This is a genomic window from Verrucomicrobiia bacterium (genome assembly GCA_035629175.1).
Taxonomy (GTDB): domain Bacteria; phylum Verrucomicrobiota; class Verrucomicrobiia; order Limisphaerales; family DASXHY01; genus DASXHY01.
Map to the genome: position 1 here is coordinate 1 of DASPIL010000076.1, position 57,671 is coordinate 57,671.

Annotated in this window: 47 protein-coding genes, 1 other RNA gene and 1 pseudogene; 20 read left to right on the forward strand and 29 right to left on the reverse strand. The window is 58.3% G+C overall.

Annotated elements, in window-relative coordinates; translation table 11 throughout:
• Positions 1 to 150: 150 nt before the first annotated feature.
• Positions 151 to 3,669 (reverse strand): DEAD/DEAH box helicase, encoded by a 3,519-nt coding sequence (locus tag VEH04_13615; protein ID HYG23817.1) that lies wholly within the window; start codon positions 3,667 to 3,669, stop codon positions 151 to 153.
• A gap of 117 nt (positions 3,670 to 3,786) precedes the next feature.
• Here VEH04_13615 and VEH04_13620 point away from each other — a divergent pair, with 117 nt between their 5' ends.
• The 5 genes from VEH04_13620 (at position 3,787) to VEH04_13640 (ending at position 10,722) form a co-directional block, all read left to right on the forward strand.
• Entirely contained in the window at positions 3,787 to 4,182 is a 396-nt protein-coding gene (locus tag VEH04_13620; GenBank protein HYG23818.1) for a hypothetical protein, read from the forward strand.
• An 80-nt stretch (positions 4,183 to 4,262) separates the two neighbouring features.
• Positions 4,263 to 5,531: a TolC family protein gene (locus VEH04_13625; protein ID HYG23819.1), complete on the forward strand. Its 1,269-nt coding sequence runs from the start codon at positions 4,263 to 4,265 to the stop codon at positions 5,529 to 5,531.
• Positions 5,528 to 6,343 (forward strand): hypothetical protein, encoded by an 816-nt coding sequence (locus tag VEH04_13630; protein HYG23820.1) that lies wholly within the window; start codon positions 5,528 to 5,530, stop codon positions 6,341 to 6,343. The genes VEH04_13625 and VEH04_13630 overlap by 4 nt, the downstream gene beginning before the upstream one ends.
• A 2-nt stretch (positions 6,344 to 6,345) precedes the next feature.
• Complete coding sequence (locus tag VEH04_13635) at positions 6,346 to 9,486, forward strand: CusA/CzcA family heavy metal efflux RND transporter (GenBank protein HYG23821.1); 3,141 nt, start codon at positions 6,346 to 6,348, stop codon at positions 9,484 to 9,486.
• Positions 9,487 to 9,630: 144 nt separating this feature from the next.
• Positions 9,631 to 10,722, forward strand: a complete 1,092-nt coding sequence (locus tag VEH04_13640; GenBank protein HYG23822.1) for a glycosyltransferase family 4 protein — start codon at positions 9,631 to 9,633, stop codon at positions 10,720 to 10,722.
• On the opposite strand, the gene VEH04_13645 is transcribed toward VEH04_13640, so the two are convergent.
• The 9 genes from VEH04_13645 to VEH04_13685 all read right to left on the reverse strand — a co-directional run bounded on the left by VEH04_13645 (position 10,719) and on the right by VEH04_13685 (position 18,826).
• The gene (locus VEH04_13645; protein HYG23823.1) at positions 10,719 to 11,444 is read right to left on the reverse strand and encodes a transaldolase; all 726 of its coding nucleotides are present in this window, start codon (positions 11,442 to 11,444) and stop codon (positions 10,719 to 10,721) included. The two genes, VEH04_13640 and VEH04_13645, sit on opposite strands and share 4 nt — an antisense overlap.
• 157 nt (positions 11,445 to 11,601) lie before the next feature.
• Complete coding sequence (locus VEH04_13650; GenBank protein HYG23824.1) at positions 11,602 to 12,192, reverse strand: HAD family hydrolase; 591 nt, start codon at positions 12,190 to 12,192, stop codon at positions 11,602 to 11,604.
• Between the two features lie 22 nt (positions 12,193 to 12,214).
• On the reverse strand, positions 12,215 to 12,811 hold the full coding sequence (locus VEH04_13655; protein HYG23825.1) for an SIS domain-containing protein: 597 nt from the start codon (positions 12,809 to 12,811) through the stop codon (positions 12,215 to 12,217).
• 184 nt (positions 12,812 to 12,995) lie between these two features.
• Positions 12,996 to 13,721: a nucleotidyltransferase family protein gene (locus VEH04_13660; GenBank protein HYG23826.1), complete on the reverse strand. Its 726-nt coding sequence runs from the start codon at positions 13,719 to 13,721 to the stop codon at positions 12,996 to 12,998.
• Complete coding sequence (locus VEH04_13665; protein ID HYG23827.1) at positions 13,718 to 14,698, reverse strand: galactokinase; 981 nt, start codon at positions 14,696 to 14,698, stop codon at positions 13,718 to 13,720. The genes VEH04_13660 and VEH04_13665 overlap by 4 nt, the downstream gene beginning before the upstream one ends.
• Entirely contained in the window at positions 14,695 to 15,672 is a 978-nt protein-coding gene (locus VEH04_13670; GenBank protein ID HYG23828.1) for a Gfo/Idh/MocA family oxidoreductase, read from the reverse strand. Before VEH04_13670 ends, VEH04_13665 begins: the two co-directional genes overlap by 4 nt.
• A 1-nt stretch (position 15,673) precedes the next feature.
• Positions 15,674 to 16,537: an SDR family oxidoreductase gene (locus tag VEH04_13675; protein HYG23829.1), complete on the reverse strand. Its 864-nt coding sequence runs from the start codon at positions 16,535 to 16,537 to the stop codon at positions 15,674 to 15,676.
• On the reverse strand, positions 16,534 to 17,847 hold the full coding sequence (locus VEH04_13680) for a nucleotide sugar dehydrogenase (protein HYG23830.1): 1,314 nt from the start codon (positions 17,845 to 17,847) through the stop codon (positions 16,534 to 16,536). The genes VEH04_13675 and VEH04_13680 overlap by 4 nt, the downstream gene beginning before the upstream one ends.
• Positions 17,831 to 18,826: an NAD-dependent epimerase/dehydratase family protein gene (locus VEH04_13685; GenBank protein HYG23831.1), complete on the reverse strand. Its 996-nt coding sequence runs from the start codon at positions 18,824 to 18,826 to the stop codon at positions 17,831 to 17,833. Before VEH04_13685 ends, VEH04_13680 begins: the two co-directional genes overlap by 17 nt.
• Before the next feature lie 185 nt (positions 18,827 to 19,011).
• On the opposite strand from VEH04_13685, the gene VEH04_13690 reads away from it, so the two are divergent.
• The 7 genes from VEH04_13690 to VEH04_13720 all read left to right on the forward strand — a co-directional run bounded on the left by VEH04_13690 (position 19,012) and on the right by VEH04_13720 (position 27,174).
• Entirely contained in the window at positions 19,012 to 20,046 is a 1,035-nt protein-coding gene (locus VEH04_13690; protein HYG23832.1) for a glycosyltransferase family 2 protein, read from the forward strand.
• Complete coding sequence (locus VEH04_13695; GenBank protein ID HYG23833.1) at positions 20,043 to 20,741, forward strand: hypothetical protein; 699 nt, start codon at positions 20,043 to 20,045, stop codon at positions 20,739 to 20,741. Before VEH04_13690 ends, VEH04_13695 begins: the two co-directional genes overlap by 4 nt.
• Positions 20,738 to 21,691 (forward strand): phosphatidate cytidylyltransferase, encoded by a 954-nt coding sequence (locus VEH04_13700; GenBank protein HYG23834.1) that lies wholly within the window; start codon positions 20,738 to 20,740, stop codon positions 21,689 to 21,691. Before VEH04_13695 ends, VEH04_13700 begins: the two co-directional genes overlap by 4 nt.
• A gap of 98 nt (positions 21,692 to 21,789) precedes the next feature.
• Complete coding sequence (locus VEH04_13705; protein HYG23835.1) at positions 21,790 to 22,521, forward strand: lysophospholipid acyltransferase family protein; 732 nt, start codon at positions 21,790 to 21,792, stop codon at positions 22,519 to 22,521.
• Positions 22,518 to 24,233, forward strand: coding sequence for a bifunctional alpha/beta hydrolase/class I SAM-dependent methyltransferase (locus VEH04_13710; protein ID HYG23836.1), 1,716 nt, complete (start codon positions 22,518 to 22,520; stop codon positions 24,231 to 24,233). The genes VEH04_13705 and VEH04_13710 overlap by 4 nt, the downstream gene beginning before the upstream one ends.
• A 10-nt stretch (positions 24,234 to 24,243) precedes the next feature.
• The gene (locus tag VEH04_13715) at positions 24,244 to 25,533 is read left to right on the forward strand and encodes a phosphatase PAP2/dual specificity phosphatase family protein (GenBank protein HYG23837.1); all 1,290 of its coding nucleotides are present in this window, start codon (positions 24,244 to 24,246) and stop codon (positions 25,531 to 25,533) included.
• A gap of 186 nt (positions 25,534 to 25,719) precedes the next feature.
• Positions 25,720 to 27,174, forward strand: a complete 1,455-nt coding sequence (locus VEH04_13720; GenBank protein ID HYG23838.1) for a hypothetical protein — start codon at positions 25,720 to 25,722, stop codon at positions 27,172 to 27,174.
• Positions 27,175 to 27,187: 13 nt separating this feature from the next.
• On the opposite strand, the gene pyrE is transcribed toward VEH04_13720, so the two are convergent.
• From pyrE to VEH04_13750, 6 genes are all read right to left on the reverse strand, one after another.
• The gene (gene pyrE / locus VEH04_13725; GenBank protein HYG23839.1) at positions 27,188 to 27,754 is read right to left on the reverse strand and encodes an orotate phosphoribosyltransferase; all 567 of its coding nucleotides are present in this window, start codon (positions 27,752 to 27,754) and stop codon (positions 27,188 to 27,190) included.
• An 85-nt stretch (positions 27,755 to 27,839) separates the two neighbouring features.
• Complete coding sequence (locus tag VEH04_13730; GenBank protein ID HYG23840.1) at positions 27,840 to 28,919, reverse strand: NADH:flavin oxidoreductase/NADH oxidase; 1,080 nt, start codon at positions 28,917 to 28,919, stop codon at positions 27,840 to 27,842.
• A gap of 21 nt (positions 28,920 to 28,940) precedes the next feature.
• Positions 28,941 to 29,834 (reverse strand): ThuA domain-containing protein, encoded by an 894-nt coding sequence (locus tag VEH04_13735; protein ID HYG23841.1) that lies wholly within the window; start codon positions 29,832 to 29,834, stop codon positions 28,941 to 28,943.
• Positions 29,835 to 29,891: 57 nt separating this feature from the next.
• Positions 29,892 to 30,722 carry a DUF1080 domain-containing protein gene (locus VEH04_13740; protein HYG23842.1) on the reverse strand — a complete coding sequence of 277 codons (831 nt, stop codon included), beginning with the start codon at positions 30,720 to 30,722 and terminating at the stop codon, positions 29,892 to 29,894.
• Positions 30,723 to 30,746: 24 nt separating this feature from the next.
• A complete protein-coding gene (locus VEH04_13745) occupies positions 30,747 to 31,937 on the reverse strand; it encodes a Gfo/Idh/MocA family oxidoreductase (protein HYG23843.1) in 1,191 nt (396 codons plus the stop codon).
• A gap of 38 nt (positions 31,938 to 31,975) precedes the next feature.
• The gene (locus tag VEH04_13750) at positions 31,976 to 33,013 is read right to left on the reverse strand and encodes a sugar phosphate isomerase/epimerase (GenBank protein ID HYG23844.1); all 1,038 of its coding nucleotides are present in this window, start codon (positions 33,011 to 33,013) and stop codon (positions 31,976 to 31,978) included.
• A 211-nt stretch (positions 33,014 to 33,224) separates the two neighbouring features.
• On the opposite strand from VEH04_13750, the gene VEH04_13755 reads away from it, so the two are divergent.
• Positions 33,225 to 34,796, forward strand: a complete 1,572-nt coding sequence (locus tag VEH04_13755; protein HYG23845.1) for an MFS transporter — start codon at positions 33,225 to 33,227, stop codon at positions 34,794 to 34,796.
• A gap of 222 nt (positions 34,797 to 35,018) precedes the next feature.
• Positions 35,019 to 35,374, forward strand: a transfer-messenger RNA (tmRNA) gene (gene ssrA / locus VEH04_13760).
• 431 nt (positions 35,375 to 35,805) lie between these two features.
• Here ssrA and VEH04_13765 read toward each other — a convergent pair.
• The 3 genes and pseudogenes from VEH04_13765 to VEH04_13775 form a co-directional block, all read right to left on the reverse strand.
• The gene (locus VEH04_13765) at positions 35,806 to 36,546 is read right to left on the reverse strand and encodes a Fic family protein (protein HYG23846.1); all 741 of its coding nucleotides are present in this window, start codon (positions 36,544 to 36,546) and stop codon (positions 35,806 to 35,808) included.
• A gap of 129 nt (positions 36,547 to 36,675) precedes the next feature.
• Positions 36,676 to 36,750: pseudogene (locus tag VEH04_13770) on the reverse strand (hypothetical protein).
• A 610-nt stretch (positions 36,751 to 37,360) separates the two neighbouring features.
• Positions 37,361 to 39,946, reverse strand: coding sequence for a glycosyltransferase (locus VEH04_13775; protein HYG23847.1), 2,586 nt, complete (start codon positions 39,944 to 39,946; stop codon positions 37,361 to 37,363).
• 299 nt (positions 39,947 to 40,245) lie between these two features.
• On the opposite strand from VEH04_13775, the gene VEH04_13780 reads away from it, so the two are divergent.
• Positions 40,246 to 40,698: a PaaI family thioesterase gene (locus VEH04_13780; protein ID HYG23848.1), complete on the forward strand. Its 453-nt coding sequence runs from the start codon at positions 40,246 to 40,248 to the stop codon at positions 40,696 to 40,698.
• Between the two features lies 1 nt (position 40,699).
• Here VEH04_13780 and VEH04_13785 read toward each other — a convergent pair whose 3' ends face one another.
• Entirely contained in the window at positions 40,700 to 41,821 is a 1,122-nt protein-coding gene (locus VEH04_13785; GenBank protein ID HYG23849.1) for an LptF/LptG family permease, read from the reverse strand.
• A gap of 139 nt (positions 41,822 to 41,960) precedes the next feature.
• Between VEH04_13785 and VEH04_13790 the strand changes: the two genes are divergently transcribed.
• On the forward strand, positions 41,961 to 42,698 hold the full coding sequence (locus VEH04_13790; protein ID HYG23850.1) for a Nif3-like dinuclear metal center hexameric protein: 738 nt from the start codon (positions 41,961 to 41,963) through the stop codon (positions 42,696 to 42,698).
• On the opposite strand, the gene lhgO is transcribed toward VEH04_13790, so the two are convergent.
• The 9 genes from lhgO to VEH04_13835 all read right to left on the reverse strand — a co-directional run bounded on the left by lhgO (position 42,680) and on the right by VEH04_13835 (position 53,552).
• The gene (gene lhgO, locus VEH04_13795) at positions 42,680 to 43,933 is read right to left on the reverse strand and encodes an L-2-hydroxyglutarate oxidase (GenBank protein ID HYG23851.1); all 1,254 of its coding nucleotides are present in this window, start codon (positions 43,931 to 43,933) and stop codon (positions 42,680 to 42,682) included. The genes VEH04_13790 and lhgO overlap by 19 nt on opposite strands.
• Positions 43,930 to 45,165, reverse strand: coding sequence for a hypothetical protein (locus VEH04_13800; protein HYG23852.1), 1,236 nt, complete (start codon positions 45,163 to 45,165; stop codon positions 43,930 to 43,932). The genes lhgO and VEH04_13800 overlap by 4 nt, the downstream gene beginning before the upstream one ends.
• Before the next feature lie 187 nt (positions 45,166 to 45,352).
• Positions 45,353 to 46,153, reverse strand: coding sequence for an NAD-dependent epimerase/dehydratase family protein (locus tag VEH04_13805; GenBank protein HYG23853.1), 801 nt, complete (start codon positions 46,151 to 46,153; stop codon positions 45,353 to 45,355).
• Between the two features lie 2 nt (positions 46,154 to 46,155).
• On the reverse strand, positions 46,156 to 47,100 hold the full coding sequence (locus VEH04_13810; protein ID HYG23854.1) for a GDP-L-fucose synthase: 945 nt from the start codon (positions 47,098 to 47,100) through the stop codon (positions 46,156 to 46,158).
• A gap of 3 nt (positions 47,101 to 47,103) precedes the next feature.
• Positions 47,104 to 47,919 carry a methyltransferase domain-containing protein gene (locus VEH04_13815; GenBank protein ID HYG23855.1) on the reverse strand — a complete coding sequence of 272 codons (816 nt, stop codon included), beginning with the start codon at positions 47,917 to 47,919 and terminating at the stop codon, positions 47,104 to 47,106.
• Complete coding sequence (locus tag VEH04_13820; protein HYG23856.1) at positions 47,916 to 49,013, reverse strand: kinase; 1,098 nt, start codon at positions 49,011 to 49,013, stop codon at positions 47,916 to 47,918. Before VEH04_13820 ends, VEH04_13815 begins: the two co-directional genes overlap by 4 nt.
• Positions 49,010 to 49,759, reverse strand: a complete 750-nt coding sequence (locus VEH04_13825) for a sugar phosphate nucleotidyltransferase (protein ID HYG23857.1) — start codon at positions 49,757 to 49,759, stop codon at positions 49,010 to 49,012. Before VEH04_13825 ends, VEH04_13820 begins: the two co-directional genes overlap by 4 nt.
• Positions 49,760 to 49,782: 23 nt before the next feature.
• Complete coding sequence (locus tag VEH04_13830) at positions 49,783 to 50,715, reverse strand: NAD-dependent epimerase/dehydratase (protein ID HYG23858.1); 933 nt, start codon at positions 50,713 to 50,715, stop codon at positions 49,783 to 49,785.
• Between the two features lie 116 nt (positions 50,716 to 50,831).
• On the reverse strand, positions 50,832 to 53,552 hold the full coding sequence (locus tag VEH04_13835; protein HYG23859.1) for a hypothetical protein: 2,721 nt from the start codon (positions 53,550 to 53,552) through the stop codon (positions 50,832 to 50,834).
• A gap of 218 nt (positions 53,553 to 53,770) precedes the next feature.
• Here VEH04_13835 and VEH04_13840 point away from each other — a divergent pair, with 218 nt between their 5' ends.
• From VEH04_13840 to VEH04_13855, 4 genes are all read left to right on the forward strand, one after another.
• Positions 53,771 to 54,850 carry an NAD-dependent epimerase/dehydratase family protein gene (locus VEH04_13840; protein HYG23860.1) on the forward strand — a complete coding sequence of 360 codons (1,080 nt, stop codon included), beginning with the start codon at positions 53,771 to 53,773 and terminating at the stop codon, positions 54,848 to 54,850.
• Between the two features lie 11 nt (positions 54,851 to 54,861).
• Positions 54,862 to 55,965: a glycosyltransferase gene (locus VEH04_13845; GenBank protein ID HYG23861.1), complete on the forward strand. Its 1,104-nt coding sequence runs from the start codon at positions 54,862 to 54,864 to the stop codon at positions 55,963 to 55,965.
• Positions 55,966 to 56,041: 76 nt separating this feature from the next.
• Positions 56,042 to 56,743, forward strand: coding sequence for a methyltransferase domain-containing protein (locus VEH04_13850; GenBank protein ID HYG23862.1), 702 nt, complete (start codon positions 56,042 to 56,044; stop codon positions 56,741 to 56,743).
• A 224-nt stretch (positions 56,744 to 56,967) separates the two neighbouring features.
• Positions 56,968 to 57,558 (forward strand): class I SAM-dependent methyltransferase, encoded by a 591-nt coding sequence (locus tag VEH04_13855; protein ID HYG23863.1) that lies wholly within the window; start codon positions 56,968 to 56,970, stop codon positions 57,556 to 57,558.
• Positions 57,559 to 57,671 lie beyond the last annotated feature (113 nt).

The following is a 57,671-nucleotide window of genomic DNA, read 5'->3' on the forward strand; positions in this document are numbered from 1 at the left end:
GCTGATCTCCCTGGCCACAGCCCGAGCCGAAGCGAGCCAACTCCGGACAGGAACCACTAAACGGAAAGCCGGATGCGGGAAATCCGCCCGTCCGGTTTGGAGGGAGGGGCGAGGTTAATCCCTCGCTCCTACCCCTATCGGAACTCCCGTTTATTCCGCGAACAGGAAACGCAGGTCGTCCAGCGTTAGACTTTGCGCGAAGCGTTCCTCTCCCAGGACATCCTCGGCAAGCGCGGCCTTCTTTTTTTGCAGCAGACGGATCTTCTCCTCGATGCTCTCCCGAATCAGAAGCCGATACGCCATGACCTTGCTGGTCTGGCCAATTCGATGCGTCCGATCGATGGCCTGGTTTTCCACCGCAGGATTCCACCATGGATCAAACAGCACAACGTACGAAGCTGCCGTCAAATTCAGCCCGAAGCCGCCGGCCTTCAATGAAATCAGGAACACGGCGCCTCCAGCGTGTGATTGAAACTCCCGGACGAGGTCGCCGCGATTCTCCGTTTGTCCCGCCAGGTAGAAGTGGTGCCAAGACTTTTCCTTTACCAGATCGCGGATGAGATCAAGCATCCCCACGAATTGCGAGAAGACGAGCACCTTGTGCCCCTCTTCCATCAGCGGCTCCAACAAATCTTCCAAGGCCTCAAGCTTGGCGCTCGTGGCCGTCCTGAGCTTGTCGTTGACCAGAGCCGGATGGCAACAAATCTGGCGCATGCGCAGCAGCGACGTCAGGATGTTGAACCGTTCCTCGTTGAGCTGCTGATGCGACTCGATGCGGAGCAGCATCAGGCGGGCGCGCTTCAGCTCTGCACGATAGAGCGTTTGCTGCTCGCCTTCCATGTCGCACAGCAGATCCTCCTCGACGCGGTCAGGGAGATCCTTCGCAACCTGGGATTTGGCACGGCGGAGCAGGAATGGCCGCACCCGCGCTGACAGCCTGCGGCGCGCGAGGGGATCATCCTTCGCATTGAAGTGCCGCAGGAAGTGTGTGCGATTCCCGAGCGCACCCGGCATCGCAAACGACATGATGCTCCACAAATCGAGCAGCCGGTTTTCTATGGGAGTCCCCGTGAGCGCGAGGCGATGCGAAGCCTTGAGCGCGCGCGCTGACTGGGCGGTAAGCGAGTCGGGATTTTTAATGTACTGCGCCTCGTCTAGGATTACCGCGAGCCAATCAACGTCCGCGATGGCAGGAGAAAGCGAGCGCAGCTGCGCGTAATTCACGACGATCAGGTCAGCCGTTTGTCGCGCCTTGGGGAGCTCCTCCGCGTTTTCTCCACGCCAGAGGCGGACGCGCAGCGCCGGGTAGAACCGCTCGGCTTCCGCCCGCCAGTTGTCCATGACCGACTTAGGGCAGACCACGAGGCTTGGGTGCGCCGGCAGTTGAGACGATTCCCTCAGCCACGCAAGCCAGGCGAGGGTTTGCACCGTTTTGCCGAGACCCATGTCATCGGCGAGCACGCCGCCAAAGTTGTTTGACGTTAGATAAGCGAGGAAGTGGAAGCCCTCGGTTTGGTAGGGACGCATCTGCGCGCGCACGCTACCGGGAAGATCCGGAGCCACGCGCGTTTTCAGTTCGCTGACGCGCTTCTGGATGGTTTCAACCCTTTCGGGCCCGAGGAACTTTTTCGCAGCTTCATCGGCGAGTTGCAGCGCGTGGAAACGCTGAGGCTCGGCGGAGAACTGCTTCGCGCTGAGCCCGAGCCGCGCCAGTTGTTCATCCTCCTCGGCAGAGAAATTAAATTGCAGCCTTCGCCAGCCTTTTTTTCCAAGCCTCACATATCGGCCACGCGCATTGAGCAGGAGCTTGAGTTCGTCGGGCGTCAACGTGGTGTCGCCGACATCGAGAGAAACCTTCAGGTCGAACCAATCAATTCCGGCTTCGCTAATGTCGAGCGAAACGCTGCCGCTGACAGGTTCGTCGCGCAACGTCGCGAGTTCCGGGTCGAGCTCCAGTTCCAATTCAGGCGGCAGGGACTTGAGCCAGGGGACAAGCTTCTCGGGTGTGTCGCGAGTGAGTCGGAACCGCCAGTCACGCGTGTAGGGATCCCATCTCACTTCAAGTTCGTCGAGAATGCGGGGAAAATGCCGTTGCGCGGAGCGATCGAATACGAGCAGCTCATCGTTCGAAGCCTTCGACCGGGGCGCGCGATTGCTTTTTTCCACTTCCCATCCAGCCGGGGTAAAGGTCTCGCGTGGAATGCCGGGCGCGCTGGCATCTACGTTGATGACGACATCCTCGGTTGAGGCTCCTCCGTAACGGGGGCGAATGTTGCAGGAGATCGAAACGACTGCTGGGACTGTCCGCACGCGCTGCTGCAAATGCGAGGGAAGAGGAACGCCCGTTTGATGGAGGAAGCGCAACCCGTTGACGCTTTCGAGCGCCTCGACGGGAATGGGCACGCGCGTTTCCGTTTCCATGACCTCTGCGGACGGCCCTTGGAATAAGCGTTCCGCGGTCAGGTACAACGTCGGCGTTCCAGAAAGTTTGCACAGCACGGGCGGCACGGGTGAACCGTCGGCGGTCGTCAGCGCCATTTCGTACGTGCGCCCCGTGTCAGTGGGCGGACGCAACTCGAGTCTGAGCGGATCAGCCACGCGCTCCAGCGGCTTGCCTGCGCTCGTCACGACAATTCCTGCAGGAAGCGGCATGCGCAGCAGGCGGTTGAGCGTGGCCTCGGCGGAGTCGTTGCCGTACTCCAGGTTCCACCAGTGTTCGTAAAACAGGGGTTTGTATGAGGCGCTCCACAGGGAAAGAGATTCGGCGCCGATGACAAGTTCCCCGCTTTGATATTGCTCTGATAGCCGCTTTGCCTGACCGGGTTTGAGCGGACGGAAAGGGGCTCGAGGATTAGTTCGCCAATCCAGCTGCGCAGCGTTGGCCCTGATGACCAGAAGTAATTCCAGGGTAACGGGTTCTTGCGGGACAGCTGCGTCCTGCAACTGTGCGAACCGTTGATGCCACAGCAGCGTGTTTTGCTCGTGCTCCCACGCGGCCATCTCGGGTTCGATGAGCTGCAGGTCGGTGATTCCGTCCACAAAGGAAGGCCAGGTGAGTTTGCGCTTCCGCAACGTCCAGGCAACACAGAGCCAGAAGCGATAGTCGTCGGGCGCGGCCCGGGGTGCGATTTCAACTTCTGCCCAATAGTTGCCCCATGGCCCGGGCGCAGGGCTGAAGCTGCGCAGCGTGGTTTCGCGGATGCGCATGCCTCCGCCCTCAAGCCGAGCGGATTGCACGGATCGGACAAAACGCGACTCATCCGTATTGAGGTCGCGGCCAAGATGCTCCAGAAGCTTTTGACGCAGAGGGGATCCGTTCGCCCGCTGCGCCGGCCTCGTCTTGCCCGCAGTCTTTGCCGCTGGCCTATCGAACAGAGCCTTCTCCTGCGCCGGCAGGCCGCGGAGGTGAAGCAACACAGCCAGGACGTGACGGCAACGCTGGTTTTGCCAGCAGGTGCATTGGGTGATCCAAACACCGTTTGAATATGTGACGGAAACGGATTGGGGGTTGGTGTCCCTGACGATTGCTGAGTAGCGTGAGAGACTGCGCGATGGAAGTTCTACAATGTCTCCGTTCGCCACGTGAGTGCGGGCTCGCAGGGTGTCCTCCACTTGCGCAAGGGCCAAAAAATCATCGATCGCCGCCCGCATGTCTGCCGTTACGTTCATGACGGTCCTGAATTTGGGATACTCAATCGGAGTGAGCAATCTGCATTTAAAAGGACCACTCAGATTGCTTCAAGGCGGACGCACTCGTCCCCATTAGCCCTTGAGCGCGGAGTGCGTATGGGCTATCTAGACGCCGTGCTCCCGTTGAAGGCCATAGTCGCGCTGCTGCTGGCGCTGGTGTACTTGCCTGCGACTGGGCATTGCCTGCTCGAGCAGGCGGGATGGCTGCCCGAAGCGGAGGAAGCCTGCTGCGGGGGCGGGTTTGAGCAGTCGGAACCTCAGACGCCGCCATGCGACGCCGAATGTTGCCCTTTAGAGTATGGGCACATCGTGTTGCCTGGAAGCTCTCAGCCTCTCATCTGCGCGTCGATACACCCGATTTTCGTGTTCACTTTGACCCCTGCGTTTCAGGAGCCCGCACCGATGCGCCGCGGGCCCGAGCATTCGCCGCCATGGTCGCTGCAAACCTGGCAATTCGATTCCCGCGCCGCGCTCCAGCCCCGCGCTCCCTGACGCTTCGCTTCTCTTCGATCGGTTCAGTGTGCTGGCACGCTGTCTATTTTCCGCCCATGGTTTTTCGACCGTTGATAGTTATGAAGCGAGTGATTGTTCCAATCTTGATGGTGCTGCAGATTCTTCCGCTTTGCGCGCAGGAGTCGAATGTGTTTCGAGTCGAGACGCTTGTCGCGGAAGCGCTCAGCAGCAATCCCGAACTCAAGTTCTATGAGGCGGAAATCGACATCGCGAAATCGGCAAGACGTGTCGCGCAGGCGTGGGAAAACCCGGAGCTCAGCGCAAGCGTTGGGCGCCGGACGGTTCGCGCGGGCGGGCTGAATTCGGAAGGAATAGCGTGGTCGGTGTCACTCCTGCAGCCGTTCGAGTGGCCGGGACGCCTCAGTTTGCGCAAGGCAATTGCCAATCGGGAGATTCAACTCGCCGAACTTGGCATGGAGCGATTCAGAATTGCGCTCGGGGGCCAGGTCAGAACCAGGGCGTTTGAATTGTTCGCGGCGCAGGAAAAGGAAATGGCGGCGCGTGATGTTGCGGAGAGGATTCGTTCCTTGCGCGAAGTTGTTGTGCAGCGTGATCCCGCCGGGCTCACGCCATTGCTCGAAACACGAGTCATAGAGGCAACTGAACTGAACGCGCAGCGCCGTGCGTCGGACGCTTTGCTGGCGCGGCAGCGGGCGTTGCTGGATCTGAATCGCCTCCGTGGATTGCCGCCCGAAACAACGATCCATGTTGCTTCAGCGGCGCTCGCCTTTCGGCCGCTTACCAACCGCACATGGCTGGTGGCGCTGGCGGAGACGAATAATTTTGAACTGCGGTTCCGCCAGGCGGAATTGGAGCAGCAGGAGATCAGAGTGCAGCTGACGCGGAACGAGCGATTCCCGACTCTTGCGCTGGGTCCCACGTTTTCCGAGGAAAACGCTGGCGGCGAACGGGAACGAATGGCTGGTATTGCCGTGACGCTTCCGCTGCCGATTTGGAAACGAAACGCAGGCGAGATTGGCGCAGCAACTTCCCGCCAGGTTCAAGCGGAGGTTTCTCTGCGCATGTTCCAGCGCGAGCTCGAATCGCGGATCGCTGCCGCCGCGTCTGCTTACGAAATCAAACGCAGGGAAATGCTCAACTGGCGGCCCGATTCCATCAGGCACTTCCAGGAAGCAGCGGAGCTCGCTGACCGGCATTACCGGCTTGGGGCAGTATCGGTTTCGACGTACCTCGAACTTCAGAAGCAATACCTTGAAGCCGTGGAGGGATTGCTTGAGACGCAACATGAAGCGCTATCAGCTGCGCTTGAAATCGAGCTTCTCACGGGACTGACGCCATCCCTGATTTTGCTCGGAGAACAACGATGAAAACACTTTGCGCATGCGTAATCACCGTGCTGGTTCTTGTGCTGACAAGCGGCTGCGGAAAGCACGAGCATTCGGCAGGCGATGGACATGATCACGGCGAACACGATCACAGCGCCGCGGATGATGCAGACGGGCACGTTCACGGCGGGGACAGATCGGAACCAGCTGCTGGCGCGGACTTTCATCGCGATCGCGGCGTTGTGCTGAGCGACGCCACCCGTGAAAGCATCGGGTTAAGGACCGCCAGCGTTGTGCTGCGAACAATGCCCCGCGAGATCCGCTTCACCGTCCAGCTGTTCGGGGAGCATCACCGCCATCAGGTCGTGGAAAACGATCATTCAGGCTGCGACGTCCACGGGTCGGCGCTCCTGCCAATGGAGATGACAAACCAGGTGCGCGTCGGCCAGGCAGTGGAGTTGCTGCAACTCACCAATGCATCTCCGCCCGGCGTCGTCCTGAATGCCCACCAGGCCCTTGCCCTCGGTGAACTTGAGCTGGTCGTCGGTTTTTCGAACGCAGCCACAACGCTGCGTCCGGGTGACTTCCTGCCGGCCAGGATTCGCACCGCGCGGGAGCGCCCTGTTCTGGCAGTGCCGCAGCCCGCTGTGTTGCGAATCGCCGAAGGAACTTTTGTATACGTGGAAACAGGGGGAGCGTTCCAGCGGAGGAAGGTGCTCGTCGGAAGCGAGTCTGATGGCTGGTCCGAGATCATATCCGGTGTGCGCGAGGGAGAAGTCGTTGTTATCGAGCCGGTTCACACTTTGTGGCTCGTGGAATTGCGAGCCACGCGTGGCGGCGGCCACTCGCACTGACTATGCTTGCGCGCCTCATCGAGTTCTCCGTCCGTCAGAGGCTCGTCGTGTACTTCGCCACGCTGGTGCTCGTAGGCATCGGCATCCACGCGGCACTGCGGCTTCCAATCGATGCGGTTCCTGACATCACCAACGTCCAGGTTCAAATCAATACGGAGGTCGCCGCGCTCGCGCCTGAGGAGATTGAGAAGCTCGTCACGTTTCCAATAGAGAACGAACTGGCGGGCGTTCCAGGCGTGGTGGAACTGCGATCCCTTTCGAAGTTCGGCCTTTCCCAAGTGACACTAGTCTTCGCGGATGGGACGGACATTTACCGTTCGCGTCAGCTTGTCACCGAGCGACTCCAATCGGCTGCGGAGGAATTGCCGCAGGGACTCACGCCGCGGCTGGCTCCCATCACAACCGGCCTTGGGGAGATTTTTTATTACGCTGTCGAATACGCGACGAATGCCGCCAATCGTCCGCCGAATCGCGAGGCTGAGTTGATGGAACTGAAGTTGATCCATGATTATCAGATCAAGCCGCGATTGCGAACGACCCCTGGAATAGCTGAAATCAACACGAGCGGCGGCTACGAGAAACAGATCGTGGTTCAAGCGCATCCCGACCGGCTGAAGAGTGTCGGCCTTTCATTTCACGAGGTGGCCAATGCCATTCAGGAAAACGTGGAGAACGCGGGCGGAGGGGTGATTCAACTGGGCGGCGAGCAGGTCACCGTTCGTGCAGCGGGCCGCGTGCAGACCATTGCCGACATCGAGCAGTTGCCTCTGAAATTCGGCTCACGGGCGACACCGCTGCGGGTCAGGGACGTTGCTGAGGTGGTGACCGGGACAGCAGCGCGCACGGGGAGCGGCACCTATAACGGCGAGGAGACTGTGCTTGGGTCAGCATTGATGCTCGCGGGTGAAAACAGCCGGCGGGTGGCCAAGGCGGTTGGCCGTCAGCTTGAGGAAATCCAGGCCAGCCTTCCGGCCGGCGTGCGCATCATACCGTTGTATGATCGGACGACGTTGGTGGACCAGACCATCGCCACAGTCCGGGCGAGTTTATTCGAGGGCGCGGTGTTGGTCGCGGCAGTGCTGCTGCTGCTGCTGGGCAATTGGCGCGCGGCATTGATCGTGGCGCTCGCCATTCCGCTGTCATTGCTGTGCGCCATGTTCGGCATGGTGCAGGGGAGAATCTCGGGAAACCTGATGAGTCTTGGAGCCATCGATTTCGGCCTGATCATTGATGGCGCGGTTGTGATGGTGGAGAACATTTTGCGCCGTATCGCGGAAGCACAGCAACGGCTCGGGCGCGCATTGAACGTTCGTGAACGGGCCGATCAGGTGATCGCCAGTGCGAAGGAGGTCGCCAGTCCAATGTTTTTCGGCGTTGCGATCATCACGGTGGTTTACGTGCCCATCCTGGCGCTCACGGGCATCGAGGGAAAAACCTTCAAGCCCATGGCATTGACGGTCATGTTTGCGCTGGTGGGCGCCCTCGTGCTTGCGCTGACGCTGATGCCTGCGTTGTGCGCCAGCTGGCTGAGCGGACGTGTGCGCGAGAGCGAGAGTGGACTGGTGCGCATCGCGCGGCGCCTATACGCGCCTGTCCTGGATCTTTCCTTTCGATTGCGCTGGTTCATCACAGGCGCTGCTGTTGTGCTGCTGCTTCTCGCGGGAATTGTCTTCAGCCGCCTTGGCGCCGAGTTCGTGCCGCAACTGGATGAAGGCTCGTTCGCCGCGCACATGATCCGCACCACGAGCATCGGCCTGGATGCGAGCGTCGAAATGCAGAAACGCGGCGAGCGGGTGTTGCTTGAACATTTTCCTGAGATTGACCACGTGTTCAGCCGCATTGGGACATCGGAGGTTGCGACTGATCCCATGGGTGTCAACGTCGCGGACACCTACATCATGTTCAAACCGGAAGACACGTGGCGAGAGGTCGATGGCCATCGGATTTCAAAGGACCAGCTCGCATCGTTGATGGCGGCCGAACTCACCCGCCACGTTCCAGGTGAGGCGCACCTGTTCAGCCAGCCGATTGAAATGCGCTTCAACGAAATCCTGGAAGGCACGCGCGCCGACCTCGCGATCAAGGTTTTCGGCGAAGACTTTGATGTGATTGAGCGCATCGCATCAGAAGTGCGAGAAATTCTCGAACCCATTCCAGGAGCGGCCGATGTCGAGTTTGATGTCCTGGGAAAATCGCCGTTGCTTGAGATTGTTCCGAATCGCGACGCCATGAGCCGCTTCAATCTTCATGCAGCTGAGATCAACGAAGCTGTTCACGCCGGGCTTGCAGGCAAAACGCTCGGTCGTTTGATTGAAGGGAATCGGCGATTCGACATCGTGCTGCGGCTCAGTGAAGAGTTGCGGTCCGATGTGGAGGAACTGAAACGGCTTCCCGTGCGCCTCGATGATGGGGGGCTGTTGACGTTGGGGCAGGTCGCGGAATTCCGGGTGCGAGACCAGGTGGCGGCGGTCGTGCGGGAATTTGGCCAACGTCGTGCAGCGGTCCTGGTGAATCTTCGAGGTCGCGACGTGGAAAGCTTTGTGCGCGAGGCCCAGGAGAAAGTCGGAGCGCAGGTGAACATTCCCGAAGGTTATCGCATTGAGTTCGGCGGGCAGTTCAAGAACCTCCAGCAGGCGCGTGCGCGGTTGATGATTGTTGTTCCAGTGGCGCTGGCGCTGATTCTCGCGCTGGTTTTGATGGCCCTGCATAGCGCTCGGCAGACGTTCCTGGTCTGCACAGGGATTCCGTTCGCCATCACGGGCGGGGTGTTCGCGCTTTGGATGCGTGGCATGCCGTTCAGCATTTCGGCGGGAATCGGATTCATCGCGCTTTCGGGGGTCGCGGTGCTGAACGGATTGGTTTTGATTTCGTCGTTCAACAACCTCCGCACACACGGGAAAGACCTTGCGACCACGGTGCGCGAGGGCGCCATGCTGCGTCTGCGGCCCGTCCTCATGACAGCTCTTGTGGCGAGCCTCGGATTCGTTCCCATGGCAATTGCAAGCGGAGCGGGAGCGGAAGTGCAGCGTCCGCTCGCGACCGTCGTGATTGGTGGCATCCTGAGTTCCACCTTCCTGACACTAATTCTCCTTCCGACGCTTTACCTTTGGGTGGAACGCAAACGCACCACGGTTCCGAGTTGAAGCGGCGGCATCCAGGCTCGCTTTCAAGAAACTCGTCAGCGCAAATTTTCAGGGCTGCTGGCGCTACGCCTTGCCGATGCAGCGCGGGTGTTCCAGAATGCGCGCCGTGAATCGGCCGCCGAAGCACCCACCGCAATCCGACTGATGCGCTTTCTCATGCTCAACTGGCGCGATCCGGAGAATCCCCTAGCAGGCGGCGCGGAGCGCGTGTCCGTCGCATATATGCGAGAGCTGGTTCGACGCGGCCATCAGGTCTGCTGGTTCGCCAATGATTTTCCGGGCGCAAAACGCGAATGTGAAATCGACGGCATTCGATATGTTCGCGGCGGCGGCAAGGGCACGTCGGTTTTGAAGGCGAGGGCGTGGTATCACACGCAGCCGCGGTTTGACCTGGTCATCGATCAACACCACGGCATCCCATGGTATGCGCCCTGGTGGTGCGGCACCAAAAGCGTCGCCTATATCCACGAGGTGCTGGGCCCGATCTGGAAAAGCTTTTACGCACCGCCCCTGAGCAGTATCGGCGAAGTCCAGGAGCGCTGGACGCATTGGTTATATCGGGAGATCCCGTTCTGGACGCCGTCGGATTCCACCCGTCTGGCCTTGGAAAAAAGCGGCGTGCGGAGGGTGAAGGTGATTCCAAATGGATGCGACACGGTTCCGCTCCCTGCCCTGCCAGCCAAGCCGCTCCAGCAGCCGTTGCGATTGATTTCGGTGTCGCGGCTGGCGCCAAACAAACGCATTGATCATACCGTAAGGGCAACCGCCCATCTCTTACAATGCGGCGTGGACGTCTTGCTGACCATTGTCGGGGGCGGCGAGGTTCGGGGGGAGTTGGAGCGCCTGGCCAGTTCATTGAAACTTGATAGCCGCGTGCGCTTTGCTGGATCCGTTTCCGAGGAAGAAAAGAATCGCGAACTGCAGGAGGCCCACATTCTCGTCCATTGTTCGGTTCGCGAAGGCTGGGGGCTCAATGTGCTGGAGGCAAACGCGATGGGAACGCCTGCGGTTGTTTATCCCGTTGGCGGATTGGTTGATTCCACCGTGCACAACGAAACGGGATTGATTGCCCCTGCAGAATCCCCCGAGTCAGTTGCGGACGCTGTGAAGAGTCTTGTGGATCATCCGTTGGCGTATGCGCGTCTGCGACAGAACGCGTGGGAACGGTCGAAGGAATATCAATGGTCGCGCGTGCTGCCGCAGGCGTGCGACTGGCTTGAAGCCGAAGCCCGTTAAAGGGTGAAACGCGCGGCGGTCGCGTCGGCTGCAAACGTCTTCACGGTGTCCAGTGACAACGCGTTGAGATCCATCCCAGCCATCTTGATCGCCTTGTTCAGGATGTCATGGGGAACCGTCACAATATGGCATCCGCATTGGTCGGCCTGGAAGATGTTGAGCACTTCCCGGACGCTGGCCCACAGCAACTCCGCTTTCGGCTGGGTGCCTTGGAGAAGCGCGAGGCTCTCGCGCATCATCGGAATCGGATCACGCCCCGTGTCAGCCACGCGTCCTGCAAACACCGAGACAACCGACCGCACGTCAGGATTCAACGCGGCGGCAACGCCTCGCACCTGCTCAAGCGTCAGGATCGCGGTAATGTTCAGTTGCACGCCTTCTGCGCCAAGTTCCTTCACGAGGGGCAGCGTCGATTCGCCGCGCGTGTTCGTAATGGGAATTTTCGCGTAGACGTTTTTTTGCCATCGCGAGATCTTCAACGCCTGCCGCTTCATCTCAGGAAACTCGTCGGAAAACACCTCGAACGAAATGGGCTTGGACGTCACCGTGAGGAGCACGTCCCTGGCGAAGCTTTCGTAATCTTCAATGCCGACCTTTCGCATCAGGGACGGATTCGTCGTCATGCCCTTGATCAGCGGGCTGGTGTAAAGATCCAGCATCCCGGCCTTGTCGGCGCCATCGGCAAAGATTTGAACGCGAAGTGACTCAAGAGGGTTCGGCATAAATTCAGGTTGAAACTTAATGGCAACCCGTTTCCACAGCAACCCGGTTTTGCGCAATGTGAACCTCCACCAACCTCGCAGCGCAACAGGTTTCTCCCGCCGCGCGGGACTGTATCGCGGGCTTCCAAGACGGCAGGCGGTAGTCGACGCGAAGAGGTTAGGAAACCCCCGATACAGCAGACTCGGCGGACTGCGCTACGATCAACGCTGCGGCTTCGATCAAACTGGCGGCGCGAAAATCAGGTTGCGCGCGCAGCGGCTCGTCGTAGGCGTAATCTATTAAAACGGTTCGAACGCCCACGGCTTTGCCGCAGTCAATGTCGCGCCAGCGGTCTCCCACCATCCAGCTTCGCGCCAGGTCGAGGTTCAATTCCCGGGTCGCGCGCAGCAGCATTCCTGGTCTTGGTTTTCGGCAATCGCAGTCTGAAGCGCCCTTGCCAGGATGAAAGCAGACTTCCACTCGGTCGACAGGGAGTTGCGCGACGAGGCGTTGATGAATCGCATCGACGACTGCCTGCTTCATCGTGCCCCGGCCTACGTCAGGCTGGTTGGTGGCAACAACGAGCGCAAATCCAGCAGCTTTCAACTGGCGGCACGCATCCGCAACCCCAGGCAGGATTTCGAACTCGCTCAGCGAACGCGGCGGATAGGGTTTGCCGTCGCGCTGCAGCGCGCGGTTGATCACGCCGTCGCGATCGAGGAACACCGCGGGCCGGCTGCCATGAACCCGTTGTTGATTGTCGCTCACGCGATCTGCAGGCGCGGTGCCTTCATCGAGTGCTTTCCCATTTGGTCTTTCCGACCTTCAGATTCGGATGCGACACAATGAGGTGCCACACAATTCCCTGGAATGCTTCAGCATGCGGAGTAACGTGGTCGGGGTTCACTGTCGGAATGATCACGCATGCGGTGGCTTCCTTCGCTGTGTATCCGCCGTCGCGCCCCACGATACCCGTGATCGTTGCGCCCGCCTGCCTGGCGAGTTGAATCGCGCTGACAAGGTTCGGGCTGACGTTCTTTTCGATATTGCCGCCGCCGACCGATAAAACGAGCAGACCGTCCTTCGAGTTCAGGCGGCTTCCCTTTAACCATTCGGCAAAGATCGTCGCCCATCCGTCATCGTTCGTACGCGCGGTGAGTTCGGAGACATTGTCTGTGGGGGCGTAACATTCGAATCCGCAAATCTTGCGAAAGTCGTTCACGGCGTGGCTGGCATTGGCAGCGCTGCCGCCGACGCCCAGGATGAACAACCGCCCGCCCCGTTCCCGCACGGCGGCCAGGGCATCAACGACGCGCTCGATAGCATCGGGTTGCAGTTGTTGCGTGACCTGCTGAACCTCCTGTAAAAACTGCTGCGCAAAGCTCATGGGCGAAATGGAAACAGTTTGAACGACGGCTTGGAAAGGGGAAAGTCTCGCGAGCGTAGCGTCGGGCATCCCTGCCTGACGTGGAGGGCGTGCATCCTTGCCGCCCGAAAAAAACCGTGAAGCACGAGACATACTGAAAATTTTCCAACGCGCTCGATCCCAGGATGCATCCTTGCGACAGTGTTTATTCCGTTTTTCCCGGCTGTTGAATAAGAAACGCATCCAGTTCAGCAAGGCCCGCGGGCGAACCGATTTCATAAAAGCGCTCCGCAACCTCGTAACCCGCCAGTTGACGACTGGCAACCAGCGCCGACATCACCTCAGCGAGGTCAAATTGCTCGCCTGGCGCATACGCCTCGAAAATAGAGGCCTTGAACAAACTCAGGCCGTAATCGATGTGATGCATTTCAGGGACCTTGTTCTTCTTGTCGTAAACCGCGATCCGATTGTCGCGAAAGACCACATTGCTCGTGTCGTAACGTCCTTCGTTGCGATACACGGTCATGCAACCATCCTTCCAGCTGTCGCGCCAGAAATCCGCCACTGCGTGATAATCAACGGGAAGATAGGAATCCCCGTACAACACGAAGAACTCAGATCCAAGTTTGGGAAGCGCCTGGCGCAGGGCTCCTCCCGTTCCCAGCAGAACAGGTCCGTCAAAGGAGTAGTCGAGTGTAATGCCGAACTGGGAACCATTCCCAAAATCGCGTTGGATCATTTCTCCCAGATGCCCCACGCACAACACTGCGCGGCGAATGCCGCGTTCGTGCAACAGTTCCAGTTGGTGGGCCAGGAAGGGACGCCCCGCAACAGACACCAGGGATTTCGGAATTTTCTCGGTAATCGGACGCAACCGGGTTGCGAGTCCGCCAGCAAGGATGGCGACGGGCATGTCGAGCGGCGCAGTCATGAATTAATCAGCTTGGTGCCTTCGAAGTCGAATCGAAAGCGCACTTCCTTCAGCCCAGCCTGGCGCATCGCATGTCGCAGCCGTGTTTTGTCATCGGCGTAGAACATCAGGAACCCGCCTCCGCCTGCGCCGATCAACTTCCCTCCGAGCGCGCCGTTCGCCATGGCGAGATCGTACCACTCATTGATCTTCGGATTGCTCATGCCGCCCGACCGCTGCATCTTGCGCTGCCAATGGACATCCATCAACCGCGCAAATGCATGCAGGTTTCCGCCTTCCAGCGCGCTTTGGCTTTGGAATCCGAGTTCCTTGACGAAATGAAGATTCTCAATCATCGAGGCATCCGCAGCTTTGCTCTTCTGGTCCTGCTCCTTGAGAATAGCGGATGCCGATCGCGAGTAGCCTGTGAAAAAGAGCAGGAGGTTGTCCTCGAGGTTGTACCGCGTTTCCTCCGAAAGCTTCAAAGGCCAGGCTTCGACCTTGCCGCCAGGATGAAATCGAAAGCAGGTGATGCCGCCAAACGCAGCAATGTATTGATCCTGTTTGCCGATCGGTTCCTTCAGGCGATTCAACTCGATGTCGCACGCCTGTTCAGCGAGTTCGGCGGGATGAACAAGATTGCGCTTGTACGTGTGGAGCGCCTTGAGAAGCGCGGTGGTGAAACTTCCTGAAGATCCGAGGCCTGTTCCTGCGGGAATGTCTGCCATCGATGTGAGTTCAAGCGATTCGCCCGAAAGACCGACGAGATCGAAGGCTTCGCGGATGATCGGATGCTCCAGCACTGCTGCGTGCGCCACGCGTTCGAGTTTCGAATACTTGACGATGAGATCGGGAACGAAGGTCTCGTGCAGCGTGATGTAGACGTATTTGTCGATGGCGGCGGCGATCAGAAAGCCGGAATGTTGCTCGTAATACGAAGGCAGGTCGGTGCCGCCGCCGCCAAGGCTGATGCGAAGGGGAGAGCGGGAGAGGATCATACGTAAATGGCTTCGACAACGCGCAGAGCCGCCTTCGCTTCCTTGATGCCAGGAACAGGCGTTCGACCGAGGCGTATGTCTTCGAAAAATTCCTGCATTTCGAGCTTCCACGACTCGTCGCCACGCGGAAATTCCCAGATCGTCGTTTCAGGGGGACCCATCTGCGGCAGCATCTTGTAATAGGTCAGGCGCTCGACGCCGTAGCTTCCGCCCAACCCTTCCCAGTGCAGCTTCCCGTCGCGACCGTAAATTTCCAGGCTGAAGAGGTTCTTCCACTCACTGCAGCTCACGTGCAGCCAGGCAGTGTTACCCGCCGCGTTGCGAAGGTTCAGGAATGCGTTGTCATCCACAGGCATGTCCCAGAAATACGTCGTCGCGTGGCCGTTGACCTGCGTAAGCTCGCCGAGAAAAATCCCGGCCAGATCGATCAGGTGAACGCCCTGGTCGATCAATTCGCCGCCGCCTGAAAGTTTTGGATCAGCCCGCCACTCCCTATCGTAGCCGACGCGGCCGCCGTGCCCGTACCGTCCGCGAACAAACATCATCGAGCCGAGCACGCCGCTCCGAAAAAGTTCCAACGCCTTGAGAGCGGCGGGATGATAACGGTGATTGTAGCCAACGCGTACTTGAACGCGCTTTCGCGTCGCGATGGATTCCAGGCGTTCCAATTCGGAAACGCGGATTGCGCCAGGCTTTTCAACGAGCACGTGTTTGCCCGCTTCGGCCGCCAGGCATGCGATCTCGGATAACGATGAGTTCAACGTCGCGATCAGCACAGCATCCACGCCGGGCGAAGTCACGGCATCCGATACAGATTGGGTTGCGACGCATTCCGGCGTCTGCGCCGCAAGCTTCCGCGCGCGCTCAAGGTTCAGGTCGCACGCGACCGAGACACAGCCAGGCGGCAGGTTGTTGAGGCGCTTCTGGCCGATGAGGCCGCAGCCGATCAATGCAACGCGAACAGGACAGCTCATTTCAGTTCCACTTCTTGCCGCGATCCTCGGGGACGATGCGTCGCAGGCAGTAAATGTCAGATGCTTTCAATTCATCGCGATGCTCATGAAGCGCCGCCCACGGATCCCATTGGGCGCTGATCAGTTTGCCCGTGATGCCGATGCTCTCCTGGCTTCCAAGGTACACGGCGAGATCGGCGCCGAGGCTCAAAGGCGTGGCACCTTCCGCCTTCCATTTTTTATTCTTGTCGAAGAACGCCTGGCCCACTTTTTCCGGGCCGGCAGCAATCACTTCTTCGACGAGGCGCGTTGCGAGAGCGCCTGGCGCGATGGCGTTGACATCGACGTTGAACGCGCGCAGTTCCTCGGCGAGCGTTTCCATGAGACGCACCACGGCGGCCTTTGAGGCAGCGTAGGAACTGATGTTTGGAAGGGGATTGGTAGCGCCGCCGCCCGACAACACGACAATCTTGCCCGCGCGCCTTTGCTTGAAATGTGGAATCAAGGCGCGGCAGGGAAGAAGGACGCCGAACAAGTTGATGTCGATCGCCCGCCGCCATTCGTCGATCGAGACCGATTCAGTCGGACCCATCGGGCCGTATACACCGGCGTTGTTAACCAGGATATCGATGTTGCCGAGTTCGTTGAGCGCGAAGCTGGCGAGATCGTTGACCTGAACTTCAGAGGAGACGTCGCAGGCGCGCGCGAGGACCTTGCTCCGAGCGGGAGCGAGGCGTCGCAATTGATCCCGCGAGCCGAGCAGCGTCTTTTCATCGCGCGAGCAAATCACGACGTTCGCGCCTTCACGGACGTAAGCTTCGGCAATCGCAAGGCCAAGACCCTGGCTGCCGCCTGTGATGAGCGCGTTGCGCTGGGAGAGTTTCATAGGGCGCGTCCGACGGAAAGATGCTCAACGCCCGGCATATCTTTCAATTCCTTTTCCAGAAAGCGATTGGCGTCCACGACGATCGGGGAGCGCATTCGCGACACGAGTTTTGGCCAGGGCGCATCGCGGAACTCAGGCCACTCGGTGCACAGCACAACGGCATCGGCGTCATTCACGGCCTCCTCGACATTGGCGAGCACGGCAACCTGCTCCAAACCCGCGGCGGACGTTTTCACCAAAGGATCAAACGCGCGCACCCTGGCGCCCGCGCGCAACAGCTGATGGCACAGCTCGACTGCGGCGCTGCGGCGCAGTGTGTCGGTGCCCGGTTTGTAGGTGAGGCCCAGCACCGTGATTGTTTTCGCGCGTAATTCGCCGAGCCGCATCTGCAGCCGCCGAAACATCCATCCGCGGTGCAGGTCGTTGCTTTGCTTGATTGCGGGAATGAGTGACAGGGGTTCGTTCCGCGACCGCCCTAATTTCGTAAGCGTGACGACGTCGCGAGCGAGAGTGCCGCCCGCGAACGGACCGCCTGGGCCAAGATAAGCGCGGAGCCCGATGCGCGGTTCGCTTTTCAATCCAGCCGAGACTTCTTTCGCATCCGCGCCGGTCAGTTCGCAAAGCCGCGCGATCTCGTTGATGAAAGTGACCGAAACGGCAAGGAATGAATTGAGAGCATGCTTCACCATCTCGGCCGATTCGGTTCGCATGAAGAGAATCTGCGAAGTGAACGGAGCGAACAGCTCTTGCAGCAGTTCACGGCGTTGTTCGCTTCGAGTTCCGATCACGACCCGATCCGCCTTTTCAAACGATTCAATCGCCTTCCCCAGGCGCAGGTTTTCGGGCGAACAGGCAAACTGAAAATCGGGAAACTCACGTTCCAGCGCGGCGCACGTGCCGACAGGCAGTTGCGCGGAAATCAAGACGAGGGTCCCGGGAGCTGTCGAGGCCAGCGCACACCGCAATTGCGCCAGGACAGCATCCACCTCCGATTCGTCATCCTCATTCACGGGTGTGTCCGCGCAGAGCCACACGACATCGGCTTCAGCGCAAGCCGAGGCTGGATCTGTAGTGAAACTTAATCTCTTTGATTGCAGCCCGGCGGCGAGCAGTTCGTTCAGGCCGGACTCGAACAGCGGGGCCTTGCCTTCACTGAGACGCGCGATGTTGGCGGTATCATCGTCGAGTCCGGCCACACGGAAATGTCTCGCACAGCATGCGGCAGTGACCGTTCCGAGATGCCATAACCCGACGACAACGATCGACAAGGAACCGCTGCCACGATCGTTCGGTTCACGCTCGCTTTTCATATACCCAGCGGTTCTGTTGCAGCCATTCCAATGTGCGGATGATTCCCTGCTCGATCGTCAGCGACGGCTTCCAGCCTGTGGCCCGAATTTTTTTCGTTTCGAGGAAAATGAAGGGATTGTCCCCGACCCAGCCCCGATTCCCGCCCGTATATTCCAGTTGTGGTTTGAGGTTCAAAGCGGCGCAAATGTGGCCAATCGAGTCATTCACCTGGACATATTCGTCTGTGCCCAGGTTGTAGATCTCGACACGATGCCGCGCCTTCAATGCTGTCCCTGAGTTGATCACGTGCAACATCGCGGACAGGCAATCAGCGATGTAGAGATAGCTTTTCCGTTGCGTGCCGTCGCCGAGCACTTTCAATTGATCAGGATGCTCCACCAGCTGGCGGTAGAAATCGAACACATGGCCGTGCGTGTAGCGTTCGCCGAGAATGGAGACGAAACGGAAGATGTAGCCTTCGAAACCAAAGCCTTCGCAGTACGATTGAATCAGTCCTTCGCCCGCGACCTTTGAGCTGGCGTATAGCGATGTCTGAATGGGAAACGGCGCGTCCTCGGGCGTGGGAATGACAGCCGCCTCGCCATAGACGCTTCCGGTTGAGCTGAAGGCGATTCGTTTGATGCCGTTGGCGCGCATTGCCTCGAGCACATTGAAAGTCGCAATCGTGTTTTGCTCGAGATCCTTGCGCGGATGATTAAGGCCGAACCGCACGTCGGCATTCGCGGCGAGGTGGAACACGGTGTCGCAACCCGCCATCCCGGCCTCGAGGGCAGGCAGGTCCAGATTGTCACCGCGGACGAGTTGGAACGCGGGATTCTTTTCCGCGTTAATGAGGAACTCCGGCTGGCCGGTGGAGAAGTTATCCCAGCCGACAACCTGTTTCCCGTCTGCGAGCAGGCGATCCACCAGCGAACTGCCGATGAAGCCGGCAGCGCCGGTCACGAAGATGCGTTCCATGTTGCGCGCGAGTTTAGCCATGTCGACCCGTGCTGCCAGTACTTTTGAAGAGGAGCGCGGCGTTAACGCGGCTTGAGTCTTGGGACTGGCGGGCGCGTGAAGAGGTTCAAGGACGAGCGCATGCTGAACGCCGAGGCGGGCTGAAGCCACGCACCCTGCAACACCGCGAGCTTGCTGCGTCTTCGCGAAACCGGTTTCATGGGATCGTGAGCCATTCGTCTGTGATTCCACAACCCGCTCAGCCGGGACGCGTCAGCGTGATCATCCCGACGCTGAACGTTGAGGGTTTGCTTGAGAACTGCCTCGGATCGATCGCGCGACAGACATATCCGCAGGGCCAGATTGAAGTGCTGCTGGCCGACGCGCATTCGAAGGATCGCACGCGAGAAATCGCTGCCAAGTTTAAAGCCGTCGTGCTCGATGACAACGGGCGCAACATGGAAGAAGGCAAGCGCATGGCGTTGGGGCGCGCGACAGGCGAGTTCATCGTGTTCATGGATGCCGACAACGAACTGACCCATCCCGATTATCTTGAACTCGCAGTCCGCGGGTTGCGTGAGCATCCACAAGCGCTGGGCGTGGAGGCTTATTATCCAGCGTCTCGTCGCATGACGTCGTTCTGCGCCTACATCACGCAGTTGCTGCACATCAGCGATCCCGTGTGCTGGTTCATGAGCCAGGAACCGCAGCAGGTTGCGCGGCATGACGATGTCGAGCGCTGGCGGCTGCCTGGAGAAAGTGCGGCATATCCCTTGGGCGCGAACGGTTTTGTATTTCGGCGTGCGGACCTGGATTCTGTGGGCGCGGGCGAACATTTCCAGGACACGCATGTCGCCGTGCGGCTGATGCAACAGGGCAAGCGTGAGTGGCTGCGCATCGCGGGCCGCGGTGTGCATCATTATTACGTGCCGACGTGGTGGGGCTTCGTCAAAAAGCGGCGACGCTCGACCGTACATTTCCTGAACGTTCAAGAGGAAGCCCCATTGAACTGGATGCGGCAGCAACCGCGGCATCCCCTGTGGCTGGCCGCGCTTTACTGCGGGACGATTGTTGGTCCGCTCTGGCATTCACTCGTTCGCCTCGCTCGCGATCGCGACGTTCGATGGCTTTGGCATGCGCCCGCATGCTTCGGCGCCGTGATTGGAAATGTGTGGGGAATCATAACTTACAAACTCCATCGCCGGGACGCGAAGCTCATCGCCAAGCTTCAGGTGAAACAAACCATAAAAAAGGAATCGTGAAGCCCAAGTCCACTGCGGTCGCGTCGGAAAGTTACGCACCCGCGTCACGGCGCCCGATTGCTGACACATTCAGGCGCACGGCAGATTGGGCGGTTCGGCTGTGCATTCGTTGGAATGTGCATCCCGACACGATCTCATACTGCTCGGTGATTGCAGCAGGGGGAGCTGCGTTATGCTTCTGGCAGGCTGAAAAAATCCCATGGTTGCTCTTGATCGCGCCGGCGCTTTGCTACTTGCGGCTCTGGTGCAACATGCTCGACGGCATGGTCGCGTTGAGCTCGGGGAAGGCAAGCTGGCGCGGCGAGATTCTCAACGACCTGCCTGATCGAGTCTCCGACATTCTGATTTTTGCAAGCGTAGCGCATAGTGGGTTGAACTCGCTCGTGACTGCCTATTGGGCTGCAATCCTCGCCGTATTGACTGCGTACGTCGGATTGTTCGGGCAAGCTGTCGGAGTTCAGCGCGAATTCAGCGGGTGGATGTCCAAACCTTGGCGAATGGTCATGCTGCACTTGGGTGCGTGGATCACATGGGGATGGATGCGCAGCGGTCGCCCTGACACGTGGGGAACCCTGACGCCGATGGACCTGACGTGCCTGGTCGTCATAACGGGCTGTGTGCATACGATTTGGATCAGGCTCAGGCGAATCATGCAGGCGCTGAGGGTCCGTGCTTCAAACTCCAGCAACACATGACTCCGCAAGCGGCGCTTCACAACGAGGTTTTCCGCGCCTACTTCCTCATCGTGCTCGGAGTTCTCGCTGTTGCGGGTGCGGCCATAGCGTTTTTAAAATGGGGTCTCAAGAAGGACGTCGCCGGCGTATGGACGACGTATCGAAGCTGGTTGGTGATGGCCCCCTTGCTTTTCGGCACGGTATTCGGGGGCAGAGTTGCAGTGATCGTGTTCTTTTGCGTGATCGCGGCGCTGGGCTTCAAGGAATTCGCACGCGCGACGGGGTTGTATCGAGACTGGTGGGCCACTGGCGCAGTTTACATGGGCATTGCCGCGGTCGGCGTCGCCTGCCTGATGAAGCAGCCGCAGGGTGAAGAAGCCGGTGATGGTTGGTATGGCTTGTTCGTTGCGTTGCCGGTTTATGCGGTAGCCCTCATTTTCCTGATTCCCATTCTGCGCAATCGCGTGCAGGGCCAGCTTCAAGCCGTGTCGCTTGCGATTGTTGGGTTCGTTTACTTCGGTTGGATGTTCGGACATCTCGCGTTCCTGGCAAATGCGGAACACGCGTATGGATACCTGCTGTATGTGTTGTTCGCCACGGAACTCAACGATGTTGCGGCGTTCACGTGCGGACGTCTGTTTGGACGGAGGCCATTGCGAAACAACATCAGTCCAAAGAAGACCTGGGAGGGTGCGCTCGGTGCGTTGCTGGTTTCAATGACGTTGCCATGGCTTCTCAGTTTCTCGATTCCCCACTTCAACGCCACACAGCTGATTCTCGCCGGCCTCATCGTGGGCGTCGGCGGGCAGATTGGCGACCTCGCCATCAGCGTCATCAAACGCGACATCGGGATCAAGGACATGGGTTCCAATATTCCGGGTCATGGCGGAATCCTGGACCGAATTGACAGCCTGATTTATGTCGCGCCGTTGTTCTTTCACATGGCGGGGTACTTTTACCCGCTTCGGTGACGTGAAACTTCGGCAGCATTGTTTGCTCTGAAGGAATCGATGTTCGGTTCAGGATTTTCGATTCACAAACCTGGAACGAACGGTGCCACGGTGCGGATGTGATCGCGAACAAAACCATGCAACCGTGGGATTACGAACCTGCATCTGACCTCGACAAGACACTGGCAGAACGCCTGCGCTGCTTTCCGCGGGAACCAGACCTGAGCATTTACGCGGTCCGCTCGCTGGCGGCGCTGCTGATTCGCGGGTGGTTGCGAACTTATCATCGTTTCAGGGTGGAGGGAACGGATCACCTTCCGCAGTCGGGGTCGTTCATTCTCGTATCGAATCACAGCAGCCACCTCGACACGCTCTGCCTGCTGGCAGCATTGCCGCTGCGTGTTCTGCACAGGGCATTCCCCGCAGCGGCGCAGGATTACTTCTTCGTGAACGTCCCCCGCCTCGCGCTGGCGGCCATCGTGGTGAACGCGCTGCCGTTTGGACGGCAGACGCATATTCGTCAAAGTCTCGAACTGTGTCGGCAGCTCCTCTCCAACCCAGGCAATGTCCTCATCCTGTTCCCCGAAGGCACCCGATCGATTTCGGGCAAACTCGGTGACTTCAGGCCTGGCGTGGGACTCCTGGTGGCGGGCACCCGCACACCCGTGGTTCCGTGCCACCTGGACGGGGCGCGCGAAGCCTGGCCAAAGGGTTCGATCGTTCCGCGAACCGGGAAAATTCGCCTGCGCATCGGAACGCCGATGACCTTCGAAACGGAGTCGCCTGATCGCATGGGTGCGGAAGTGGTATGCGGTCGGTTGCAACAAGCCGTCATTGACCTTTCGTTGTGAAAACCACTGAGCACACGTTCAAATCATTCGACGGAACCGAATTGTTTTACCGGCGTTGGAAACCAAAACGCGCAAGCGGAAAGACGTTGATCATTTTCCATCGCGGCCATGAGCATTCAAACCGATGGGACGAAACAGTCAAAACGCTGCAGCTGGAGGATGTAACAGTGTTTGCGTGGGATGCGCGCGGCCATGGTCGATCGCCTGGGGAACGCGGGTCGGCGGAGAGTCTTGCCGTCATTATCCGGGATGCAGAGGCGTTTGCCCGGCATCTCGTTGAGACGCATGCCGTGAAACTTGAGGAAACCGTCGTGCTGGCGCATAGCGTGGGTGCGGTCATCGCGGCGGCGTGGGTGCACGATTTCGCCCCGCCATTGCGCGGCCTGATTCTCGCCACGCCGGCCTTCCGGGTGAAACTGTATCTTCCAATGGCCGTGCCGCTCCTGCGCTTGAAACAAAAACTTTGCGGTCATGGCTACGTGAAAAGCTATGTGAAAGCCAGGATGCTCACGCACGACGCGGGGCAAGCTGCAACATATGAGGCTGATCCAGCCATTTTTCGCCAGATCGCGGTGAATATTCTTTTGGACCTGCACGATACCTCGACGCGTCTGCTTGCGGACGCTGGTGCCATCCACGTGCCGACGTTGATGCTGACGGCAGGAGCCGACTGGGTTGTCAGAAATTCAGCACCGCGCCTGTTCTTCGAACGACTGTCATCCCCTTCGAAGCGGCTGGAAAACCTGCCCGGTTTCTATCATGCAATCTTTCACGAAACGGGACGGGAGGTGGTCGCAGAGAAAGTGCGCCGGTTTGTGGAGGAGTCTTTTGAACGACCGCAGCCACGCGATTCGTTGCTGCGTGCCGATGAAGGCGGGTTTACACGATCGGAGTACAACCGGCTGTGTAATCCGGGAAACCCAGTTTTCGGAATTACTCGCAGCGCCATGAAATCGGTGGGACGGGTCAGTCGCGGAATCGGTTTGGGATGGCAGGCGGGATTCGATTCCGGGCGCACCCTTGATTATGTCTACGAGAACAAGGCACGTGGATGCACATCCATCGGGAGGATGATCGACCGTGCGTACCTCAACAGCATCGGGTGGCGGGGCATTCGGCAGCGCAAATTGAATCTTCAGAAAACACTGCATGAAACGATCCTAAAGGCCAACGCAGCGGGAAGACCCATTCGCATTCTGGATATTGCTTCAGGTCCGGGGCGATACGTTTTGGAGACAGTTCGAGACCTGCCGGAGATGCGTGCAAGTGTTGTGTTGCGGGATTACAAAACCGAGAACATCGACGCGGCCCGGAGACTGGCGGCAGAGTTCGGACTTGAGGGCGTCACGGCAGTGGAAGGGGATGCTTTCGATAGGAAGTCCCTTGCACAGATGGATCCGAAATCCACAATTGGAATTGTATCGGGATTGTTTGAACTCTTTCCGGCAAATGCGCCCGTGCTGGAGGCGCTGCGCGGATTGGCAGATGCGATTGAGCCGGGCGGGCACCTGATCTACACCAATCAGCCCTGGCATCCGCAGCTGGAATTTATTGCCCGCGTATTGTGCAATCGTGAGGGCAAACCCTGGATCATGCGGCGGCGCACGCAGGCTGAGATGGATCAACTCGTGGCAGCCGCGGGATTTCGAAAGGTGGGGCAGGAAATTGATCGGTGGGGAATTTTTTCAGTCTCCGTGGCGGAACGTCTTTGAAGGGAACGTCATGAACAAGCCCACCCGATGGGAGGCGGCGAAAGCGTCAGCGTTCCTGTCATTGCTCTTCATTTCGGTTTATGCATCAACGAATTGGATGACGAGCCGGCGGAGCGATGTTGGAATGTGGTTTTTTGATTGGGAAAGGCACATCCCTTTTGTCGCAATCACGATCGTGCCGTACATGTCCATCGATATCTTCTTCGTCCTGGCGCCGTTTCTTTGTTCGACGAGAGACGAGTTGCGAATTCTCTGCCGACGGATTGGACTGAGCATTCTGATTGCTGGAGCGTGCTTCTTGTCGGTTCCGTTGGAGATGGGATTTCCACGGCCTGAGACTTCGGGGTGGGCGGGCGCACTGTTCCGACTCCTGCACGGGTTTGATCAACCTTACAATTTGTTTCCATCACTGCACATTGCGCTTGGGGCACTGCTCGCGACGTTCTATGTGCGGCATACACGGGGTTGGGTGCGGAATGGTGTTCGTGTCTGGTTCGGGTTGATCTACGTCTCAACGCTGCTCACGTTTCAGCATCACACCGTGGATGTCGTGGGCGGTTTCATACTGGCGCTGGGGTGCCACTACCTGGTTCGTGAAAGGGTGGGCGTGCGTGTTGCTATTCCAACGATCCGTGTTGGATTCCTCTATTTCGGGGGCGCAATGCTGGTGACAGGGACCGCCTATTGCTGCCTTGGACCATGCGTTTTCCGGAAGAACAAGGGCAGGCTGCCACTGAGCGCGAAAGTCCTCCTCGCACCCACGTTATTGGGGCAGAAACTGTCACTTCTCTATTATCGGCGCGGCTGTTCCGCTTGGAATGCGATCACTCCGAACATCTGGTTGGGCGTTCACCTGAATGCACGCGAGGCCCAACACGCGGTGGCACGAGGAATCACCGCGGTGCTTGATCTCACAGCCGAAATCTCAGAAGCACCCGCATTTCTCCAGGTTGCCTATCGCAACATTCCCGTGCTGGATTTGACCGCCCCGGATGCAGGCCAGCTGCGCGACGCGGCGCAGTTCATTTCGACCCAGTCGGAACGCGGAATCGTTTACGTGCACTGCAAAGTTGGCTACTCGCGGAGTGCCGCAGCAGTCGGTGCTTACCTATTGAAGAGCGGGCGGGCAAAAACAGTGGCCCATGCCTTGGAACTTCTGCGGAGTGCCAGGCCCGGAATCATCATTCGGCCGGAGATTGTGAAATGTCTTCAGCAATTTGCCGCTGATGAGTTCCACGGCGAAGGGGCGGTTTCACGAGTAGCGCAGAATTCCATGTCCGCTGTGTCCCAGGTTTCCTAACCTGCTCGGCGTGGTTCACACCCTGCCGGCCTGGAAGCGCGGCGATACAGCAGGTTTGGAAACCTGCGCTACGAAGAGCTCCGTATTGTACTCACTATTAAGCCCGCATTTTCCGAAATGTTCCGGGTCTTTTCGGTCGTGACCGTGCGGCGCTGGTCTGGCATTTTCGGGCTGAGAATCTGACGCATGAATAGCGAATTGCCCTTTGAAGTTTTGGAGTTCGATGAACTCCTGCGAAAACCCAACGGTGACGCGTCAGGCTTCGCCAGCTTTTTTTCCGCAGGCGAGGTTCTCGTCACACGCGTTCCTGCCCGCCTGGATGTCATGGGTGGCATCGCTGACTACTCGGGCGCAAATGTCTGCGAAGCGGTTCTCGGCCGCGGCATGCTGATGGGACTGCAGCCTCGCACCGACCGCACACTGCGCATTCGCACAATGCAGGCGGGCATGAAGGCGTTGCCCATCGAGACCCGCACGCCGCTGGATTATTTTTGGTCAGGCGACGGACTCGCCAGCTACGCCGAAGTCAGGGCGTTGTGCCAGGCCAACCCGCTCGCGAATTGGGCGTCGTACATTCTTGGAAGCATCTTTACGTTGCTCAAGGAAGAGTCGATCAAGCTGCCCTACGGTTTCAATCTGCTGCTTCTGAGCGCCGTTCCAATGAACGTGGGCATTGGGAGTTCAGCGGCTGTGGAGATTGGCACGCTGACCTGCCTCAACTCGTATCTTGGACTGAATCTTTCGCCCTCGCGCATCGCTCGCCTCGGCCAGATGGCGGAAAATCATGTCGTCGGCGCGCCTTGCGGCATCATGGATCAGACCGCGATCACGAGCGGCCGCAAGGGTTGCCTGACGCACATTCTTTGCAGGCCAGGCGAGGTGAAGGGCGAGATCGAGATCCCGGCAGGAACAGGCTTTGTCGGGATCAATTCGATGGTGCGTCACTCGGTGGCGGGAAGTCCTTACAGCGACACGCGCGTTGGCGCCTTCATGGGCAAGAAGATCATCAATGACATGCGCGCGCGAACAGGACGCGGGCCGATCGATTATCTTGCCGAACTGACGAGCAAGGACCTGCAGCAGTATGAGGTGGGAATCCCTGAGGAAATTGTCGGCTCCGTGTTTCTCGCCGAACACAAAACGCACGACGATCCCGTCACGCGGATTTCTCCTGATGCGGTGTATCGAGTGGCAGGACCGACGCGGCATCCTGTTGAGGAGAACGAACGAGTGTTGAAATTCATGGATGCCTTGCGTGCTGCGGGCATGGGCGACGAGCAAGCGCTGGTCACGGCAGGCGACTGCATGTACGGCGCACATGCGAGCTATCGCGACAACTGTCACTTGTCCACGGAGGAAGTGGACTTCCTGGTTGATGCCGTGAGACACCGCGGCCATGCGTCAGGGCTGTATGGAGCCAAGATCACAGGCGGTGGAACGGGCGGGACCGTGGCTGTATTCGGCAGGATCGAGGCGTTGAAGAAGCACATCCCGGAAATCGCAGTTGAATATTCGCGTCGTGTCGGTGTGATGCCGGACATCTTCGAAGGCACGTCGCCGGGAGCGATGGAATTCGGCGCGTTGCGCTATGGCTTTGGCGCGGGCGGATGGCAGCCGACTGCGCGGTCAAACGGGGATTGAAGCGGGCTACCCGTCACTTGCTGCCGGGCTTGATGGCGGGCGTCGACGCGAGATCGGGCGGGAGTTTGTCGGGTTCAAATGCTTCGACGGCCAGCGAAAGGAGGCTGATGAACGGAACGCCGAAATCCACTTTGCCGTTCGATCGATCGACAGCAGCGGAAATGGCAGCCAGTTCGCCCTGATGGCTGCGGACAATGTCGATCGTTTCCTGGACGCGGCCGCCCTTGGTCACGACATCTTCCACAATCAGGACGCGTTCGCGCGGCGCGATCTTGAATCCGCGCCGCAACACGAGTTTGCCTTCCTCCTTCTCGACGAAAATGAACCGCGTCTTCAACTGCCGCGCCACTTCCTGGCCCAGGACCAATCCGCCCATGGCAGGCGCGACCACAGTGGAGATGTTCAAATGACGAACCTTGTCGGCCAGTGCGCCTCCGACCCGTTCCACAATCGGCATCTGCTGCAACGCCAGGGCGCATTGGAAGAACTGGCGGCTGTGCAAGCCGCTGCGCAGGATGAAATGACCTTCGAGCAGGGCGCCCGTGTCGCGGAAAACCTGAAGCACTTCGTCTTTCGTCATGGGCGCAAATTCTAGGAGGCGGCGCGGGACTGCCAAGGTGAAATGAACAATCGGTGAAAGCGGCGCGTCGGCGATCGACTGGGAGCTACCAGGCTCGGCCGTATTGCACCGGGGGCAACACAGTTCGCGGCGCGCCCAAAGTCCGAGCGGCGCGCATGGGCCAATACGGATCGCGAAGAAACGCTCGCGCGAGCAGAACCAGGTCCGCCTTGCCGCTCGCGATGATCTCTTCCGCCTGTTGCGGTTCGGTGATCAACCCGACGGCGGCAGTGGCAATTCCCACGTCGCGGCGAACCCGCTCCGCAAGCGGCACCTGATAACCAGGTCCCAATGGAATATCGGCCTTCGGCAGGTTGCCTCCCGAGCTGCAATCAATGAGATCGACTCCTTCGGCTTTCAGGTGCTTTGACAACTCGACGGTCTGCTCGATGTCCCATCCTCCGGTGGTCCAATCCGTGCAGGAAAGCCGGACCGTCAGCGGCAATGAATCCGGCCAAACCGCGCGCACGGCCCTTGTTGTTTCGAGGAGAAAACGGATTCGATTCTCGAAGCTGCCGCCGTATTGGTCGGTGCGTTGGTTGCTTTGCGGCGAAAGGAATTCGTGAAACAGATAGCCGTGCGCCGCATGCAATTCCATCCATTCACAACCCGCTTTGAGCGAACGCTCGGCGGCGGTAACGAACGATTTCCGTGTGGCGGCGATTTCTGTTTCCGTCATCGCGGCGGGCACCTTCGGCAAATCGCCGCCGAATGCCAGCGCGCTCGGACCCAGCGGTTTCCATCCGCCTGACGAGTCTTCAAGATGCGCGCCACCTTTCCATGGGAGTGCTGCCGAAGCCTTTCGCCCGGCATGCGCGATTTGAATTCCGGGGACCGCGCCGTGCTGCTTGACGAATCGACTGACCCGAGCCAGCGGCTCAATATGCGAGTCAGACCAGATTCCGGCATCGCCGGGAGTGATGCGCCCTTCAGGCGTCACTGCAGTCGCTTCGACAATGACAAGGGCGGCTCCGCCGACAGCGCGCGAACCCAGATGAACCAGATGCCAGTCATTGAGGAAACCGTCCTCGGATGAATACTGGCACATTGGTGAAACACCAATGCGATTGCGCAGCGTGACTGACTTGATCGTCAGCGGCTGGAAAATATGCGGCGTGTTTTCCATCAAGCGGACGTTGCGAAGCGATCAAAATTGTTGCGCGGCTGGTGCAACCTTATCCCAGATCATCGGACTTTCGCGCAAGCCGAGTGCCCAGTAAATGCCGCCCAGGATGTGGACCTGGTAGGCCTTGCTGACTTCGACGGAATTCTTGCGGTCGCGCAGGTTGGGATCCGCGTCCCAAATATCTTCGCGATGTCCGAGGGAGGTGTAGAAGACCTTGCCTTGCCCGTATTCGCGGGTCCAGGCCACGGGAAAATGTCCTGCCGCGCCACTATTCGGATGCTTCTCGAGGGAGAGCAAATTCTTCACGCGTGAGCGGTCGTAGTTTTTGAAGAGGTAAATCTCTTCCTGAGCGATCGGCCAGAGTTTGCCGAGATGCGCGGTGGATGGATGCGTCGGGTCATCAACACAGCACTCGACGCCGACTTGCGGTCCGTGGCTTTGAAAATGTGCGCCGACCATCTCGATGAATTCCGGCCATTTCGGGAACGTGTCGCCCGCGGCGTGCATTCCAATGAACGCCTTTCCGGAACGCACCCAGGCCAGAAAGCCTTCCTTGTCTGGAATGGGAAGGTCGCCTGTCGTGTTGGCGAAGATGATGCCATCGTAGTTCTTCAGCGACTCGGCACTCAGCTTCGAAAGCGGGGCTTTCAGCTCTTCCTGCAGCGCAGCCCGCGTTTCAGCCGATGGCCCACCGACCGCGCTGAGTTTGCCTTCAGGCTGGCGAACAAACTCGACAGTAAAGGCCTTGGACTTTTCTGCCAGTTCGCTTAACACCTTTTCCGCCGTTGGAATCGAGCTGTGGCGAAACCCTGCCGTGGTTGTCACAACGAGCAGTTTCTTGGGCGCATCAGCGGCGCTGGCAAACGTTGGCACAAGCAACAACCCGGCACAAAAGATCGCTATGGATAATTTCATAGTTGAGATGAATTGGTTTGACCGCGTACCTGCGAGAACGATGTGAAATCGGCGCTTCTACTGTTTTGCCGGTTCAAGCCGCCTGACCCAGATGTTTCTGAAACGAGTGGGGTTGCCGTGGTCCTGGAGGGAGATCGGGCCCGTCGCAGGATGCTGGGTATACTTCGCGACGGCGCGCCATCCGGTCGGTCCCATGAGGCTCTGATGATTCTGAACGAGCACGCCGTTCAGCAGAGCGGTGACATACGCGGGTGATTTCAAAGTTCCGTTCGCCTCGAAGCGCGGCGCCGTGAATAGGATGTCGTATGTCTGCCATTGGCCAGGAGGACGGCAGGCATTAACCAAGGGCGGATACTGGCCATAGATGGCGCCGATGGTTCCGTCGGCATAAGTGAGGTTCTCATAACAATCCAGGATCTGGATTTCATAGCGGCCCATCAGGAAAACTCCGCTGTTGCCGCGGCCCTGGCCAGTGCCCTTGACGACGCTTGGGGTTGCGAATTCCAGGTGCAATTGGACATCACCGAATTCCTCGCGGGTGAATATGTCTCCTTTGGCCGCAGTCACCCCGCCGTCGCCGAGTTTCCAGGCGGCCGCATTTCCGTCCTTGTCGCGCCATTTGGAAAGATCCGAGCCGTCGAACAGCACGATGGCATCGGAGGGCGGGATGGCCGTGGGTTTCTCTGTGACGAGCGAGGCAGGTTTGACGACAGGCGGCTGCGGGCGCTCCGGATCATGGACATGCCACTGCGTGTTGGGGATCAGCGGGGTGTCCTTGAATCCGGCAACGCCGTTCACAATGGTTTCCATAGGCTTTGCTGGCGCGGCAATGGCGCAATGTGCGCCGGCAGCCAGGCACACGAGGATGGCGAGGTACGCGGTTTTCATTTGGATGGATCGCAACGGGCGCGGTTAAATTTTCTTGGGCATGGCGGTCCATGCGCCTTTTTTCTGGCTGCTCTTCAAACAGGTTTCAATGAACGCAATTCCGGTCCAGCCGTCCTCCACAGTCGCATACCTGGAACCATCGGTTGCGAATTTTTTACCGGCCTTCCACTTGCGAACGTCGGCTTCGAAGCAGCGATGCAGCCGGGCGAACGCATCGTGAAATGCCTCAGGATGACCCGCGGGAATGTTCGGTTCGGCCATCAGTTCGGCGGGTACGTCCTTGGGCAGGAAACCGTCGCCGGGCGTGACAGCGCCGCGCCAATAAACACGATCGGGTTGATTGGCAAGATGAACGGTGATGGATTCCGGATTTTCCTGGCTCCATCGCACGGAACCCTTTGTGCCCGCGACGAGAATGCCGAGGTCGTTCTTGCTGCCGATGCAGACCTGCGAAGCACGGACGAGAGCCTTTCCACCGTTGCTCAGCTTGCAGTAGATGGTGAAGTGATCGTCCAGCATCCGACCCTCAACAAACGTTTCCATTTGCGCGGATACGTCGGTGACATCGAGTCCCGTGACGAAACGCAGCTGCATGAGCGCGTGCGTGCCGATATCGCCGCCGCAGCCCGAGCCGCCCGCGCGCTTAGGGTCCACGCGCCAGGAGGCCTGTTGCTGCCCTGTTGCCTCCAGCTTGGTTGCAAGCCATCCCTGCAAATAATAGGAATCCACCCAGCGCACTTCGCCGATCAGGCCGCTTTGGACGATGTAGCGTGCAAACCGGCTCGTCCAATGGCCGAGGTACGTGTGCGACACCGCGAACGGAACGTTCAGTTCGCGCGCGGTCTTCACGAGCGTGTTGGCCTCCTTCAGGTTCAGGCACAACGGCTTTTCGCAAAACACAGCAATCCCGGCCTTCATCGCCTTCATTGCGGGATCGAAGTGCACGAAGTTGGGCGTGACGATCAGGATGTAATCCAGCTTCTCCTCGTCGGGCAGTGTCTTGTTCGCCGCGATCATTTCGTCGTAGGAGCCATAACCCTTCAACGGAAACGGCCAGTTGGCAGCTTCTTCCAATGCCACCTTGGGATCAGGGAATAATGCGCCCGCAGTGACGCGGCGGGTGCCGTCGAAGTGAATTGCGCGCTGATGCGGGTGAACGATGAACGCGCCTTTGCCGCCGCCAACGAGTCCAACATTAAGTGGTCGGTTTGCCATATGTTCCAAATGTTTAGTGGGAAATTGTGATGACGTGGTTACTTGCGCGCGAATGCGGCATCGAATGCCGCGGCGCTCGGTGGGAAATCCAGCTTCCGAATCAACGCGCACGCTTCCGCCGCCCCGTGGAATCGATCCATGCGCCCATCTTCCCATTCGACGGACAACGGCCCGCGATAACCGACGTCGTTCAGCGCAACAATGACTTCCTCAAAGTTGATGTCGCCATGACCCGGGGAGCGAAAATCCCAGTAGCGTCGAGGATCGCAGAAATCGGTGTGCCCGCCGAAGACGCCGATCGTGCCATCACCGTGTCCCCACCAAGCGTCCTTCATGTGCGCATGGAAAATTCGGGGACCGAACTCGCGCACGAAGCGGACGTAGCTGACGCCCTGATACCCGAAATGCGAAGGATCGAAATTGAATCCGAACCGCTTGTGTTCCTTCACCGCAGCCAGCGCCCGATGGGCTGAAACGACGTCGAATGCGATTTCGCTCGGATGCACCTCCAAAGCAAAGTTGACGTTCTCCTTCTCAAACACATTGAGGATCGGAATCCAGCGTTGTGCGAAATCAACAAAACCCTTTTCGAGAAATTTTTGGTCCGTGGGCGGGAAGGCGTAGAGCGCGTGCCAGATGGAAGATCCAGTGAAGCCATTAACGACAGCGGGAAAATCCTTGCCGGGAAGGCTGGCTGGCTTTGCATCGAAGAACTTGCGCGCGGCACGGGCCGTCACTTTCATCTTCTCAGCCGCGCGCTGGCGCACTCCTTCGGGATCGCCGTCGCCCCAAACGTCAGGAGGAAGGATCGCCTGATGGCGTTCGTCAATGCGATCGCACACAGCCTGGCCGACGAGGTGATTGGAAATGGCGTAACAGTTCAGGCCATGCTGCTGGAGCAGCGCCCAGCGATTCTTCACGTAATCGGGTTCATTCGCAGCGCGATCGACTTCGAAGTGATCGCCCCAGCAGGCGAGCTCGAGGCCGTCGTAGCCCATCTGTTTGACTGTGGGAGCGAGTTCTGCGAGCGGGAGGTCCGCCCACTGTCCAGTGAAGAGTGTGACTGGTCTGGCCATGTTCAGAATAGTTGCGGTTGCAGTTCCGGAGCCCTTCCGGTGGTGCTGGCAAAGTGGCATGCCTGCGCCGGAGCGGAGTGTGTGAGTGCGCTGCGCTCGGGTCAAGTGCCGGGTCACTACTGAGCGTCATCAATTCATGCGATGCACACTTTCCCGTTGAGTTGCTCATGCAGGCCGGGTATTGAACACGTCCAGCATTTCGATTCACCCTATGAACAACCGCCACGACAAAATCCTCTTCTGGGGATGCTTCATCGCGCTCATCACCACTTCCTACGCGTTCATCAGCCGAATGATTCTCTCCGGCGGACGGTTCGTCACGGATTTCGGCCTCGACAAAGTTGCGGTCGGCGAGCTGCAGGGCGCCGGCATCTGGCCGTTCGGCGTGAGCATCATTCTGTTCAGCCTGTTCATTGACAAGATTGGATACAAGGTCGCCATGATCTTTTCGTTCCTGTGCTATGTGATCTACACAGGCATGGCGATCGCGGCGTACGGCGCGATTCACGGCGCGACCGGCGATGCGCTCGCCGCGGCGCAAAAGCAGGGTTACAGCCTGCTCTACTGGGGCAGCATTATCCTTGCGCTGGGCAATGGAGCGGTGGAGGCGTACATCAACCCGATCGTGGCCACGATGTTCAACAAGGACAAGGCGAAGTGGCTGAACATCCTGCACGCAGGATGGCCCGGCGGTTTGGTGATCGGAGGTTTGTGCACGATCGCGCTGGCAACCAATCCCGACTGGCGCATTACGCTGGGCTTGATCCTGATTCCAGCGGTTATTTTCTTCTTGATGCTGATCGGGCTTAAGTTTCCGCGCAGCGAACGCGAGCAGGCGGGCGTTGGGTACGTGGAAATGCTCAAGGAACTGGGGGCTTTTGGCGCACTGGTCGGATTCGGCCTCGTGATTGCGCAGGTTGGCCAGGTCTTTGCCTGGGACACAAAGCTGGTTTGGATTCTGATCGCGATTGTGGTGATAGCGTTCGCGGTGATCACGAAATCATTCGGCCGGCCGTTCCTGGCATTTTTGATCATCATCATGATGCCACTGGCCACGACAGAGCTTGGCACGGACGGATGGATCACGTCGCTCATGGAGGCGCCCATGCTGGCCGCGGGTCACAATCCGGCGTGGGTTCTCGTTTACACATCGGCCGTCATGATGATCCTGCGCTTCTCGGCTGGGCCGTTGATCCACAAGATGTCACCGTTAGGATTGCTTGCGACCTGCTCGGTGCTCGCGATCGCGGGCCTCACGGCACTGTCCAAAACCAATAATGCGGGGATGGCAGCGATCTTCGCGGCTGCCACGCTATATGGCATCGGCAAGAGTTTCTTCTGGCCGACGATGCTTGGATTGACATCCGAACAATGTCCAAAAGGGGGCGCTTTGACGCTGAATGCGATGGGAGGAATCGGAATGCTGGCAGTCGGGATTCTCGGCGCGCCGTTCATCGGTTACTTGCAGGAAACTTCTGCCACGCAAAAATTGGCGATGGCAGATCCTGCGTTGCATCAAAGCGTGACGAAGGAAAGTCGTTATCTCCTGGGCACCTACCACGCGGTTGATCCCGTGAAAGCCGACGCTGTTGCGGATCCTGCGGCCAAGGCGACGATCAATACCGCCGTGACGGAGGGGAAATTTTCAGCGCTTGGAAAGATGGCGCTGTTTCCCGCGTTCATGCTGGCGTGCTATATCGCCCTGATCCTCTACTTCAAGTCTCGCGGCGGATACAAACCCGTCGTCCTGGTGGAGAATCCGACGACGGCCCGACCAGCCTGAGGCGTGTGGCGGCAGGCAATCTGTGCCTGCCGAAGAGCCGGGCTTCCAGCCCGGTGGCCGGAACAACAGATAGCCCCGAGCGCATCGAGAATTCAGAGCCTCTCGATCGTGCCGTTTTTTTCTGAGGGCTATGGGCCTCAGGCAGTCATGCCATGCTGCGATCGGAGGGCTCTCCCGCTTGACGTATCGAGATTTGATGCGAGTATGGTGGCCGTTGCTTTTGGGGGCGTACTGGTTTCGACCTGATGAATGCGCCAGAGGCGGCATGCCGAGGATGGTTCGTTGGCCTCGTTAATCACTCGGACCAAAAATTAAGTGCTAATCAAGAACTAGCTCTCGCGGCCTAAATGCGCCACGACGTTCACCAGCAGACACCTGCTATGTTGGATGAACGCTACAGCAGGCATGGCTGAAGACGGGGACCGCGCGTCAGCAGCCGAGAAAATTCCATGCGGACTAGGCAGTGCGACTCGAGTTCGGACGTCATCGCATAGCAGAAAATCTACTCCGGACTAAGCATGTAGTCGCGGCTGGTTTGTTTGCCAGGGACGCGGGTTCAACTCCCGCCGCCTCCACCATCTTGAAGACCGTTCCGTATCACACTCGTGGTGCGTTGCACATCGAGAACGGTTTCAGCCGATAAAGACGCGGACTTTCCGAAGGAAACGGTTACGGTCCGAGCGCGTAAAATGCGGTTCGAGCCGGGTTTTTTCAGGTACGCCCACACTTCCTGCCAGTTTTCCTCCTTAATCATTTTTGAGCCTGATTTGCCTCGGAAATGAACATTTTTAAGGACTGGTATGGTTGGCTTGGGCCGCAGCCGGCTCAAGCCAGTAATCGAAGTGGCCCGGATGCTCAAGTCGTGGTCCGTCACGCGATGCTTGGCGTGATACGATTTGGCCAGGTCTTCCAGCAAAATGCGGCTCAAGCCTGGGCCGGTTCTCCTTTCTAATCTCCGTCTGTTCCAGTTTTTGTTTGTTGCTCATGGCGGTTGAGCAGGCCGCGCCCTTCAGAAAACCTTTTTGCCCTCGCACAGGTTGATGAGTTCGGACAGCGCCAGCACCTGTGCCCGCCTGCCCGCGCCTTCGCGGACGGTGTGAAGAATGCCATTGGTCTTCAGCGTGCCGAGCAGGCTGGCGACCATGGGCGGGCTGGGCATGCCAGGGTGTTTGGTGGCCTCGCTGCCTCGAAACACGGGCCGTTCAAACATGAAGTCGAGCAAGGGGACGGCAAACTGGGAATGGGTCAAGTCGAGCGTTTGCTTTTTGAGGCGTTCGTAAAGGTCTTGGATGGCCCGGGCTTTCTTGGTGTTGGCCTCGGCTTGCACGGATACGCCTTCCAAGAAGAAAGCAGCCCAGCGTGTCCAACTGCCAGGCTCACCCAAGGCCCGCAGACGGGCGATGTAATCATCCCGCCGCGACTCAAAAAATGCGGACAGGTAGAAGCAGGGCCGGCTCAGGATTTTTTTCTCGTAAAGAAAGAGCGGGATGACCATGCGGCCGATGCGCCCGTTGCCGTCAATGAACGGATGGAGGATTTCAAACTGGGCGTGCAGGAGCGCCAGTTGGATGAGCGCGTCCGGCGCATCGGAATGCCAGTAGGCCTCCCAGCGGTTGAGGTGTTCCTGCAACTGAAGCGGCGACGGCGGCACGAAGGCGGCGTCCTCGATGGGGCTGCCCGGCTTGCGGATCCAGTTTTGAATGGTGCGAAAGCGGCCACGGCCCTTGTTGTGTCCGCGCACGCTGTCCATGAGAACTTCATGGAGTTTGAGCATTGAGTTGAGGCAGAACGGGCGTTCACGCAAGAGACTTTCGGAAACGCGCAGGGCTTTCCGATAATTCATGATTTCATGGATGTCCTCGCGGCGGGACGGCTCGGTCGGGGCTTCGCCGGCTTCAAACTTCAGAACGTCCTCGAAATCGGCCTGTGTGCCCTCAATTTTGGAGGACAGCACCGCTTCCTGTGTCGTGATGGGAGAAAGCAGGACATCGGGTTGGGGATGCCGTAAAACAAGCCTTCCAGAGTGGCAATGGCGCGATTGGCCTTACCGACCAGCGGCATCAACGCCACAAGATCAAGGTCTTTTGGTGGAAGTTGCTCCGGCTCAAACGGGTTCATGGCGGTTGTTTTATGTTAATCACACTTGGGACAATAGGTGTTTGTATAAAGCAATACGGGTTTTAATTAAAACAAATTAGTTTGAATCTGGCCCGGTTAAAACAATAGGAAGTCATGATCAAACTTCGCGTTGCCTGTTCTTGGGCACATTCAGTTTCAGCGGCGATTGTTCCCAATGTTGCGCGAGGGGCGATCGCCGGGTGTTTTCCGTCTCGCCACATCCACATTCCCGTCGTTGCGGGATTAAAGGATTACGGGACCGTCTCGTCAGCCATTCGCCGCTTTGAACGATCGCTGGCCAATGACGTCGGACAGGCACATTGGAAATTACGTTGTGAAAAGTACAAAAATCAGATGTGACACTGAGCACAGCGCGCCAAGCTTGGATCGCCTCGCATCCTTCTCTCCTCTCATAGACCGACGCTGCAGTTCTTCATTGACGCAAGTCACAGCGGTCTGCCCGCGGCTTCCTTACTCTCATGTGTCAGTTCAGTTTCCCGTCGTGGATAATCTCGATCGGCCGGGTTCGGTCCGTTGTGTGGAAAGAGGCCCATTTGCTTCGCCAATTCGTCGAGGAAGACAGTGATGATGCTTTGAAGGCTGCGTTGATCCTGTCGCAGCCACCACACGAAGGCGGGCAAGACGAGCAACGTCAGCCAGGCCCAAGGGCTGCCGATCCAGCCAATGATCAAGAGTGCGAATCCCAAAAGCGCGCTGAAAGCAATACGTGCCGACAACGACCAGGTTGGGCGCAGCCGGCAACGAATCAATTGCCGCTGCTTCGGATGTTCCTCCGCAACGGTTGCGACCTGGAGATGACTCCACCGCGTGCCGTAAATCTCAACGTCATAGTCGTTCCAACCGGTATCTGTGCGGTTTGGCCAGCCTTTTTTGTCCAAGCGGTCAAGCATCGCCTTTACAAAATCAATCCTCTCAATCCGCTGTTCCGCCCAATACTGCACTTCGCCCAGCGGTCTCGGACTTCCCCGAAGCGCGAGCGAATCGATGGACTGCTGGGATTCGAGCCGCAGCGGCGTGACTGCGAGCCGTCCTTGATATCGGGCTGCCCCGCGGACGAGCGGCTGCAGAAGATGCATCAACGCGACGAGCGGACGCGACCACCAGCGCCGCTGTTCGCGAGGCACGACGGCCTGGTACGCGGCGAGCGCGCAGACACTGAGCGTGATCAACATGCTCGCCAGCGCCAGCGGAATGAAATAGTGCGAGACGGCCGACATCACCCAAAGAGGGAACGTGATCAACAAGTGATACTCCAGCGACGTGCAGAAGATCAGTGCCGTGCCGCTGCCAGACGAATAAAGCCTTTGAAAGCCAGCGCTCCCGAATAGCCCGTGGTAGATCACTGGCCGTTGCAAATCGAGCCCCCCTTTCGCTGTGCCGTATATGCGCCCATGCCAAATGCTTCCACCCAGGGCATTGAAATTCTCCGGGTGTTTCCGGACGAGCATGGCCTCGGCTTCTCCATATCCATGCTGCTGCTTGAGATAGGCTTGAACAGTCGATCGTCGATAATGCCAGACAAACGCCGCAGGACTGAACCCGATTCGATAGCCCGCCTGTTGCAAACGCCAGCAAATGTCGACGTCGTCTCCCGCTTTTGTATAGGTCGGATCGAATCCCCCAATCTCTTCGAGGGCGCTGCGATAGAAGGCCATATTGCAGCCGGGAATGTGTTCCGCCTGCCTGTCGGTTAGCATCACGTGGGCGGGCCCGCCCGGTGATGCCATGACCGCTGCGGCCACCGCCGAGTCTTCTGGCGGGAGGAGGTTTGGTCCGCCCGCGCCGATGAATTCTCCATCCTGCAACGTGGCTGCAAGGTGGTAGAGCCAGTCCTCGTCCGCGCGGCAATCCGAGTCGGTGAACGCAACGATTTCCCCGCTCGCCGCCGAAATCCCCGTATTGCGAGCAATCGACAACCCTAAATTCCTGGGATGGCGGATGGTTCGGGCATGAGGGAATTCGGCCGCAATTTTCGGCGTGGTGTCGCTGGATCCGTCGTCAACAAGGATGACTTCGTAGTCTGGGTAATTGAGGCGCTGCAACGATTGCAGGCAGTTCCGCAGCGTGCGATCGCCGTTGTAGCTTGCGACCACGACTGAAATCCGCGGATAACGGCGGAGCGGAAAACAAGGTGCCGCGTTGAACTGCCTGAGAACGGTATAGAACGAATCTTTAGCCTGGCGATCGGCGGTCACCAATCCCATCTGCCAGTCGTCCACCATCCGGCCTCCGCGAAACCATTCGTCCGTGTAAGTGAAGACAACCGTTCCCGCCAGGCCCGCCCGGAATGATTCCTCGATTTGCCAGGCGAGCATCTCTGATTTCCTGCCTTCGCCTTCACGGAGCGAGTCAGCGCCGAATTCACCGAGCACGAGCGGCTTGGCCTCGGCAATCATCTGCAGCCGGGCCATGTAATTCCGAAATGGCTGTTCGTTATGCAGATAAACGTTGAAGCAGACGAAATCAACGCTGGCAGGATGAACGAACTCGGTGGGTGGAAAGTTGGAGTACGTGCAAAGGCAGCCTGGATCGACACGCTTGGCTTCCGCGATGAGTTCATCGATCCATTCCGACACCGCCCGCGCGCCGGTCCACCGAACGATATCGGCGGGGATCTCGTTTCCAACGCTGAATGCGAACACCGCGGGATGGCGTCCGCAGGCGAGCACCGTTTTCCGTACGATGTCGCGTGCCTGCTCGCGCCGCTCCTGGGAATCGATGCACAGGTGCCGGTTCCAGGGAATATCTACAAAAATCTTCAGGCTGCGTTCATGTGCGAGTTCCAGCAGCCATCGCGGAGGGAGGTCGTAAACGCGGATGACGTTGGCGCCGAGTTGAACGATTTGGGAGAGATCCGCGGCGGTTTGTTCGGTTGAAGCAAAAGGCTGTCCCTGCGCGTTGGGCGGGAACGGACCGTACGCGACTCCCTTGACGAAAAACTTTTTTTCGCCCAGTCGGAAGAACTTGCCGTCCACGGTGACGCGTGGCTGGGCTGGAACCGCGGATGCCATTTGCGTTTTAGACGGTACGAACGCTGGAATTCATTCAAACCGCGCGTGGGGGATAACAAATGGCCGCAATCGAAGCAAGGGGCGGTTCCACCCGGCCTCGCGGCGGCGCCGTTTTCGAAACCTGCTGTATCGCCGTGCTTCCAAGCGGACGGGACGTGAAACGCGCCTGGCAGGCGAGGACACCTGTCCACCCTCCGAAGTAGCTGCTACGGAGGACGGGCGATACCAAAGACCCGGAGGTCTGCGGGTAACGACCTTTGCCGATTGAACTTCGAACGGCCAGCGGTGAATCTGACCGCATGAAAGAACTGCCTCACACGCGATCCTGTTTCGTTTGCGGCGAATCGAATGCAATCGGCCTCAACCTGCGCTTCCACACGGACGGCAAACGCGTTCACTCCTGCTTCACCCCCGCGACAGCCCATGCTGGTTTCAAAGGGGTGGTGCATGGCGGAATCCTTTCCACTGTGTTGGACGAGATCATGGTTTGGGCCTGCGCGGTGCCGACCCGGAAGTTCGCCTACTGTGTGGAATTGAGTGTGCGATTCAATAAAGCCGCGCGCCCCGGAGAGGAATTGAGCGTTTCAGCGGAAATGATCTCGAGCCGCCGCGATCGCATTTTCGAAGCTCGCAGCGAAATCCAGAATGCGAAGGGCGAAATTGTCTGCTCCGCAACGGGCCGATACTTTGCTGCCAAGCCGGAGGATGCAGCTGAGATGATGGATGACATCGTCGGCGATACGAACTGGTAAATCATCGAACCCGCGCCAGCATCAGCAATCCGGCGCCCGCCGCGAGGAGGTTCGGAAACCAGGCCCCGAACCAGGTCGGAACATGGCCCGCCTCCCCGAATGCAAACCCGATTTGTTGGAGAATATGGTAGGCGAAAAAGATCCCGAGGCTTGCCGCGACTCCCACGAAAACGTTTCGGCGCCCCGACCCTGCAGAGAAGGGAATTGCGAGCAACACCACGACCAGGCACGTGGCAGGCCCCGCGAACCGTCCATGCCACTTGCTGCTGAGCCAGCGTTGCATTGAGCGCTCCGGGTTTGGATGCAGCCGGATGTAATTTCTGATGACGCGGAGGGGGATGTCGGCCGATCGAGTGCGGCCCTGATTACTGAACCGTTCGGCGATGCTGATTTCACTGCGGATGATTTCCGGCGTCTCGGACAAATCGGGCAGGACCATGAGGTTGGTTTCCGATTTGACGTGAACGGAGCCCATGCCGGAGGCCCGACGCATTTCGCGGACGTTCCGAAATGTCCATACGCGATTCGAGTAGGTGCCATATTGGGCGAAAATGGAGCGGACCGTTCCGTCTCTAAGCTGCCACTCCAGGGCGACATGCGACATGTTCCCATTTTCCTTGTCGTAGGCGCCGATGTGCCAGGCGCGGCCTTCGCGCGAGTTTGTGAAGACCAGGTTTTTTTTGATCCGCGGATTGACTCCCGATCGGGCGGGGAGGCGGCTGTTCTTTACCTCTTCGGCGCGTTCAGCGGAAATGGGCGCGATATACTCATTGAGCAGGAACAAGGACGCGGCGCAAAAAATCGCAATACCGAAGTAGGGAAGGCTGATGCGCCAGAGACTCACGCCGGCTGCGCGGATCGCGGTGATCTCGTTATACCGCGCGTGGTTGGTCAACGCGTAAAGCAGTGCAAGGAGAAGCGCGACAGGAATCGCAATCGGAAGGAAGTCGGGAAGCATGAAGAAGTAGTAGGCGGCGATGTCGGTGCCGCGCATTTTGCTTTCCTGCATGCTGCTGAGGTTCGTGACGAGATCGCTGGCAATCCAGAAAACGAGGAACGCGCTGAAGCAAAAGCCCAGCGCTACCAGGCATTCACGGAGGAGATAACGAGCCAGCAAACGCATTCCAGCGCAGGCTAGGATTCACATCTTCGCGGAGCAAGCTTGTTGGCGGGGGGATTCGCGCAGCGCTGGTAATCGTGTCTTTGCGGGGAGCGGTGAATCTGGTTTCATCGAACCCATGCGAGCTGCGTCATTGCATGAAATGGTTCGATTCACTGATAAACTGCTGCGCACGGCGGAGGTCGGGGATTACGACGGCGCGGCAAATGGATTGCAGGTGGAGAACTCGGGCAAGGTGACGCGAATAGCCGCGACTGTGGATGCCAGTCTTGCAACGATCAATCTCGCGATCGAAGCGGACGGGGATCTGCTCGTTGTTCATCATGGGCTTTTCTGGGGTCCAACCCATCCATGGGTTGGGTCGAAATACAAGCTGATGCAGTTGCTTATCCAGCATGACCTGGCTGTTTACAGCTCGCATTTGCCGCTCGACCTGCATCCCGAACTCGGCAACAACGCGCAACTGTGCGCTGCGCTTGGCTTCACCCGGACAGCTCCTTTTTTTTCCAGTCACGGCCAGGACATTGGATTGCTCGCCAACGCCAAAGTGGATCGCGGAGAACTGCTGAAGCGGCTTGCCTCGGCCACAGGCGGCAACCCGCACCTCATAGCTGCAGGCCCTTCCCAGTGCAAAAGAATCGGAGTGGTGACTGGCGGCGCTGGCGGCGATTTGATGAAAGCGGCAGCGAGCGGATTGGACACTTTCATCACGGGCGAGGGTCCGCATTGGACCTTTGCCATGGCCGAGGAACTGGGCGTGAACGTCTTCTACGCGGGACATTACGCCACGGAAACCTTTGGCGTTAAGGCGCTGGCGGAATCCTTGTCGCGGAAGTTCAAGGTTCCGTGGATATTTCTCGATCATCCGACCGGATTGTAGACGCCCTCCGCCTTCGCCGCAGAAAATCGCGCGGCGATTTTGGATCCGATGGCGAGAGCGGCTGTGGCAGCGGGAGATGGGGCGTTAACCACGTGCAGCAGCCCGGGTTGTTCCTCGAAATGAAAATCTTCGACCAGTTTTCCGTCTGACGTCATCGCCTGGGCTCGGACGCCGGCGCCGCCGGGTTCCAGGTCTGCCACCCGGATTTCAGGAACGAGTTTTTGCAGTGAGCGGCAAAACTCGAGTTTTGAAAGCGAGCGGCGGATTTCGTAACCGCACATGCTGGGATACTTCACGAGAAATCGCCACAGGCCGGGAAACGTCAGCGATTCCGTGAGGTCTCGCACGTTCAGATGACGCCATTTATATCCTTCGCGTGCAAACGCCAGCACGGCATTTGGACCCGCTTCGATGCCACCGTGAATCAAGCGCGTGAAGTGTACGCCCAGGAACGGAAACTTCGGGTCGGGAACGGGGTAGATCAGGTGACGCACCAGATGCTGCCGATCCTTCCGGAGTTTGTAATATTCGCCGCGGAACGGGATGATCTTTGCAGTGGGATTCTGTCCGCTGGCCCGAACGAGCCGATCGGAATGGAGTCCGCCGCATGTGATCACTTGCCTCGCTGACAATGAACCGATGTTCGTGTGGATCGTGAAATGCGGCCCTGGAACAATGCTTTGAACCTTTGTATTCAGTCGAACTTCCCCGCCCCGCTGCCGGATCAAGTCGCCGAGCTTTTCGCAGACGGCCGGGTAATCGACGATCCCTTCCTGCGGAACGTGAATCGCAGCTATTCCCGCAGCATGCGGTTCAATTTCTTTGATCTCAACAGGTGTAAGCCGGCGCAGGCCTGCGAGACCATTTGCGTTGCCTCGCTCCCATAAGGTTTCAAGCCGCGGCAGTTCGGAGTCGTCGGTAGCGACGACGATTTTTCCGCATTGATCAAACTTGACGCTGTGCTCGCGGCAGAACGCGATCATCTGCTGCAGGCCGGAAACACTGAGCTTTGCCTTTTCTGATCCGGGTTTGTAATACAGCCCTGAGTGGAGGACGCCGCTGTTGTTTCCAGTTTGATGCGCGGCGAGTCTCCCCTCCTTCTCAATCAGCGCGAGCTTCAATCCGGGGCGTGATTCCAATAACCGGAACGCAGCAGAAAGGCCGACAATTCCGCCGCCGATGACCACGACATCATATTGCGTGGAAGCGGGGCCGGGATGTGTGACAGCGGTCAAAGCAATGGCGGCAGCCCGGAGGCCGCGGTTCGCTTGCGCGAGCGGGCGGCGACGATTCGGCGCACTTCGTTGGCGATCATTCCGAGGAAGCGAAAGAGCCTTCGCGCAGCGCTCATTTCAGGCCAGGACAGAAACTTCTCCCGTTCGAGTTCGTCCGCTTCTGCGCCGCGGTTCAAAGCGCGCAGGCATGAAATTTTCATATCCTGAGCCTGCCGCAATCGCAGATCGGCCAGCTGCGTCGCCTCAACATACTTGAGCGCCTCGTCCGGCTTGTTCTCTTTGATCAACCGTTCTGCATGGGAAAGAAGACGCGTCACCGCCATCACCTCCTGGCGGATGTATAACGGGTTGAATCGATCCCGATCCTCAGGGCTGAGAGCGGTATGGCGTTCCTCCTGGAAAACGCAGTAAAGATCTGAAAACGACTTTTCCTCGTCGCGCACTAGATGGTTCCAAACTGCCTCGAGCTCCTTGAAAGCGGCTGCGCGGGCTTGCGGATCGTTCACGTACATCGCATTGAGCAGCTGCTCGGCACAGGCACGGCGCTCAGGCATCAGCAATTGAAAGAAACGCGTCCAGAACGGCACGCACCGCATGCGCTGCGTCTTGCCCTTTCCCCCGCCGATCGGGTTGATGATCATGGGGATCGATACGCAACGGCCCGCCAACTGTGCGATCTGCTCCACCCATTTGTCATCGAACCAGAAAGCAAAGATTCCGGGAAAAACCTTTTCGTATCCCAACACTTGAAGCATTCCCCAGCCGATGAATGGATACGTCGCCTGTTCCGCGTTGGGATCCTGCGCAAATCCCAAAAGCACTCCATCTGAGTGTTGTTCGAATTCGCGCCGAACGACATCGTCCCATCCAGGAGTGTCAAACCGGGCGTCGTCGCAGGAAATCATGTAAACCTCGGACGCGCGTCCCGACGCGTTCCAGAGCGCCTGATGCGCCTGGCCCAAGGCAGGAGGCCGCGGTCCGTAGTGCCAGTTGACCCGAAAATCAAAGTTGGAAAACCGTCCGCCATCCACGGCCTCGCGAGTCACGGTGTCGTCGTTGTCAACGTAGAGCCATACGGCGAGTTTGTCTTTTTGACGCGTGTTTGCCTGCAGGGTGTCGAGTTCTTCGGCCAGCATCTCAGGACGCGCCCGGGTAGCCATCAGAATCGAAATTTCCCCACGGCGAACTCCTGCCGTGGCGGCATCCAACGGCAGAATTGGTCCGCTATACATGCGGCAGAAGAGTAGGCGGCTGCGTCTGGGAATCAAACCCGAATTCGCTCCGTATTGCGCGGGGCGGGATAAAAACGGCTGGCCAGACTCGGTTTATGCAAACTCTGTCGCCCGGATTGTGCAGTCCCGCGCCCTGCCGAGTTGGAAGTGGGCGATACGGCAGGTCTGGAAACCTGTATACGAGTTCTTATCCTCTCCCGAGATTCGGCGCTCGATGTTCCCGAAGAAAGGTTTCGATGGCGTAAACGCTCGAGTTCACGGGGAACAAGGCGGCGAGCTTTTCGTTGCTCGCTTCGACGACACGGGGAATGGCATCGGCGGGGAGCATTGCGAGATTCAAATCACGCTGCGCAATGGCAGCAACCTCGCGCATGCTGATCAGTCCAGTGCCACAGACGTTAAAGATCTGCTGTCGGAAGCCAGTCTGAACCAGCGCCCAAGCAACCTGCGCGACTTCGTCAGTGAGCATGAATTGATACCGGGAATCGGGATGAATTCGCAGCGGCTGTCCGTTGATGATGTCGAACACAGGATTTTTCCTAAGTCCCGGCCCCACCATGCCGGCGAGTCGGACGATTAGCCATGACGAGGCATAATGCTGGACGAGTTGTTCCGCGAGGTGCTTGTGAAATCCATATCGCGAGGAGCTGCGCACGTCGATCGGGGCATCCTCACGCGTCGTGCCCGGTGAGGAAACGTCGTTGTAGACGTCCACGCTGGAAATGTGGAGTTGAAGGCCGGCTGTGAATTTTTGGAGCGAAAGAAGGCGGTGTTGAACCGACGCCGCGAACTCACCTGCGGGATCCTGGTCCGCGAGAAACTTTCTGGAATTGCACGCCGCCTCGATAACCACGTCGCTGTGCGCAGCAGGCAGCGCGTCGAAGTTCTGCCGTGTGACGCATGTGAGTTCGATATCAGGCTGCCTGCCGAGCAGGCGGGCGAAAGCGGACCCGACGAGCCCATTCGCCCCAATGATCGTTACACGCATCGCTACAGGCGGATCTCCGCGGGGTTGCTGAGAAACCACGCGATCGTTTTTTCCAGACCGCTTCGAAGGGTCGTGGGACAATCACATCCGAGGAGCGTTTTCATTCGTGTCACATCAAACCCCTTGAACATTTGTCCGTCAGGCTTGGAGCTGTCCCAGACGACTTTGCCGTCATACCCGACAAGTTCAGCAACGGTCTCTGTCAGCTCGCGGATGGACACTGGCCGGCCGGAGGAAATGTTGATGATTTCGCTGCCGCTGTATTCCCCGGCGGCTTTCAAAATGACTCTGCACGCATCTTCGACGTAAACGAAATCGCGTGTCGGACGGCCCGTGCCCCACGCAACGATCTCCTTGCGCCCGGTTTTCTTCGCCTCCACGTATTTCCGGATCAGCGCGGGAATGACGTGGGAGTTGTTGAGATCGAAATTGTCGAAGGGGCCGTAAAGATTGCCGGGCACAAGCACAATGGCATCGAATTGGTGCTGGCGGCGATAAGCTTCCGCCTGGATGGCGCTCATCGCCTTGGCCAGGGAATATGGGGCGCTTTCAGCTTGCGGCATTCCGTTGAAGAGCTCGGTTTCCTTGATTGGGCTGGGCGCGTGAGCGGGATAGCTGCAGCCGCCCATGAGCGTGACATATTTTCGCGCGCCTGCCCGCCACGACTCGTGGAGCATCACCGTTCCCATCAGCAGGTTCTCATAACAAAAATCGGCAGGTCGCGCTTTGTTGGCGCCGATCCCTCCAATCAACCCGGCCAAATGGAAGACAACGTCCGGCTTGGTTTCTTCGAGCATGCGGCGCACTGCCGCCTGTTCGAGAAGGTTGAACGCGGAGCGCGACGGCGTTACGGGCTGCAAACCGCGATCACGCATCAGTTGCACGACGTTGCGTCCAACGAAACCGCTGGCTCCCGTCACGAGAATCCTGGCTTTGTCCAAATCCATAAACTAAAAGGCACTTCCGGTCACAGCATAGCGCAGTACGCGTTGAGGGAAACTTCCAATCCAAACATCGCTCAGCCGGACGAGCGTGGATTCATGCGGAACCGATGGGGCCTTCGCGCGATCGTTTGTCACCACCAGGTGAAAACTGCCGGGCGCAAAATATTTCGGGCCGCGGATGTATTGCGTATTGAAGTAGCGGACATACGCCTCGTCGTGCTGCAAACCGACTGATCGGAAGAAGTCGATCCACCACTGGGCCGGCTTAACGCTCTGATGCAAATTCACGCCGTTCACGAAATCGTCCTGGGACGCGATACTCATGATCCACAGCCCGCCAGGCCGCAGGTGTTTCTTCACGTTTGCGGCGACCGCCGGGAGATCCCGCTCGTGGATGTGTTCCATGACTTCCCATGAAGTCACGACGTCGAACTGGATCAATCGCTTCCCACCCTCGAACTCGCCGAGGATTTCGAACGGCGCAGTGATATCCGCCGTGAACAGGTATTCGGGAATCGTGCGCCATTCCGCGCGGCGAAGTCGCTTTGAGAAGTCACTCCCTTCCAGACCGACTGCAACACAGCCGTCGTCGAGGCAGTCTTTTACGAATCCACCCCCGGAGCAGCCGAGGTCTGCGATCCAGAGAGGGCCCCTTTGTTCGCCGAACAGTTTATAAAGCTTCTGATTGAAGCGGCGATTGCGGCTGTTGTCGCGGCGAGTGCCCCATGGCACGAGGTGGTCTGGCGATTCGTAAGCGATGGGCCGGGTGGCGTTGACATTGACGGATCGCAGGCGAGCCCAGTTCTGGTCCACTTCATTCATTCGTCAGAGGGAGGCATGTGTGGTGCGGCAGCATCGGCATTCGATTCACGAAACGCATCGAGCTTTTGTGAAGCCCTTGCTTTGTCGTGCTTTGTAAAATCCTCTTCGTGATCGAAAAAGATAATCTGGCTGCCCGCGAATTCGAACTTGAACGGCACGTGGATGAGCGACTCGAATTCGCTTCGCACCGCAGCCTGGCGATCCGGCGGGACAAACAGAAGGAGGAAGCCGCCCGCGCCCGCGCCGAGCAGTTTTCCACCGATGGCCCCTGCGGCCCGCCCTCTGTCGTAGAGTCCGTCAATCTGAGGGTTCGAAACCTTGTGGCTCAACTCGCGTTTCGCGAGCCAGTTGTCGTGCAACAGTTCCCCGAACATCCGCAAATCCTGCCGGCTGTTCAGAATCTCGGCTCCCTGTTCCACGTATTCCCGCATACGGTTCAGGAGATTCGCGCGTTGGTCCACGGCATCGGCAGTCCCGTAACTGGACGCCACTTCCGAAGCGGTTCTCTTGATGCCCGTGTAGAACAGCATCAGATTGGAGTTCAGCTCGCGCACACGCGACTGCGACAGGGTCATTGGCTGTACTGAAAAATCGCCGTTCTGAAGGAAGTTGATGCGATTTAACCCTCCATAAGCGGCGCAGACTTGATCCTGCGATCCGACGGTTTCCTTCAAGCGATCCTGCTCGACGTGTATGCCTTCCCGGGCGAGCTGTTTCTTTCCCGCGACGCGGCCCTTGAGGGCATAGAGGGCATGAAGGAGGCCAACCGTGAATGCGGAGCTGGATCCCATTCCGCTCCGTCCCGGGAGATCGGCAGCATGATGGATTTCAATCCCGCGATCGACTTTTAGAAACCGCAGGGATTCCCGTACTGACGGGTGAACGATTTCGTCCACGCTCTGGCAATGTTCGATGCGTGAGTAGACGACTCGGATGCGATGTTCGAGAAATGGGGGGAGATAGCGGCACGTGAGGTAGCAGTACTTGTTGATCGTTGCTGCGAGCACGGCTCCGCCATGCTGGCGATACCACGCGGGGTAGTCTGTCCCGCCGCCAAAAAACGAGATGCGAAACGGAGTTCTGCTGATGATCATGTCATTGCGTTCCCGAACCATTCCGCTTGTTGGCGCACGAACGCTTCGGCCAGGGGCAATGATTCGGGTGTGCCTATATCTAAAAACGGAGCGTCCGTCACGCAGACTTTCAATCGTGTCCCCCGCTCGGCCAGCATCGGAAACACGTCCGTTTCGAAACTGAGGGGACGTTTGACGGGAAAGGTCCGTATGAGCGAATCGCGAAACAAGTAAACCCCGGCGTTGATGATTCCCGCGCCTGGGCGCTTCTCCAGGAACCCGGCGAGTTCGCCCGCAGCCGTTTGGGCAAGTGTTCCATATCGGCTCGCTTCAGTCATGGGAACCCCCAGGATTGCGCCGTCGATTCCCGAATCGTTCAGGGAATCGACAAGCGGTTGCAGCGGTGCCAGCGCCAGGGAATCCCCGTTCATTACCAGCCAGGCGCGAGTCTCCTGCGTTGCAGCAGCAGCGGCATTTAAAAATCCACCCGCGGTTCCGAGCGGAACATTTTCGAGCGCGCATTCGATCTTCATGGCAGCCACGGGGCATGTGGCGAAATGTTGTTCCACAGTTTCTGCCAGATAGCCTGTCGATAACACTGCGTTGCGCACGCCCTGATCCGCGAGGTAGCGAAGAATCCATTCTATGAACGGTTTTCCGAAAACGGGCGCCATGGGCTTTGGAATCTCGCGGAGCAGATGCTGTATGCGCGTGCCGAAACCGCCCGCGAGAACGACAGCAGTAATCTGGTCAAGGTGCGGGCGCATGAGCGATCCCAGTGCGCTCAGCTTCAAACGTTCGAATAGATCGTATTCCGGAGAATCGTGTAGGCCTTGATCAATTCCTGGATTCCGCGATCCAGGTTCCATTCGGTTCGGAAGCCCGTTGCCAGGATGCGGGCGTTCGACACGATGTAATCGCGCTTGTCTGGATCCTCCCCGATGGGCGCCTCGAGATAGACCAGCTTGGGCAGATGTTTCTTGATGACTTCGCACAGCTCGAGCTTGGACAGGTTGGCCTCCTCCAGCCCGACGTTGTAAGGCTTGCCCTTCATTTTTTCGAAGTTCGCCATCCCATGCTGGAAAGCGCGGACCACGTCGCGGATGTGGATGTAGTTCCGTTTGAAATGCCCTTCAAAAATCATGATCGCGCGGTCGTTCACGGCGCGGTAAACGAAGTCATTGACGAGAAGGTCGAGGCGCATGCGCGGCGCGACGCCGAACACTGTGGCGAGCCGGAAACTCATGCTGTTCTCACGCTTCAAAACCGCTTCCTCCGCTTTGACCTTGGTGACACCGTAGGTGGATATTGGGCGCAACGGCGTTTCTTCGGTGCAAAACTTTCCTTTCTCACCAATGCCATAGCCGCTGTTGGTGACCGGCATGATCATCCATTGAGCGGGGCTTGCGAGGCGGCACAGCATCTCCACCGCTTCCTGGTTGATCGTACGCGTGCCAATCTGGTCCGTGTTGCAAAGGGGAACGCCGACCAACGCTGCCAGTGGGATGATCAGGTCAGCCTTGGCAACCAGCGGCTTGATGAGATTCTCGTCGCGGCAGTCACCTCGGATGACTTCGAACTTCTCGTATTGGCAGCAGTCGAGCAGGCTGTTTTGTGCAAAATAGAAGTTGTCGACGACCGTCACCGCGTGCCCGTCTGCCAGCAGTGTCGGAGCCAGGACAGAACCGATGTAACCCGCGCCCCCTGTGATCAGAATTCTCATGGTGAATCTTCTAACGATTGCCTTCCCGGGTCGGCAATGAAATTCGCAGGGTGCGCAGTCAGGTGCGCTGCGAAATCACGCGCGTTTGGATGGATTGGAAAGTTCCGACCGGACGCTCACCGACCGTGATTTTCGTCCGTGGATGAGCGCGTGCGACGATCCTCGACCACGACGATCCCCGCAAGGATGCCGCAAACAATCATCGCGGCAAGCGTGACATAGAGCGGCCGCAAATCACTGCGGAAGACGAACTCGACTTCGTGCATTCCCGGGGTGAGATAAACTCCCCGCATCAGGAAATTGCACCTGAGCAGTTCAGCGGGTTTTCCGTCGACTGACACCTTCCAGTTAGCGTCGTATTTGTCGTTGAGCAACAGCATGGCCGCCGTGTGCGCCTGTGCCTTCAGGCGGATGTTCTTTGGCGAATAGTGTGTGTACTCCACCGTCCCTGCGGTTGCATTGTTCGTCGCGGGTGGTTCGGGGACGGGAACGGTGTCAGCCACCAAGACCAGCTGGGAAGGGTCAAAGTCGCGCGACGCCAGCAACTTGAGGGTGAGGAAATCATTCGTGCCGACACTCTCCAGGCGCGACAGTTCGTTTGTCGTGAGCGAGGCCAGTGTTTGTTGCGTCACGTCGGGATTCTTTGCTGGGACCAGCCAATTGGAGAAGAGACTCGCGCGTGGCAGCGCTCCTGTGAATTCAATCAGCGCGAGCTGGCCGTTTGTTGAGGGGTGCACCGTGAGCTCCTCCAGCTGTCCCGTGGGTGTCACGCCCGGTTTCCAGCCGAGGCTGAATGTTTGGGCGATGCGGAATCGGCGCTTGTCGCGATCCATCTGGCTGTTCAATGCCTCCACATACCCCGCACTGCCCAGCAGGTAACGGGTGCTCGTGAGTGCCCAGCGGCGCGGTATCAGGTAGGCGGATTCCGGGGAACCGTTAAAATGCAGCGCGGTTTCGAAGGCGACGAGATCCTGTGGCGGGCGCGGCATTTGGACGACGTCGAGGGACTGGATGTTGTAATACGGGAAATGATGCTGTGCCCACTCGATCCGATACAGCCGCTCAAAGTAGGAATCCTCCTGCGAATTTGCACGGAACGGAAGGATTGCAACGCGATTCTCGTAAGGTTTTTCCCGGAGCTGGTCGACGATCGGATTGCTTTCGTACTTCATCTGATAATTGACAAACACGGTCCACGGCAGGTTGGCGAGACCGAGGTCCACGACCATCAGGATGCCAAGCAAGATGCCAGCGGTCTTAGCTTTCTCTCCTGCAAATTTCCCCTTCAGGATGGCCGTCATGAGAACCACACTGGCGACCAGGAACGCGATGAAAATTCCCACCTGCTTGATGCTGAATTTGGCGATCATGCGCGCAAGTTCGGCGTCGAACTGAACCGTTTGCAAATATTCCACCAGGCTTTTCTGGGAGGCGGCATATACGATCCAACCGATGAAACTCACTGCAATCGCGATGAACATGCCGAGGATCCATCGTCGATCGCCTGGGACACGCTGCGGATTGGCAGGTGTGACATAGCGCGCCCACAACGCATTCACGCCATAGGCGAAGAGCACCACGGCCGCGAAATTAAAAATGGCTGTGAACTTGACCGGGTTGCGGATCATCGACAGGTAAGGCAGCGCGTAAAACACCTTGAAAAACGGAGCAAAGCGGCCGAACGCCAGAAGCAGGGTGACGACAGATGCGGCGATCCAGAACCAGAGCAGGCGTCGGTCGTCTGGTGCAAATACAGAATCCTTGCGGCGAAAGGCCTGCCATACGGTCCAGCATAGGATTAGCACGACTGGCACACCGAGATAGGCGCCGCCGCCGGAAAACCGCATTGATCCGGCGGGCGGGGGCTGGGATCTGTCGCTCGCGAAATAGCGATCCCATGCAGGGTCGCGGCCGATGGCTCCCCAATAGTTTCCGCCTTCCGGGGTGTCCATTCGGAATCCAAACAAACCTGGCACGGCAAAGGTCAGCACCTCCTTTTTGGGAAAGCTCCATTGCGTGATGAAATCCCAATGTTGCTGCGGCGTTCGGTCGTCCTCGCCTGACCCGTGGGCGCCAATGATCTGGGTGGTGACAAGGGTGGCGAGCGTCTGCGCGGCGACCAGTGCTGAACAGATCGCAATGATCGCGGTGCGGCCGGCTCCAGCCAGCAGGCAGCGCCACCACGGACCGGGACCCCGGACAATGGATAAGAAAACGGTAAGCGCGGCCACGCAAATGCTGAACAACGCGCCGTTATCCAGACCTTCCATGATGCTCAATCCGACGCATGCGCCGGCGAGAACGAGCCTGAGAATTTGTCCGGTCGCGGTTCGTGCGCGGAAGCTGGCAATGAGAACAGACACAGCAACGAAGTTCATTCCCATCGCAATCTGTTGCGACGCGACACCCCAGCAGGCAGTGGAAACGAAGACTGAGCTCAATGCTGCAGCAAAGCCCCCAAGAGCGCAAGCGACGGGTGAAAAGCGGAGTTGACGAAAAAGCATCCACGCACCCATTCCAAGGATGAAAAGCGCCACGGGTGCTAGGAACTTCGAAATTCCGACCGGCCCGAGCACCCACTTCAGCAGCGTCGTGATATTCGCGGTAAACGCACCGCTTGCAAACCCGATCGAGTTCAGGTCGAACCAGATCCCAGTGATGCCCTGCGGCAAATCGAGCACATCGGCATTTTGAATGCCGAGTGGACCGTCATTGGAAAAGTGAACGACACCCGGCGTAAAGCTTTGCCAGAACAGGGCGCCGAGAATTGCAGCGAGCAATGCTGCGAACCATAAACCGTTGAATTTCGTCCGAGGGTTGCTCGGGTTGGTCGTCATAAAGATGGAGAATTCTTGCGCCATTCTCTGGATGCGCTGGAACATGACAAGGGAAAACCGGGTCAGGCATCCACGTTGGATGTGAGCCTCCGCGGTCGCACAGCGGCCTGTGGCTCCAGCTGCAATAGAACAAAGGGGTGTTCGATCTCCGATGAGTTTAGGGCATGAAACTTAACCTTGCGTTGAGGTCGCGGCGACTGGCTAACATAAAGCGCCAAATGAAGCTGCTCATTACCGGAATCTGCGGGTTTGTCGGATCCACGCTGGCCCGCGCGCTCCAGGAACAGTGCCCCCGCGGGGAGTCGCTTCAGATCTTTGGGGTCGATAATTTTTCGCGTCCCGGGAGTGAGCGCAACCGGCTGGACCTTCGCGCCCGCGGAATCTCTATTCAACACGCGGATTTGCGGGTGGCAACTGACGTGGATCGGCTGCCGCAATTCGACTGGGTGCTCGATGCCGCCGCCAATCCAAGCGTACTCGCGGGGATTGATGGCAAGACGAGCAGCCGGGAAATCCTCGATCACAACCTATACTCCACGATTAACCTGCTGGAGGCATGCAAGCGCTACAAGGCTGGATTCATATTGTTGAGCACCAGCCGCGTCTACTCCATTCCAGGCCTAGTGGGATTACCGATGCAGGTTCGGGAAGGGGCGTTTCACCTCGATTCAACAGCACCACTTCCTCGCGGAGTTTCGGCGCGCGGCATCCAGGAACAGTTTTCCACGGAATCGCCTGTATCGCTTTACGGTGCCAGCAAGGTGGCGTCGGAACTTCTCGCTCTGGAATACGGCGCCTGTTTCTCGCTCCCGATCTGGATCAATCGATGCGGCGTGCTCGCCGGTGCTGGACAATTTGGACGCCCTGACCAGGGGATCGTCAGTTACTGGATCCATTCGTGGCTTCGCAAGCGGCCTCTGAAATACATTGGTTTTGGCGGGACCGGTCATCAATCCCGCGATGCGTTTCACCCGCGCGACCTCGTTCCACTTCTTCAGAAACAGATCGCTTCTGTGGGCAGTGCGCCGGAACGCGTGTTCAACCTAGGGGGCGGGCTGGACAACACATTTTCCCTATTACAACTCAGTAGCTGGTGCGAACAGAGGTTCGGCCGGCACGAGGTTGCGGCCGACCACACGCCGCGTTCCTTTGATATTCCCTGGATGACAATGGATTTCACGAAAGCTCGGGAATTCTGGGGTTGGAAACCTCACACTTCTCTGATGGCGTTGTTTGAGGAGCTGGCTCAACACGCCGAAGCCAATCCCAACTGGCTCGAAATCTCCGCAGACCGGTGAATGCGCCCGCGATGAAACAAATCGTGATGTTGCAGGGCATGGGCAACAACGAGCGCGGCTGGGCACGGCTGGTATCGAAGTTCGGACGAGTGGTGATGATTCAGCAAGGGATGATCCAGCACGTCGAGATTTGGGAACAGGAGGAGCTGGTTTATGACGGGCCCGAGGAGAACCTGATGGCGTCAAGGAAATGGGATGAAAGGTTGTTTTCGTTGCTCACAGTAATGCGCTCCCTCCGCAGCGTGCGCCGGTTTTCCAGTGCTGGCAAAATCGATGTCGTGATCGCGCCCAACTATAACATGGGCTTGGCGGCTCTTCTCCTGAAACGATCTGGAAAGGCGCGCAAGGTCATCGTGTGGTTGTCCGACCACCTGCCGCCTCGAGGTTCCCTGGCCGTCAGAGTTCACCGAAGGATCACAGGCGCGCTCAATCGATATGTGTGCCGTCGAGCTGATGAAGTCTGGACGGTCTCCCCACGAATTCCGGCCGCAGCAGTCAATCCCCGAAATTTCGTAGTTCCTATTTGCATCAATGACAATCAAACGCCTTCGGGACCACGAAATGAGATCGGCTACATCGGCATCCCGACCGCGGATCATGCCTTGGAACTGCTATTCGAGGTCGGGCGCAAACATGGTTTCCGAATCAACATCATCGGGCACTCGAATTACCTGGAATCGATTCGGCACCTTGCGCCTGAGGGAACCGTGTTTCATGGATTGTTGAACGATCAGAATCGCATAAACGCGGTCCTCTCGCGTTGTTTTTGCGGCTATGCGGTTTATCGGAACACGGGGCCTGACAGCTACAGCTATTTCGGAATTCCTTCCAAGGCATTTGCATTTCTGAGCAGCAATACGCCCGTGGTCACAACCAACACCGCACATTTTACGCGCACGCTCGCGGATGCCGGCGTCGGGCATGTGGTGGAGCCTTCGCCGTCGGAAGTCGAATTTGCGATCCTTGATATCCAGCGCAAGTTTTCGCAGTTTACGGAATCGATAGTGCGATTTCGTGAACGATGGAATCGAAATGCAGAACAGTTTCATCGCGAACGGCTGTCCGCAGTGCTTGGCGAAAGTGAGCCTCTGTTTCGAGGAGACCTCGCCGTATGAGCATTCGATTCGCTTTTTTATCCTTTCACACGGGCGCGTATGACCGCGGTTGCATGTCCGAACCAAGCGAAAATCTATGAGCCAGCGTTTGATTCAAAATATCCGCAACGCTGTCCGGGAAGGGCATCGAATGCACGGGATTGCGTTTCCATGGGTCGCGGCGACCCGCGCAGGATCCTACGGGTGGCGGCGGGTCTTCGGAAAGAAAACCTTCTCCATTGGCGGCCGCACCTGCCGTTATGAAGTGCATCCTTTCATCCTCAACAATGAGCGAGCGGTGGAAATTGGAATAGCCCGGCAATTTCTTGCCGGCAGGAAGGGCAACATCCTCGAAGTTGGAAACGTGCTTTCAGCCTACATGACATTTCACCACGATGTCGTCGATAAGTATGAGCGCGCGCCTGGGGTAATTAATGAGGACATCGTCACGTATCGTCCTGCCAAGCGTTACGACGCCATTGTGTCATTGTCCACGTTGGAGCATGTGGGATGGGATGAGCATCCGAAGGAGCCCGCGAAAATCGAAAGGGCGATTGAGAACTTGCGGTCTTTGCTCGCACCAGGAGGGGAACTGCTCGTCACAATGCCGCTCGGCTACAACCTGCACCTCGATGACCTTGTTCGAAACCAGCGGACGGGCCTCTCGGAAGTGCGATTCATGAAACGCTTCAGCAAGAACAACACCTGGCGGGAGGCGCAATACAGCGAAGTGGCTGGAGCCGTTTACGGACATCCCTTTCCGTGCGGAAACGCGATCGTCGTCGGCTGGCTGCGTTGATCGGAGCGCATGTTCCGCAGGAAAATAATTCTCTTGTGATAGATTTTTCGCGTTGGCATTGATGAGTACAGGCGTGACAACCTTTCGAATGCTAAAACCTTCCGAGCAGAAAGAGCGCAGAAGCTCGATCGTCTCTTTTTCGATGGCACCAGATGCTTATGCGTAGCAAATCTGGCTTGATCCTGGACTTGCTGCGGCTGCGTTATGATCCAAACCAGATCGTGGTGAAGCTCGCCCTGCGGGACGCTCTGCGTAGTTGCAAGGATGTGCTCGATGTCGGGTGCGGCCATTCAAGCAGTTTGCGATTGTTTGGCGTACCACGGTGTGTGGGGATCGATGGCTATTTGCCATCGGTTGAAGAAGCCAGGCGCAAGGGAACTCACGATGAAGTGTTTCACGGCAGCGTCACCGAACTTGGCAAGGCCTTTGAACCGAAAAGTTTCGATGCGTGCATAGCCATAGATGTCATCGAGCATTTGACCAAGGCGGACGGCCTGCAATTGATTAACGACATGGAGCGGCTGGCGCGTAAGCGCGTGATCTTTTTCACGCCGAACGGCTTCCTGCCACAGCGGCACATCTCCAATGACGACCTCCAGGAGCATCTGTCGGGATGGGAACCGGAGGAAATGGCGCGCCGTGGCTTCGAAGTCCGCGGTTTGTTGGGTCCAAAAACCCTGCGTGGTGAGCATCATTCGCTGAGGAAAAAGCCGGCCGTGTTCTGGGGATTGGTTTCATTCGCGGGACAGCCGCTTGTCTGGCGCAAGCCACGCCGGGCCGCTGCGATCTTGTGTGTCAAAAAGCTCGCCCCGTAATCCATGCCCACGATGCGGTTGATGACCTTTTCATTGTCTTTTGCTTCTTGTGTCACCCGCTGAAACGCCCCATGCTGCGGCGGTCGGCTTTAGCCGAACTGGCCACATGGTCA

Excerpts from the sequence above, each read along its gene's own strand:
- VEH04_13815 (HYG23855.1), bottom strand. The coding sequence starts at position 47,919 with ATGAATGAAGTGGACCAGAACTGGGCTCGCCTGCGATCCGTCAATGTC.
- VEH04_13810 (HYG23854.1), bottom strand. The coding sequence starts at position 47,100 with ATGGATTTGGACAAAGCCAGGATTCTCGTGACGGGAGCCAGCGGTTTC.
- VEH04_13645 (HYG23823.1), bottom strand. The coding sequence starts at position 11,444 with ATGCCGAACCCTCTTGAGTCACTTCGCGTTCAAATCTTTGCCGATGGC.
- VEH04_13630 (HYG23820.1), top strand. The coding sequence starts at position 5,528 with ATGAAAACACTTTGCGCATGCGTAATCACCGTGCTGGTTCTTGTGCTG.
- VEH04_13775 (HYG23847.1), bottom strand. The coding sequence starts at position 39,946 with ATGGCATCCGCGGTTCCAGCCCAGCCACGCGTCACCGTGGACGGCAAG.
- VEH04_13755 (HYG23845.1), top strand. The coding sequence starts at position 33,225 with ATGAACAACCGCCACGACAAAATCCTCTTCTGGGGATGCTTCATCGCG.
- VEH04_13635 (HYG23821.1), top strand. The coding sequence starts at position 6,346 with ATGCTTGCGCGCCTCATCGAGTTCTCCGTCCGTCAGAGGCTCGTCGTG.
- VEH04_13620 (HYG23818.1), top strand. The coding sequence starts at position 3,787 with ATGGGCTATCTAGACGCCGTGCTCCCGTTGAAGGCCATAGTCGCGCTG.
- VEH04_13745 (HYG23843.1), bottom strand. The coding sequence starts at position 31,937 with ATGGCAAACCGACCACTTAATGTTGGACTCGTTGGCGGCGGCAAAGGC.
- VEH04_13640 (HYG23822.1), top strand. The coding sequence starts at position 9,631 with ATGCGCTTTCTCATGCTCAACTGGCGCGATCCGGAGAATCCCCTAGCA.
- VEH04_13730 (HYG23840.1), bottom strand. The coding sequence starts at position 28,919 with ATGGAAAACACGCCGCATATTTTCCAGCCGCTGACGATCAAGTCAGTC.
- VEH04_13790 (HYG23850.1), top strand. The coding sequence starts at position 41,961 with ATGGTTCGATTCACTGATAAACTGCTGCGCACGGCGGAGGTCGGGGAT.
- VEH04_13830 (HYG23858.1), bottom strand. The coding sequence starts at position 50,715 with ATGAGAATTCTGATCACAGGGGGCGCGGGTTACATCGGTTCTGTCCTG.
- VEH04_13700 (HYG23834.1), top strand. The coding sequence starts at position 20,738 with ATGACTCCGCAAGCGGCGCTTCACAACGAGGTTTTCCGCGCCTACTTC.
- VEH04_13680 (HYG23830.1), bottom strand. The coding sequence starts at position 17,847 with ATGAAAAGCGAGCGTGAACCGAACGATCGTGGCAGCGGTTCCTTGTCG.
- VEH04_13785 (HYG23849.1), bottom strand. The coding sequence starts at position 41,821 with ATGCGTTTGCTGGCTCGTTATCTCCTCCGTGAATGCCTGGTAGCGCTG.
- VEH04_13740 (HYG23842.1), bottom strand. The coding sequence starts at position 30,722 with ATGAAAACCGCGTACCTCGCCATCCTCGTGTGCCTGGCTGCCGGCGCA.
- VEH04_13805 (HYG23853.1), bottom strand. The coding sequence starts at position 46,153 with ATGCGTGTAACGATCATTGGGGCGAATGGGCTCGTCGGGTCCGCTTTC.
- VEH04_13685 (HYG23831.1), bottom strand. The coding sequence starts at position 18,826 with ATGGCTAAACTCGCGCGCAACATGGAACGCATCTTCGTGACCGGCGCT.
- VEH04_13835 (HYG23859.1), bottom strand. The coding sequence starts at position 53,552 with ATGACGACCAACCCGAGCAACCCTCGGACGAAATTCAACGGTTTATGG.
- VEH04_13800 (HYG23852.1), bottom strand. The coding sequence starts at position 45,165 with ATGTATAGCGGACCAATTCTGCCGTTGGATGCCGCCACGGCAGGAGTT.
- VEH04_13670 (HYG23828.1), bottom strand. The coding sequence starts at position 15,672 with ATGAGCTGTCCTGTTCGCGTTGCATTGATCGGCTGCGGCCTCATCGGC.
- VEH04_13655 (HYG23825.1), bottom strand. The coding sequence starts at position 12,811 with ATGAGCTTTGCGCAGCAGTTTTTACAGGAGGTTCAGCAGGTCACGCAA.
- pyrE (HYG23839.1), bottom strand. The coding sequence starts at position 27,754 with ATGACGAAAGACGAAGTGCTTCAGGTTTTCCGCGACACGGGCGCCCTG.
- VEH04_13720 (HYG23838.1), top strand. The coding sequence starts at position 25,720 with ATGAATAGCGAATTGCCCTTTGAAGTTTTGGAGTTCGATGAACTCCTG.
- VEH04_13625 (HYG23819.1), top strand. The coding sequence starts at position 4,263 with ATGAAGCGAGTGATTGTTCCAATCTTGATGGTGCTGCAGATTCTTCCG.
- VEH04_13660 (HYG23826.1), bottom strand. The coding sequence starts at position 13,721 with ATGACTGCGCCGCTCGACATGCCCGTCGCCATCCTTGCTGGCGGACTC.
- VEH04_13845 (HYG23861.1), top strand. The coding sequence starts at position 54,862 with ATGAAACAAATCGTGATGTTGCAGGGCATGGGCAACAACGAGCGCGGC.
- VEH04_13615 (HYG23817.1), bottom strand. The coding sequence starts at position 3,669 with ATGAACGTAACGGCAGACATGCGGGCGGCGATCGATGATTTTTTGGCC.
- VEH04_13765 (HYG23846.1), bottom strand. The coding sequence starts at position 36,546 with ATGGACAGCGTGCGCGGACACAACAAGGGCCGTGGCCGCTTTCGCACC.
- VEH04_13675 (HYG23829.1), bottom strand. The coding sequence starts at position 16,537 with ATGAAACTCTCCCAGCGCAACGCGCTCATCACAGGCGGCAGCCAGGGT.
- VEH04_13780 (HYG23848.1), top strand. The coding sequence starts at position 40,246 with ATGAAAGAACTGCCTCACACGCGATCCTGTTTCGTTTGCGGCGAATCG.
- VEH04_13850 (HYG23862.1), top strand. The coding sequence starts at position 56,042 with ATGAGCCAGCGTTTGATTCAAAATATCCGCAACGCTGTCCGGGAAGGG.
- VEH04_13665 (HYG23827.1), bottom strand. The coding sequence starts at position 14,698 with ATGATCCTCTCCCGCTCTCCCCTTCGCATCAGCCTTGGCGGCGGCGGC.
- VEH04_13825 (HYG23857.1), bottom strand. The coding sequence starts at position 49,759 with ATGCGCCCGCACCTTGACCAGATTACTGCTGTCGTTCTCGCGGGCGGT.
- VEH04_13735 (HYG23841.1), bottom strand. The coding sequence starts at position 29,834 with ATGAAATTATCCATAGCGATCTTTTGTGCCGGGTTGTTGCTTGTGCCA.
- VEH04_13840 (HYG23860.1), top strand. The coding sequence starts at position 53,771 with ATGAAGCTGCTCATTACCGGAATCTGCGGGTTTGTCGGATCCACGCTG.
- VEH04_13820 (HYG23856.1), bottom strand. The coding sequence starts at position 49,013 with ATGATCATCAGCAGAACTCCGTTTCGCATCTCGTTTTTTGGCGGCGGG.
- VEH04_13750 (HYG23844.1), bottom strand. The coding sequence starts at position 33,013 with ATGGCCAGACCAGTCACACTCTTCACTGGACAGTGGGCGGACCTCCCG.
- VEH04_13715 (HYG23837.1), top strand. The coding sequence starts at position 24,244 with ATGAACAAGCCCACCCGATGGGAGGCGGCGAAAGCGTCAGCGTTCCTG.